Source organism: Streptomyces sp. NPDC031049 (genome assembly GCF_055571015.1).
In genome coordinates this window covers 225,424-267,737 of the sequence record NZ_JBVIGC010000012.1, presented here as the reverse complement: position 1 = coordinate 267,737, position 42,314 = coordinate 225,424, and the positions used below count along the sequence as shown (strand labels likewise).

The following is a 42,314-nucleotide window of genomic DNA, read 5'->3' as shown; positions in this document are numbered from 1 at the left end:
CCCCCCCCCCCCCCCCCCCCCCCCCCCCCCCCCCCCCCCCCCCCCCCCCCCCCCCCCCCCCCCCCCCCCCCCCCCCCCCCCCCCCCCCCCCCCACGGTCAGGGCAGCAGCTTGTCCAGTGCGGCCGGGCCCTCGTCGGCGAGCTTGCGCCGGGCCCATTCGAGATTGTGCTCGGTCAGGTCCCGGCCGGCCGCCAGGACCACGTCCTCCGGCGACACGTCGGTGCCGGTGCGCGCGTGGAGCAGGTCGTCCGGGGTGGCGTGGTCGTCGGACACACGGACCTCGGACGGCCGGGAAGCCTCGGGCTGTGACATCTCCATGATCTGAAGCTCCTCCGGTCCGTTGTCGGTTTCGGTCCCGGTGCTGCCATCGGTCCCGAATCTCCCGCTATCACCGTAACGTCCCTTCCCGTCGGGCGCTCCGCCTGCGCCGCGCGGCCGGTGGGACGCCGGCACCCGGGAACCGACGGACACCTCTCCCACCGCCACGCTCCCGCGTGTTTCCCCACACCACCACGCTCCTACGCGGGCACACGCGCCGCACGCCGGGCGGGGCATGGCAGGCTGACCGCCGGACGATCACGACCGGCGGCCGGTGGAGGCGACGTGGGATTCGAGGGCGAGATCTGGCGGGTGCGGGCACGGGCCGGCGACGGGCTCGTCGGCGAGATCCGGATCGAGGAGGCCGACTTCCCCTGGCTCTCCGGCCGCTTCACGCCCGGCCCGGCCTTCGGCGCCGTACGCGGTCTGTTCGCCCGTGAGCTGTCCCTGGCCCTGCGCGACGACGAGGGCCACTGGGAGGAGTGGGAGGCGGTGTACGACGAGATCGAGCGACGTGTGCGGCTCGTGTCCCCCGAAGGCCCGGTCGCCGGGTTCCTGCTGCACGTCGACGGCGACCGGGCGTGGTTCCGCTGGAGCGACGAGCCGGTCGGCCCACGGCCCTGAGCCGTCAGTCCGCCGCACCCTCCAGCCGCGCCTCGATCCCCGCGAGGATCTCCGTCACCCGCAGTCCGAACCCGACGTCACAGGCGTGCCGCCGCCCCGTCCGCGCGGCGGCGGCCAACGCGTCCGCCGCCCGTGCCAGGGCCGGCACCGGTCCCTCGGTGATCTCCGGCAGCGACGTCACCCCGGCAGTGCCCCGCAGCTCCACGGTCGCGCCCGCCGCGGCCGGCGGCGCCGTCAGGCTGAGCGTCAGCACGCTGGACGCCCCGCCGGTGTGGTCCAGGACGGCGTGCACGGTGTCGCCGGGGCCGTGCGCGGCGGCCGTCACCCGTCCGACGTCGCCCAGCACCGGCAGCAGCACCGACAGCGCGTGCGGACCGACGTCCCACAGGGCGCCCCTCTCCCGCCGCCACGCCGACCGGGCGAACGGACTGTCGCCGGTGAACACCGCGCCGAGCCACTGCGCCCGCGCCGTGAACCACTCCTCGTGGGCCGCCTGCCCGGAGATCCACGCCTCGGTCTCCGCGTGGAACCGGGTGGTGAAGAAGACCACCGACGCGACACCGGCCTCCCGCACTGCGCCGGCCACCGCGCGCCCCTGCTCGACGGTCGCCGCGAGCGGCTTGTCCAGCAGCAGATGGCGGCCCGCCCGCGCCGCGCGCACCGCGAGCCGGGCCTGCACGTCGGGCGGCAGCGCCACGGCGACCGCGTCCACGTCGTCGAGGAGGGCGTCCACGTCGTCGTAGGCGCGCGTGCCGTGTCGCTCCGCCAGTTCCTTGGCGGCCTCGGGGCGGCGCCCCCACACCCCCACGAAGTCCAGGTCGTCGTGCCCGCTCAGGGCGGGGGCGTGGGCCATGTCCGCCCAGGGGCCGGTGCCGAGCAGTCCGATGCGCATGCCGTCGCCTCTCCACGGTGGTGAACCCCGGGCCGCCCGCGAGCACCCGGCCGGCCCGAGCGTGACACACCGACCGGGCCCCGCCGCAACCCTCCGGGACCGCGCACCCGCAGCACGGCCGGCGCCCACGACGCGGCCCCCCGACACCGACGGCGCACGCGACGCACTCCGCGACGACGGCGCCGCCCGCGCCCGGGTTCCGGCACCGCGGGTGCACGGGATGCGGTCCGCGGCGACGGCGCCGCCCGCGTCGGGGTTCCGGCATCGCCGGCGCGCGCCGTGAGGGCGCGCGTGTCTCCGGCACGGCGCGCGCGTCCCGGGCCCGGGGACTCCGCCCGTTCGGGCGGTGCGACCGCAGCCCGTGCCGAGGCGACGAGCGGGCAGGCCGCGCGGCTCCCGGTGGCCGAGCGCGCCGGGTCGCGCGACTCCGCGGCGGGTGGACCGGGTCGGCGGGACTCCCGCGCGGGGCGTGTTCCGGGAGACCGGTGATTCTGCCGATCCCGGGGGACGGGGCGGGCCCCGACAGTGGCACGGCCAGCTCAGCGGCGATGCCCGTCCAGCGGAACCGACGGACGCGACCCCACGCGTCCAGAGCCGTGTGCGGCCACCGGCCGGGCCCCTCGCCACGACAGAGAGGACGACTCGTCGTGCACTCGAACCCCCACACCACCGCCGCCCACCGGGCGACCCGGTCACCGTTGCGCGGGACGCGACGGCGGATCGCCGGCGCGGCGGCGGCCGTCGCCGCCGTCGTCGGGCTCAGCACCCTCACCGGCCCGGCGGCCCACGCCGCCGACAACCCCTACGAGCGCGGCCCCGCGCCCACCGAGTCCAGCATCGAGGCCCTGCGCGGCCCCTACGCCGTCGCGGACACGTCGGTCTCCTCGCTCCTGGTCAGCGGCTTCGGCGGCGGCACCATCTACTACCCGACCACGACCAGCGACGGCACCTTCGGCGCGGTCGTGGTCGCCCCCGGCTTCACCGCCGACCAGTCCTCCATGGCCTGGCTCGGCCCGCGTCTGGCCTCGCAGGGCTTCGTGGTGTTCACCATCGACACCATCACCAGGTACGACCAGCCCGACTCGCGCGGCCGGCAGATACTGGCGGCGCTGGACTACCTCACCGAGCGCAGCTCGGTCAGAGGCCGCATCGACAGCAGCCGCCTCGGCGCCATGGGCCACTCCATGGGCGGCGGCGGCACGCTGGAGGCCGCCAAGTCCCGGCCGTCGCTCCAGGCGGCCATCCCGCTCACTCCGTGGAACCTCGACAAGACCTGGCCGGAGGTCCGCACCCCGACCATGATCATCGGAGCCGACGGCGACAGCGTCGCCCCCGTCTCCTCCCACTCCGAGCCGTTCTACTCCAGCCTGCCGTCCAGCACCGACCGCGCCTACCTGGAGCTGAACAACGCCAGCCACTTCGCGCCCAACGTGTCGAACACGACGATCGCGAAGTACAGCATCTCCTGGCTCAAGCGGTTCATCGACAACGACACCCGCTACGAGCAGTTCCTGTGCCCGCTGCCCCGGCCGAGCCTGACCATCGAGGAGTACCGGGGCAACTGCCCCCTCACCTCCTGACCCTGACGCTCCGACGGAACGACCTGCGGCGGTCGCGCACCCACGCGCGGCCGCCGCCGGCGTTGTGCGGGTGCACGCCCGGGGGCCGTGCCGGCTGGGCGGCGGCACAGTCCGCGGTCCGCCCGAGTCCGGCCAACGCGCAGGTGAAGCCGGGGAATCACCCCGCCCGCGAGTGCGGACCTGAGTCTTCCGCCTGAGGTTACGCGCACGTAACCTCCCGGGAATGACCGGAGAGACGACCGTACGTCCGGGAGTGCGGCTGCACGGCCGGAGCGCCGAACTGCGCGCGCTGGGCGCGCTGTCGGACCGGCTGCGGACGCACAGCACCGGGCTCCTGCTGACCGGCGAGCCCGGTCTCGGCCGCACCACCCTGCTGCGGTGGGCCGCCCGCGCCTTCACGGCCGGACCCGTCCGGTGGCCGGAGCCGGGGACGGTGACCGACCTCCTGCGGGCCCCGGCGCCGGACACACCGGTGCTGGTGTGCGTGGACGACGTCCACCGGTGGCCGGCCCCCGCCCGTGCCGCGCTGTGCGAGGCGGCGGAACGGCCGCCCGGCACCGGCCGGGTCGGCCTGCTGCTGACCGCGGCCGGACACCACGCCGCCGACCCGGAGTTCGCCCGGCTGCCCGTCGTACGTCTGGAGCCGCTGCCGGCGCCGCAGGCCGCCGCGCTGCTCGACGACGCCACCGCCGGCGCCGCCGACCCGTCCGTCGCCGCCGAGCTGCTGGCCGAGGCCGAGGGGAACCCGGCCCTGCTGCTCGCCGTCGTCCGCCGGCTGTCGGCCGCCGAACTGCGCGGCCACCGCCCGCTGCCGAGGCCCACGGCCGACGCCGCCGTGCTGCGGTCCGTCGCCGGCCCGGCACTCGACGGACTGGACCCGCACGTGCGGGACCTGCTGCTGACGGCGGAGGCCGCCGCCCGGGTCTGCGACGCGCCCGACGCCGACACCGGCCTCGTCCACCGGGCCGTACGGCACCTGCGGGGCACCGCCGACCGGCCGCCGGCCTCCGCCGGGGAACTGCGCCTGCTCGGCTCCCTGCTCCGCCGTACCGCCTACGCCACCGCCGGCCCCGACCGCCGCCGCGCCGCCCACGCGGCACTCGCCCGGGTGGCGGAGGCCGACGGCGACCGCCTCACCGGACTGCTCCACCGCACCTGGTCCCAGCCCGACCCGCCCGAGGGCCGGCCGATCGACCCGGCCCGGAGCACGGAGGCCCGCCTGCCCGAGGACAGGGGGCGGCACCCCGGTGGTGACCTGGGGGCAGGTCCGGTCGGGGGCGTGGGGACAGGTCCGGGCGGGGATCTGGGAACCGGTCCGGGCGGGGAGGACCCGGGGACCGGTCCGGGCGGAGACCTGGAAGCCGGCCCGAATGGCGGCACGGAAACGGGACCGAATGGTGGCACGGGAACCGGACCGAATGGTGGCACGGGAACCGGACCGAATGGTGGCACGGGAACCGGACCGAATGGTGGCACGGGAACCGGACCGAATGGTGCCACGGAAACGGGACCGCATGGCGGCACGGAAACCGGGCCGACTGGTGCCCCGGAAACCGGACCGGGCGAGGACACGGGAACCGGACCGGCACCGGGCGGCCTCGCCGACCGGCTGGCGGCGCTGGCGGCCGACGCCTCCGTCCCCGCCTCCCCGCTGCTGCGCTCGACGGCGTACGCCCGCGCCGCCGAGCTGACGGCGGACGGACCGGCCCGCGCCGAGCGGTACACCGACGCGGCCGAACAGGCGCTGCGCGCCGGACGGCCGGACCGCGCCCGCCCGTCGATCGCCGCCGTCCGCGCCGGTGCCGCCCCGGCCGGGACCCGAGGCCGTGCCGAGCTGGTGAGCGGGCTGACCGAGTTGCGGGACGGCCCCGTCGGCGACGCCCACCAGTCCCTGCTGCTGGCCGCGTCGCTGCTGGCCGCGACCGAGCCGGGGCGGGCGGCCGGCGCCGCCCTCGCCGCCGCCGACGCGGCGTGGGCGGCGGGGGACCTGACGGCCTGCCTGGCGGCCCTCGAGGGCGGAGCCCGGCCGGACCACGCCGGTGCCGACGCCGTCCGGGACCACCGCATCGGCATGCGGGCCCTGCTCGAAGGCCACCGCGACCGGGCCGCCGTATCCCTCGGGCAGGTGATGGAGCGCGCCCGGAGCGACGACCGGCCCGAGGCGCTGCTGCGGGCGGCGTCCGCCGCGCTCTTGCTCGGCCAGGTGGACGACGCCCGCCGGGCGGGTGCCCGGGCGCTGGCCGCGGCCCGGCACACCGGGTCGGCGGCGCTGGTCCCCCAGGCCCTGGAGTACCTCGCCTACGCCGAACTGCGCACCGGCCGGCACGCGCAGGCCCGCGCGCACGCCGAGGAGGGACTGCGCAGCGCCCTGCGCACCGGACAGCGCAACACCGCCGCCCACCACCACGCCGTGCTGGCCCTGGCGGCGTCCATCGAGGAGGAGCCGGCCGTCGTGGACCGGCATGTGACGGCCGCGCTGGCCACCGCCAGGCGGCACGGGCTGGCGCAGGCCGCCACCCTGGCGGAGTGGGCGGCCGGCCGCACCGACCTCGGCCGGGGCCGTGCCCTGGACGCCGCCGACCGGCTGGGACTGCTGGTGCTGCCCGGGCCCCGGCGCGGCCACTTCGCCGTGTGGCGGCTCGCCGTGCCCTGCTTCGTGGAGGCCGCGGCGCTCGCCGGCCGGCACGACGAGGCCCGGACGCTGCTGGCGGACTTCGCCGGCTGGGCGGAGTTCGGCGCCGATCCGCAGGCCGCCGCCCAGCTGGCCCGCTGCCGCGCCCTGCTGGCGCCGCCGGAGCGGGCCGACGACCTCTACCGGCGCGCGCTGGCCCGGCACGACGAGGCCGGCGGCGACTTCGAACGGGCCCGCACCGCGCTGCTGTACGGCAAGTGGCTGCGCCGCCGGCGCCGGCCCCGTGAGGCCCGCGACCGGCTCGGCGCCGCCCTGGCCGGCTTCGACCGCTGCGGTGCCGGCGTGTGGGCCCAGCAGACCCGCGGTGAGCTGCGCGCCGTCGGCGCCGCGCCGCGCGGCCGGGACGCCGGTGCCCTGACGAGGCTGACGCCGCAGCAGCTGCGCATCGCCCGGCAGGTCGCCGAGGGCGCCACCAACCGGGAGGTCGCGCTGAGCCTCGCGGTCAGCACCCGTACGGTCGACTACCACCTGCGCAAGGTCTTCGCGGCGCTCAACGTGCGCTCCCGCGTGGAGCTCGCGCGTCTCGTGGACGAGGCGGAGAAGACCGCCGCGGGTCCGTAACCTCGCCGTCCGGCGGCCGGCTCCCCTGGGACGAGCCAGGGAATTTGCCGCCGAGGCCTAGGGACCGACCGGACGGTATGCCATCCTTCGGGGCAGGACGAGTCAGGGGGAACACGGCGCGGGCCGGCCTGCCCCGCGCCGTGCCGCCGCCGGAAGCCCGAGCCTGGGGGAGGGCCGCGATGCACCACGCCGCCGCGACGCACCACGCCGTACGGTCCCGAGCCGCGATCCGCACCGGACCCACACCCGTGCCGCGCCCGCGGACACCGCGGGTCCGGTCGCTGATCGACGCCGACGCGATACGCGTCCTGCACCGGGCCGCCGGGGTGCTCCTCGACGACCTGCCCGGCCTCACCGACAACCTGGTGGCCCTCCTCCAGGAACAGGAACCCGCCTACCGCGCCGCCGTCGCGGGCGACCCCACCGGCATCTGGCAGGAGGTGCACCGCTCGCTGCGGCACAGCGTCAGCTCGCTGATCGACCCGCGCCGCACCCGGGACGCGGCCCGCCGCTGCTCCTGGCGGATCGGCGCCAACCGCGCCGAACAGGGACTGCCGCTGGACGCCCTGCTGCACGCCTTCCGGCTCGGCGGCTCCCTGGTGTGGCAGCGCCTGGTCGAGGAGACCTCGCGCACCGCCCCCGAGGACGTGCGGCTGCTGGTGCACGTGGCGGCCGACGTGTGGAACTTCGTCGACGAGCACTGCACCCTGGTCGCCGACGCCTACCGCCAGGTCGAGTGGCAGCTGAACCGGCGCCGCGAGAACCGGGCCCGGCTACTGGCCGCCGCGCTGCTCGACGGCACCAGCCGCATCGCCGACCTGCCCGAGGCCGCACAGGCCCTCGGCCTGCCCGAACGCGGCCGGTACGTGGTCGTGGCCGTGGCCGGCGAACACCCCGCACGGTGCGCCACCGCCCGCGCCGCGGCCGTCCCCGACGGACTGCGCCTGCACTGGCACACCGGCGTCGACGTGGATTACGGCATCGTCCTCGTCGGCGAGGACGGGCTGCCCGGCCCCGGACCGCGACCGGACGACCCGGCCCCGGGCGTGCGCATCGGCATCGGCAACCCCGTCGACGGCCTGGCCGCCGTCGGGGAGGCCCGCCGGCTCGCCGACACCGCCCTGGACATCTGCCCCGCGGCGGGCGGCACCGTCCGCCTCGCCGACCACCTGCCCGCCGCGCTGGTCGTCTCCAGCCCCGACCTCGGCCGCGCCCTGGCCGAGAAGGTCCTCGGCCCCCTGCTCGGCCTGGAGCCCGCCGACCGCGAGGTGCTGCTCGACACCCTCACCACCTGGCTGGCCTGCGACGGCTCCGCCCAGCGCGCCGGCGAGCGCCTCTACTGCCACCGCAACACCGTCCTGAACCGGCTGCGCCGCTGCGAACAGCTCACCGGCCGCTCCCTGGCCCGCCCGTCCGACGTCGTCGAGGTCAGCCTCGCCCTGACCGCCCGCGCCCTGCTGCGCGACTAGGAGCACCGATCCCGGGGCTCCCGCCGGCACCCCGGCCGTCCGGACGCGGGGGGCCGGCGGCGGCGCCACCGGGTCACCCGCCCGTCGTGACGCTGATCGACGCGGTGTTGTCGGCCCCGTCGGGGTCCTCGTCGGGCCGTGTGACCTCGACCCTGCCGGGGCAGCCGGGCAGGGTCGTCGATGTGACTCCGGCCTCCGGCGGAAGGGACACTTCGAGCACCCCGGCACCCCGGCACCCCGGAGCCCGGCAGCCCGGCCGCCGGTGCCGGTGCGGGGGACCGGAGCGCCCGTGCCGCGGTACGGGGCAGGGTCATGCGCAGGTTCTCCTCGACGGTCGTCACAGCGCAGGCCGGCCCCTGCGCACCCGCTGTGACCGCGCACCGCGCCCGGGGGTCGCACGGAGCCGCGAGACCGCGTCGCCGTCCCCGCTGGGCACCCGCACAGACTGACCCGCCCGGGACTGGGACGCCGCAGCGTCCCCGGTCCGGGCGCTGTACCGGCACCGGCGGCCGTGCTGTCGTGAGCGGCGTTCCTTCGCGGAACGCCCGAACGACCCCCGAAGCCGTGCCCCTCCGGGCACGGTGCCAAGGAGCCGCAATGCCCGAAGCACCACCGGGCGAGGCGCCCGCGCTGCACGTCGAGGAGCTCGACGTGACGTACGGCCGCGCCCTGTCCGCCCTCCGTTCCGTGTCGCTGACCGTCCCGCCCGGCGGCGTCGTCGCCCTGCTCGGTGCCAACGGCGCCGGCAAGACGACGCTGCTGCGGGCCGTGTCCGGCACGCTGCGCCTGCACCACGGCGCCATCACGGCCGGCCGTGTCCGCTACGGCGACACGGTCCTCGACGGCCGCGACCCCGTCGCCGCCGTACGCGCCGGCGTCGTCCAGGTGCCCGAGGGCCGGCGGGTCTTCGCCGGGCTCAGCGTCGACGAGAACCTCAAGGCCGGCGGGCTCGGCCTGTCCCGCCGCGCCCCCGCACAGGTCCGCGAGGCCCGCGACCGGGTCTTCGCCCTGTTCCCGCGGCTCGCCGAGCGCACCGGCCAGGCCGCCGGCCTGCTCTCCGGCGGCGAACAGCAGATGCTGGCCATCGGCCGGGCCCTGATGGCCCACCCCCGGCTGCTCCTGCTGGACGAGCCCTCCCTCGGACTCGCCCCGCTGATGGTGCAGCGGATCGCCGAGGTGGTCCGCGAGATCAACGCCCAGGGCACCGGCGTTCTGCTGGTCGAGCAGAACGCCGGGATGGCGCTGTCGCTCGCCGACGACGCGTACGTCCTGGACGTCGGCGAGATCCGGCTGTCCGGGCCCGCGGCGGAACTCGCCCGCACCGACGCCGTGCGCCGCCTCTACCTGGGCGAGGCCGCCGACGAGACCACCGACGGTCAGGGGGCCGCGTGACCATCCGCGAAACCCCCCGCACCGCCGCCCCGCACGCGCTCGAGGTCCGTGACGTCACCGTGCGCTTCGCCGGGCTCACCGCCCTCGACGACGTCTCCTTCACCGTCACCCCCGGCACCGTGCACGCCGTCATCGGCCCCAACGGCGCCGGCAAGTCCACCTGCTTCAACGTTCTGTCCGGCCTGTACCGGCCCGCCCGGGGCACCGTCCGGTTCGGGCAGGCCGACCTGACCCGGCTCGCCCCGCACCGCATCGCCGCGCTCGGCATCGCCCGCACCTTCCAGAACATCGTCACCACCCAGGGCACGGTCGCCGACAACCTGATGCTCGGCCGCCACGCCCTGTCCCGCGCGGGCTTCGCCGCCAGCGCCCTGCGCCTGCCGCGCGCCGTGCGCGAACAGCGCGCACACCTCGCCAAGGCCCGCGAGATCGCCGAACTCACCGGCCTCGGAGCCCACTTCGACACCCCCGTCGCCCTGCTGTCCTACGGCGACCGCAAGCGGGTCGAACTCGCCCGCGCCCTCTGCCTGGAGCCCACCGTGCTGCTGCTCGACGAACCCGTGGCCGGCATGAACGCCGCCGAACGCGCCCGCACCGCGGAGGTCGTCCGGCACGTCCGCGCCGAACTCGGCCTCACCGTGCTGCTGGTGGAGCACGACATGGGCCTGGTCATGCGGCTCGCCGACGAGGTCACCGTCCTCGACTTCGGCAAGGTCATCGCCCACGGCACCCCCGACGAGGTCCGCCGCGACCCCGAGGTGCTGCGCGCCTACCTCGGCACCGACGGCACGGGGGAGGAGGCGGCATGACCGGTGTGCTCGACAGCCTCGTCAACGGCCTGGCCCTCGGCTCGGTCTACGCCCTGATCGCCCTGGGCTTCGTCACCATCTTCAAGGCCTCCGGCGTCCTCAGCTTCACCCACGGCTCCCTGCTGCTGCTCGGCGGCTACCTGGTCGCCGTCCTCCACGACGACCTCGGCTTCGCCGGCGCCCTGGCCCTGGCGATCGTCGTCACCGCACTGGTGGCCGGAGCCCTGGACCGGCTGCTGCTCCAGCGGATCGGCACCGACTCCCACGCCGCCCACGTCCAGACCATCGTCACCATCGGCATCGACATCGTCCTCGTCACCGACCTGGCCCGGCGCATCGGCGGCGACCTGCTGTCGACCGGCGACCCCTGGGGCGACGCGGTGACCGACATGGGCCCGGTGACCGTCGCCGACAGCCGCATCGCCGCCATCCTCGTCTCCGGCGCGGCCATCGCCGGCGCCTTCGCCCTCTTCCGGTTCACCCCCTGGGGCCTGTCGCTCAGGGCGGCGGCCGAGGACGGCGAGGCCGCCGCCCTCATGGGCGTACGGCTCACCCGCGTACGCACCCTCGCCTGGTGCCTGGCCGGCGGACTCGCCGCCCTCGCCGCGATCTTCCTGGTCGCCTTCCCCGCGCCGGGCCTGGAGCGCACCACCGGCCAGATCGCCCTCAAGGCCTTCCCGGCGGCCATCCTCGGCGGCATGGCCTCCCCGGTCGGTGCCCTGGTCGGCTCCATGCTGATCGGCCTCACCGAGGCCTTCGTCGCCGGCTACCAGTCCGACCTGCACGTCCTCGGCGAGGGCTTCGGCGACGTCGCCCCCTACGCCGTGATGGTCCTCGTCCTCCTGGTGCGCCCCGCCGGGCTCTTCGCGGCGAAGGGAGCGGCCCGTGTCTGACCTGCGCAAGCGAGCCGCCCTCCTGCCGCCCCTCCTGCTGGTGTGCGCGCTGCCGTTCTACCTCGACGCCTTCTGGCTGCGCGTCGGCGTGTTCGCCATGGCCGCCGCCATCGGCGCCGTCGGGCTCGCCCTGCTCAGCGGCACCGCCGGCCAGCTCTCCCTCGGCCACGCCTTCTTCCTCGCCGTCGGCGCCTACGGCTACGTGTGGCTGGCCGGCGAACCCGGACCGGGCCTGCCGCCCGCCGTCGCCGTCGTCCTGGCCGTCCTGCTCGCGGGCGCCGCCGGCGGCCTGTTCAGCCCCGTCGCCGGCCGGGTCAAGGGCATCTACCTGGGCGTGGCCACCCTCGCCCTGGTCTTCCTCGGCCACCACGTCCTGCTCACCGCGGACTCCGTCACCGGCGGCTTCAACGGCCGCTCCGTCCCACCGCTGGAGATCGGCGGCTTCACCTTCGCCCAGAGCGACCCCGAACTCGTCGTCCTGGGCGTGCCGTTCGGCGCCGAGGAACGCCTGTGGTACCTGGGCCTGGCCCTGTTCGCCCTCACCTGGTTCACCGCGCGCGGCCTGCTGCGCGGACGCCCCGGCCGGGCCCTCGCGGCCCTCCGGGACAGCGAGACGGCCGCGTCCGTGATGGGCGTGCACGTGGCCCGCTACCGCTCCGCCGCGTTCGTCGTCTCCTCGATGTACGCCGGTCTCGCCGGCGTCCTGCTCGCCCTGTCCTTCCGCCGCGTGGTGCCCGACTACTTCTCCCTCCTCCTCTCCGTCGACTACCTCGCCATGATCGTCATCGGCGGCCTCGGCTCCGTCGCCGGCGCCACCGCCGGCGCCGTCTTCGTCACCGCGCTGCCGCTGCTCATGACCCGCTACGCCGACCAGCTGCCCCTGGTGGCCGCCCCGGGCTCCGGTGACGGCTCCATCGGCCCGACGGAGGCCGCCCGCTACCTCTACGGCGCCGCGATCGTCGTGATCCTGCTGTACGCACCCGACGGCCTGCACGGCCTCGCCCGCCGCCTCGCCGCCCGCCTCAGGCGCCGGCGCTCCCGCACCGGTCCCTCCGGCACCGGAACGTCCCTTCGCTCTCCCGCACCCGCCGTACGAACCAAGGAGCACACCCCGTGAACCCCATGCACCACCCCAGGCCCCGCACCACCCGCACCGCCCTCGCCGCGGCCCTGGCCGCCGTCCTGCTCGCGGGCACCGGATGCAGCTCCAAGGCGGACGACGGCAACGGCGGCGGCGACGGCGCCGACGGCGTCAAGACCGGCCCCGGCATCAGCGCCGACACGATCAGACTCGGCGCGCTGACCGACCTCACCGGGCCCTACGCCACCCTCGGCAAGAGCATCGTGCAGGCCCAGCAGATGTGGGCCGACGAGGTCAACGCCGACGGCGGCATCTGTGAACGCAAGGTCGAGATCGTCGTCAAGGACCACGGCTACGACGTGCAGAAGGCCGTCACCGCCTACGCCGACATCTCCCCGGACGTCGTCGCGATGCCCCAGGTCATCGGCTCGCCGGTGGTCGCGGCCCTGCTCGACGACATCGAACGCGACCAGGTGCTGACCTTCCCGCAGGCCTGGGCCGCCTCGCTGCTGGGCAAGGACTCCGTCCAGGTCCTCGGCACCACCTACGACATCGACATGATCGCCGCCGTCGAGTTCCTCACCCGCACCAAGAAACTCGCCAAGGGCGACAAGATCGGTCACGTCTACTTCGAGGGCGACTACGGCACCAACGCCCTCGAAGGCTCCGAGTGGGCCGCGAGGCGGGCCGGGATGACGGTGGTCGGCCAGAAGATCAAGGCCACCGACACCGACCTGTCCGCCCAGGTGTCCGCCCTGCGCCAGGCCGGCGTCAAGGCCATCCTGATCAGCGCCGGCCCCGCCCAGACCGCCTCCCTCGTCGGCGTCGCCGCCTCCCGCGGTCTGAAGGTGCCGGTCGTCAGCAGCGCCCCGGGGTACGCCCCGCAGCTGATGGAGACGCCCGCGGCGGCGGCGCTGGAGGGCATGCTGCACGTGGTCAGCGCCGCTCCGGCGGTCAGCGCGGACATCCCGGGCGTGGAGAAGATGGTCGCGGCGTACAAGAAGAAGTACCCGGACTCCCCGGTCGACTCCGGTGTGCTCTCCGGGTACAACGCCGCCCAGGTGATGGGCGAGGACCTGAAGAAGGCGTGCGCACTGGGCGGCCTGACCCGCAAGGACCTGGTCCAGGCGCACCGCTCGCAGGACGACGCCGACACCGGCCTCGGCACCCCGCAGGACTTCACCGACGTCTCCCGGCCCGCCAGCACGTCGTCCTACGTGCTCAAGCCCGACAAGAAGGCCGTGGGCGGCCTGGTGGTCGCCGAGGACGCCCAGGAGGTGCCCGGCGCCGAGGAGTACCTGAGGTCGCGGGGCTGACACGGAGTCAACTCGTGCGGAGGACCGGCGGGTCCCGCGGCGCGCAGGCCGCCCCACCGCCGGTTCCCCGGGGCTCGCAAACGTCTTGCCGATTCGGTGAACGAGACCTTCCTCACGTTGTACTCTTCGTACTGTCAGTGCAGTTGGTGCCGTACGGAGCTGGGGGAAAGATGCAAGCCGACAAGCAGCTGTCCACGGAGATCAACGCCAACGTGCCGACAGCCGCTCGTATGTACGACTACTACCTCGGCGGCAAGGACAACTACGCCGCGGACCGCGCGGCGGTCGAGGAACTCGACAAGGTCGTCCCCAGCACCCGCGCGCTGGCCCTGAACAACCGGCGCTTCCTCAAGCGCGTGGTCCGGATCCTCACCCAGGAGTACGGCATCCGCCAGTTCCTGGACCACGGCTCCGGCCTGCCCACCCAGGACAACGTGCACCAGGTCGCCCAGAGCATCGACCCCAAGGCCCGCGTCGTCTACGTCGACAACGACCCGATGGTTCTGGTCCACGGCCGCGCGCTGCTCGACCAGAACGACCAGACCGCGGTCATCCACGCGGACATGCGCGCGACCGACCAGATCTTCTCGCACCCGGACACCCAGCGCCTGATCGACTTCTCGGAGCCGGTGGCGGTGCTGTTCAACTCGGTGTTCCACTGCATCCCGGACAGCGAGACCGACGGCCCGACGGCCGTCGTCCGCCGGGTCACCGAGCGGCTCGTGCCCGGCAGCTACGCCGTGATGTGCCAGCTCGTCAGCGACGACCCCGAGGTCCGCGAGTCCGTCACCAACTTCATGGACCAGGCCACGCAGGGCCACTGGGGCCGGGTCCGCGAGGAGAAGGACGTCGCGGAGTGGTTCGAGGGCATGGAGATCCTCGAACCCGGCCTGGTGGAGGTCTCCAACTGGCGACCGGACAACGAGGTGGCACCCCGTCAGGCCACCCAGGAGTGGATCGAGTTCGGCGGCGTCGGCCGCCTCGTCTGAGTCCGACCGGTCCACCCGCAGGGTCGGACCGGTACACCCACGGCGGGCCCGTCCTCGTGACGGGCCCGATGCGTTCCCGGCCCCGGGTCTCCGACCGCAGGGGCGCGCGCCCCAGGGGTGTCAGACCTCGGGGACCTCGGGGTAGCGCTCGTCCATCGTCTTGCGCAGCAGCTCGATGGACTCGCGCGGTGTCAGCGCCTCGTCGGCCAGCCGGTCCAGCGCGACGCGGTACTCCTCGGTCTCGTCGCGGTCCTCGAGGAAGTTGGCGCTCCTGATGTGCTCCAGGTACACCACGTCGGGCAGGTCGGCTCCCCAGAACCGCAGATAGGCCACCGGAATCGCGGGCGCCGACGCGTTCGTCACGTCCAGGGGCACGATCTGGAGGGACACCCGGGGCCGCTCGGCCATCTCCACCAGATGCGCCAACTGCTCACGCATGACGGCGGGACTGCCCAGCACACGCAGCAGCACCGACTCGTCGATGACCGCCCACAGCTGCGGCGCGTCCACCCGGTCCAGCAGCCGCGCCCGGCGCATCCGCAGCTCGACCCGCCGCTCCACCTCACTGGCGGGGGCGTTCGGCAGTCCGCGTTCGACCACGGCACGGGTGTACGCCGGGGTCTGGAGCAGGCCCGGGACGTACTGGATCTCGAAGGTACGGATGGTCGCCGCGGCCTCCTGGAGCCCGACGAGCCGGTCGAACCACTCCGGCATCAGTCGCTTGTCGTACCGCTGCCACCAGCCGGGCTCGCCGGCCCGCTTCAGCAGCTTGAGCAGGACCGAGGCCTCGTACTCGTCCGTGCCGTACAGCCGCAGCAGCGCGCGGACGTCGGACTCCGCCGGAGGCCTGCGGCCCTTGCCCGACTCGATACGGGACAGCTTCGCCGCACTGAACCCCAGCTCGCGGGCGGCCTGGTCCTGCGACAGACCGGCGTCCTCGCGGAAACCCGCCAGCTGCACGCCGACGAGCATCTTCAGCAGGGTCGGAGCCGGCTCGGGCCGGTCCAGATAGGGTTCGAGACGGGAGAGGCGATGCGACGCGGCGGACATCCTGACTCCCAGCAGACCGGCAGACTCGAGACATACACTATCTCATCCCGTCGGCCGCGCCGCATCCTGTCGGCCACATCGGGTAGTTGACCGATCCAGTCGCCGCCGTGCGCTCAGAGCAGGTGGTCGAACTCCCCGTCCTTGGCCCCCGCCAGGAAGGCCGCCACCTCCGCCGGGGTGTAGACGAGCGCCGGGCCGTCGGGGTAGCGGGAGTTGCGCAGCGCGACGCCCCCGTCCACCAAGGCGACCTCCACGCAGTTGCCCTCGGCGTTGCTGTGCCGGCTCTTCGTCCAGCGGGCGTCCAACGAGCTGGCCCGCACTCCGTTCCGCACTGGTGGCACCGCAGTCTCCTTGCCTCTTTCGGGGAAGTGGTACGAGCCTTCCCGCTCGCACCCGCTCCCAGCCGATTTTCCGCGCAATTTCTCGTGCAATTGCACGCGAGCGCTGTCAGCGTGGATAATAGCCGTGGCGTCAACCCCCCTGGAGACGCCCCGATCTGACGTCGCATCGAGGAGATGCCGTGTCATCACCTGCGCACCCGACGCTCCGGACCTGGAGCGAACCCGCCCCGGCGGCAGGCGAGGTGAGCCGGCCCGGCCCGGTGCCCGTGACCCTTCGCGTCCCGTGCAGTGCCGAGGGCTTCGCCCGTGCCCGGACGTTCACCCGGGACACGCTGCGCGACTGGGCGCTGGACCACCGCTGCGACGACGCCGTCCTGGTCGTCACCGAGCTGGCCTCGAACGCCGCGGCGCACGCGATGCCCGCGGCGGCACCCGGCGCGGGCGAGATCGGGCTCGGACTCGCCCTGAACCCGGGGTTCCTGACGCTGACCGTCTCGGACCACGGGGACGGCGCTCCCGTGCCCGCACCGCCCGACGACGCCGCCCTGCGTGAGCACGGCCGCGGGCTGTGCATCGTCGACGCCCTGGCCGACGAGTGGGGCTGGGTCCCCCGGCCCCCCGTCGGCAAGACCGTATGGGCCACGCTGTCGACCCGCCCCCTGCCCTGACCCCCACTGCCGCGGAAAGGCCCCCCCATGCGTACTGCTCCGACCCACCAGCCGAGCACGCAACGCGCCGACCGTCGCACGCCGCCCCCCGGACGCGCCCGGACCGCCCCCCTCGCCGGCCTCGACCAGGTGCCCTGGGGTGAGATCCAGGACTCCAGCGGCTCCGCCGCGGCCATCCCACGGCTGCTGCACAGCATCGCCTGGGGCGACACCGAGACCGCCCGGGCCGCCCTCGCCGACCTGCGCCGCCGGATCTGCCAGTACGGGTTCGTCGTCGAGCAGGCGACCGCCGCCACCGTTCCCTTCCTGTGGGACCTGGCCCAGCGCCCCGAGGTCCGCTGCCGGGCGCAGATCATCCAGCTGCTGAGGAACATCGCCGACGCCCGGCAGTGGGAGAGCACCGCCGCCGTGTACCCCAAGCTTCTCAACCACCGTGAGAACCCCGTGGTGTGGGAACGCGCCGCGCGGCAGGCCGTCCACGCCCGGCGCGGCGACCTCCAGCGGCTGCTGACCGAGGACGACACCGAGGTCGCCCGCGCCAGCACCGAACTGGCCCGTACCCTGGGGGAGTAGCGGGGACCGGGCCGGCGTCCGCCATGTGCCCTGGCCGGTCGGCAGATCGGTCCGACAGATCGGTTCGGCAGGTCGGCGAGCGACTGTTTCTCGTCAATTGCGAGCGCACCTGCGCACGGTGTGTATGTTCCGGCCGGGACCGGGCATACGCAGCGAAAATCGAGAGAGGGGCGCTTCGTGCTCGTACCGGACCCGAAGGTCGTCAGGGAGTTGCTGACGCGCTACGCGTCACTGCGGATCGCTCAGGCGGAACGGGAGAGGCCGGCGGCGGCGCGCGAGCTGGCCGACGTCAGCTACACGCTGTGCGTGATGATGGGGACGACCAGCATCCACGACGCGGTGGAGCGGGCGGACGCCCTGCTGCTCGCCAAGGGGTGCCGCACCACCGGAGAGCGGGCGGACCAGGGCGGCGACAGCGACCTGTCGCTGGCGGTCTGACCGCCGCGCTCCGTCACCGGTCCCGTCCCCGGGAGCGGTCCGCCGACGTGGCCGATCCGCCGTGGAACGCCGCACGGTAGGCGTGCGGCGTGGTGCCGACCACCCGGCGGAACCGCTCCCGCAGCGCGGTGGGGGACCCGAACCCCGCCTGCCGGGCGATCCGTTCGACCGGGTGGTCGGTGTTCTCCAGCAGGTACTGCGCCCGCCGCACCCGGGCCCGGAGTACCCACTGCAACGGTGTGGTGCCGGTCTGCTCGCGGAACCGCCGGCTGAAGGTGCGCTCGCTCATGCCCGAGCGCGCCGCCATCGCCGCGAGGGTCACCTCCCGGGCGAGGTTGTCCTCGATCCACTGAAGTACGGACTCCAGCTCCGAGCCGCGCGGCACCGGCGGATGCTCGTGCACGATGAACTGGGCCTGCCCGCCCTCCCGTTCCAGCGGCATGACGCACATCCGGGCGGCCTGCGCGGCGACGGCCGAGCCCAGGTCCCGGCGGATCATGTGCAGGCACATGTCCAGCCCGGCGGCGGCGCCCGCCGAGGTGAGGATCTGCCCGTTGTCCACGTACAGCACGTCCGGCTGCACCTCGACCCCGGGGAAGCGGCGGGCCAGCTCCTCGGCCGCGATCCAGTGGGTGGTGGCACGCAACCCGTCCAGCAGCCCGGCCTCCGCCAGGACGAAGGCCCCCACGCACACGGACGCGATCCGCGTACCGGCCCCGGCGGCGCGCCGCAGGGCGTCCAGGACCCGGCCGGAGGGCGGGCCGGACTCCTCGGAACGGCCCGGGACGATGATCGTGTCGGCGTCCCGGAGGGCGTCGAGCCCCAGGTCGATCCGCAGCCCCAGGCCGGCCGTGCGCACCTCGGGGGACTCCGCGCACAGCCGGACCCGGTACGGACTGCGCCCGTCGGGCAGCCGCGTCCAGTCGAAGGCCTGCATCGGCGTCGCCATGTCGAAGGGCACCACGTCGTCGAGGACCAGGATCGCCACGGTGTGCATGCCCGCCACGATAGGGGTGTTCCGGCCACGCACGGGAGCTGGGCGGTGAGCGGTGGCCGGGAGAAGGTGCCTGGTGAGGCCCGTTGGCGAGAATCCGTTGGAAGCTGTCGTTTCCGCCTCTGTGGGATCTCGCGGAGTCTTCCTAGCGTGGGGGCTCCGATCTTCGCGCCACGTTCTTTTCCGGAGACCCCACCGATGACCAAGTTCCTGCTGTCCCTGCACGTCCTGGCCGCCATCGTCGCCGTCGGCCCCGTCACCGTCGCGGCGAGCATGTTCCCGCCGGCGGTCCGCCGTGCGGCCCTGCCCCAGGCGGGCGCGGACGGCACCGGCGGGGGAGTGGGCACGGTACGGCTGCTGCACCGCATCTGCCGGGTCTACGCGGGACTCGGTGTCGCGGTGCCGGTGCTCGGCCTCGCCACCGCGCTCGCCATGGGGGTCCTGGGCGACGCCTGGCTCATGGTCTCCATGACGCTGACGGCCGCGGCGGCCGCCGTCCTGCTGGCGTTCGTCCTTCCCCGTCAGGAGGAACTCCTCGACCGGCTGACCGCCCGGGAGCCGGTCGAACGGGCCGGTACCGTCCGACTCGCCATGTTCACCGGGGTGTTCAACCTGCTGTGGGCCACGGTCACCGTACTCATGATCGTCCGGCCGGGGTCCACGACGGGAGCGTGAGCGGTCCGTCACCTCCTGGACGGAACGCGCCCCGCCGGGTGAGCGGCCCCCTAGACTGCTCAGTCGCGCCTGACGCTCAGGAGCTGACGACACGAAAGGCACGTTGACGGGTGTTCCAGGATTCCCCCATCTACGACCGACTGGTCGCCGAATGCGGCGACGTCCCCGCGCAGGTGCGCAGGGAGGCCGAGCGCGTGAGCAGGGAACTGGAGGTCGTCATGCGCCCACGGCACGCGCCCGGCGGGCGCCCACCGTCCCCCGGCAACGGCTGGCAGCGCGCCGGGACGCTGCCCGGGTCGCGCCCGGACTGACCGCGCCGGCGGCACCGTGGGTGCCGGGGCCGTACCGGCGCCCCGTCTGTCGTCGCCGGTCAGGCGGGCCGTCGCCGGTCAGGTGACCGTCCGGCCGTCGCAGCCCAGCCGGACCGGTTCCGGTGTCTCCGGCCGGGCCAGCCACTCGGCGATGGTGCGGGCGATCGGCTGGCCGGTGTCCACCTCGACGAAGCCGAACTGCCCCGACTGGTTGCACTCGAGGAACCACCAGGTACCGTCCCGGTCCTCGGCGAAGTCGAAGGCGCCGTAGGCGAGCCGGGCGCCACGGACGTACTCCCGGACGGCCTCGGCGACGCGCGGCGGCACGTCGACCGGGCGCCACGGCTCCGGGGACTCGGCGAACCGGACGTCCACCTCCGCCGGGTCGGCGTCCGCCGCGGTCGCCTTGCGGGCGGCCAGCAGCCTCTCGCCCACGGCCGTGAGCCGGATGTCGGCGCGTTTGGGCACCCGCCGCTGGAGCAGCGTCGGTCCGAAGGCCACGGCGGAGAAGTCCGTCTCCGGTGAGACCCTGCTGGTCGGCACCGCCCGGGGCGGGTCCTGCGGATGCGCCCCCGACACCGGTTTGACCACCAGGTCCGGATACCGGTCCGCGAACTCCCGCGCCGCCCGCGGGAACGTCGTGATCAGCGTGGCCGGCACCGGCAGGCCGGCAGTCTGCGCCAGCCGCAGCTGCCACGGCTTGTGACGGGCCCGGCGGGCGGCGTCCGGATGGTTCATCCAGCGGGCCCCCGAGCCGCGCAGCATGCCGTAGAGCGCCTGTGCGGACTCCTCCGTCAGCCAGGCGGACGGCTCGGGAGCCCGGGTGGCCGGGACACCCGGGCGGCGCACCCACACGGAGCGCAGCCCGCCGATGCTCACCAGCCGCCCGCCGGAGGACAGATGGCCGCGGAAGGACCCGTGCACGTACTCCCCGGACAGGGCGACGGAACCGGTCAGGTCGGCCGGATCCAGCCGGACCACCGGAACCCCCGTCGCGTTCAGGTGCACGACCACCATGTCCGCGGTGACGTCCTCTTCACAGGTCAGGATCAACACCGTCATCGTCGGCGGTCCGCGTTCAGTCGTCGAAGTGAGTCTTCGAGCCCGCCGTGGAGGTCGTGGTCCCCAGCTCCCTGAGCAGGGCGTGGTCATGAGCCGCCACCCGGCCGTCGAGGAGCACGTTCAACTGCAGCCCGGAGTCGTAGACGTACGGAGTGGCGGCTTCCAACTCCGTAGCGGGACGTGCGTAGTTGAGCGCGAACGGTTGCATCGTCTCTCCCTCGTCGGTGCTCGCCGATCAAGCGATGGTCCAGCTGCGCCGTCGCCTGGTCCGCCGACTTCCTTCGGCTTCCAGAGACTTATACGAATCGAACGGGTGAATGGTTTCCTTACTCTGCGTAGTATCACGCAGAGTGATCACGCCCAGCGTTCGCGGTCAGCCGCCGCGGGGTGGTGCGGCGCCCCCGCCGGCCGAGGGAGCCGTGCACACCGCGCAGAGCGAGCAGGAGAACGCCGACGTCGTCCAGGTACACCGGGTCGGGCACCAGGTCCGTCGGCAGGACGAGATAGAGGACGGCCCCCCAGAAGACCCAGCGCGGTCCGGTGGGCAGCCCGGCCCGCCGCAGGTCCCGCCGGGTCCGGACCAGCCGCACCAGGACGGTGACGGCCAGCGCGAGGACGACCGCCGCGAGCGACACCGCCACGACGATCACCGCTGTGGTCGTATCCACCCGCCCCTCCTTGTGGTGAGTGCCGTTGCGCACGCGTCCTTTACGGGATTCCCCTTTGCGGCACACATATGGCTTCCGTCCGGGCGACTCATCCCTGTGGCCCGTCCGAGTGGCAGCCCTGGACAGGGGCGCTTAGTAATGGTCACCACGAAGTCGCGTGTCGCATGTCGGGGACGCAGGAGCGGCCGCACCCCCCACAGACGGAGCAGACCATGACTACCGACTCATCGACACCCCGTTCGGACGAGTACGCCATAGGCACCGTGGACCTGCCGACCGCCGAGACCACCACAGCCACCGGCACCCACACGGTGCACTCGCCGGACACCGGCCCCGGCCCCCGGGCCACCGCCGCGCGGGAGCCGCGGCCGGAGCCCGCCGAGCCGCCCCGCGACGAGGCACCCCCCGCCCGCCGGGACACGGCGGCGCCGTACGGCGATCCGGTCGGCGACCTGGTGCGCGCCGCCGTGGCCGACCGGCCGCTGGAGGAGGTCGTCGCCCTGATCACCATGCTGGAGCAGTCGCCCGAGTACGCGGAGGCGACGGTCGACGCGTTGCGGGCGGTGGGCGTCAACCGGTCGGTGGAGGACGTCACCCGGCTCGTCGGGCTGCTGACCCGACCGCCCCGCCACCCGGACAGCGCCGACGAGGCGATCCGCGCCGCGGCCGAGTGCCGGTCGGTGGAGGACGTGACCCGGCTGATGGCGCTGCTGCACCGGACGCCCCTGCAACCGCACTGCGGGCAGGAGGCCGTACGGGCCGCCGCCACCGGACGCCCCGTGGAGGAACTCGTCCAGCTCATCGGGCGGCTCGCCGAGGAGCGGCGGGAGCGCACCGACTGGCCGGAGGGCGAGCCGCAGCGGACCGAGCAGGCCGACGACCCGGACCGCACGGAGCGGCAGGGCGCCGGCACCGGCACGGGCCGGTCCGGCCGCGAACGCCGCCGGTCCTCGCGGCGGGTCCGGACGGCCTGGCGCGAGTCGCGGCAGGACGCCCGCGAGGACGATCCGGACGTGCGCGACGACCGGCGCCGCGACACCGGCCGCCGCACCGGGGCAGTCCGCCGGGACACGCGCGGGGACATGCGCCATGACGCGCGCGACGAGAGGCGCGAGGACGTACGGCGTGAGCCGCGGCGGCCGGCCCACCGGGGCTCCTGGCCGACCTGGCTCGCCGTCGCGGCGCTCGCCGGATGCGGGGTCGCATTTTTCCCGCCGCACCCTGACGGTGCATCGGTCCGCGTCTACGCCCTCGCGCTCGGCCTGTCGGCGCTCTGCCTGGTCCTCGCCCTGCTGCTGACGGTGCGTCCGGCGGTGCCGGTGCTCGCCGCGGCCGTGGTGGCACCGGCCGGTCTGGCCGCGGCCAAGCTGTACGGCGGCGTCACACCGTCGGCCCGGCTTTCCCGGGTGACCGACCTGACGCTGGCACCGAGCTGGGTGGCCGTCGCCATCGCGGTGGCCGCGTCGCTGGTGGCACTGACCGCGCTGTGCGTACGGGTGGCCTGGCAGGCCGCCGGCAACCGCTGGCAGCCCCGGCAGACGACCGGAGCCGGCCGGCCGGCTGACTGACCGCCCGTCGCCCCTGGCCCACACGGCCCCGGACGCCCACCCGACGCCCCGCCCGCCCCGGCCCAGCCGACGGCGGCCGGGGCGCGGCGGTCCGGGGGGAACGAGGCCAACGGCTGTGGCGCGCCGGGGCGCGAGGACGGACGCGCCGGCCGACGCAGGGTTTGGTGCGGTGGGTGGATGACGGGTGCGGGGGTGGCCCCATGAGGTCGTGCGCCGGTCGGCCGGTCCGGGCGGGCACCGCCGCCCGGACCGTGGCCGAGGCGCACCGGCCGCGCCCTCGCCCCCGCGGCCCCGGAAGCCCGCCCGGGCAGCCCGGGGCCGGGCCGGTCACGCGCCGAACGTGCCCGGCGGGGGCTCGTGGGCGAGCAGGGCGGTGAGCACCCGGTCCGGGGTCAGGGGGAGTTCGCGGAAGCGGATGCCCGTCGCGTGGTGGACGGCGTTGCCGATGGCCGCCGCCGTGCCCACGATGCCGATCTCGCCGATCCCTTTGCTGCCCATGGGGTTGAGATGGGGGTCGTCCTCCGGCACCCAGTGCGCCTGCACGTCCAGGACGTCGGCGTGCGCGGGCACGTGGTACGACGCCAGGTCGGACTCGGTGAAGTCGCCGAACGCGGGGTCCACGGTGCTGTCCTCGGTGAGCGCCATGCCCAGCCCCATGGTCATGCCGCCCACGAACTGGGACCGTGCGGTACGGGCGTTGAGGATGCGTCCGGCGGCGTAGACGCCCAGCAGCCGCCGCACCCGGACCTCGCCGGTGACCGTGTCGACGGTGACCTCGGCGAAGTGCGCGCCGAAGGCGTGCCGGGCCCAGGGGACCTCGGCGTCGGCCTCGCCGCTGGTGTCGGCGCTCGCCTCGATCCCGCCCTCGGGCAGCGGACCCGGGTGCTCCGCCAGATGCTCCCTCAGCCGCGTGCACGCCCGGTGGACGGCCCAGCCCCAGGACGCCGTCCCCGAGGAACCCCCGGCCAGCGGTGCCGCCGGCAGCTCGCTGCTGCCCACCTCGGTCCGGACCCGCTCCGCGGGCACCCCGAGGGCGTCGGCCGCGACCTGCGCGAGCACCGTCCGCGCCCCGGTGCCGATGTCGGTGGCGTTGGTCCGCACGAGGAAGCCGCCGTCGGGCAGCGCCCGCACCGTCGCGGTGGACGGCGACACCAGGACCGGGTAGGTCGCGGCGGCCACCCCGGACCCGATCAGCAGCGGCCCGGCGGCACGCACCCCCGGGCGCGGGTCGCGGTCGGCCCAGCCGAAGCGGCGGGCGCCCTCGCGCAGGCACTCCACGACATGCCTGCTGCTGAACGGCAGCCCGCTGTCGGGCTCGTTCTCCGGCTCGTTGCGGACCCGCAGCTCCACCGGGTCCAGACCGAGTGCGGACGCCAGTTCGTCGACGGCGGACTCCAGGGCGTACATGCCGGGCGCCTCACCGGGGGCGCGCATCCACGACGGCGTGGGCACGTCCAGCCGCGCCACCCGGTGCCGGGTACGGCTGTGCGGCGAGGCGTACATCACGCGCGCCGGGACGGCGGCCTGTTCCACGAACTCCTTCACCTGCGAGGTGTGCGTCACCACGTCGTGCACGAGGGACGCCAGCCGCCCCTGCCGGTCGGCGCCGAGGCGCAGCCGGTGCAGGGTGGGGGCGCGGTGCCCGACCACCTGCGGCAGCAGCCGGCGCGGGAAGGCCAGGGTGACCGGGCGGCCCGTGTGCCGCGCCGCCATGGCCGCGAGCACCGCGTCGGGGCGGGGTGTGCCCTTGGAGCCGAAGCCGCCGCCCACGTGCTCGGCGACCACGGTGATCCGTTCCCCGGGCAGCCCGAACATCCCGGCGAGCGCCTCGCGCACGGCGTTGGTGCCCTGGCTGGAGGTGTGCACGGTGAGCCGGTCCTCCCCGTCCCACCAGGCGGTGCTCGCGTGCGGCTCCATCGGGTGGTTGTGCAGCGGCGGCACCCGGTACTCGACGTCGACGCGCACCTGAGCGGAGTCGAACGCGGCGTCCGGCTCACCGCGTTCGCTGACCGCCGGGTTGCCGCCGTTGGCGTCGTCGGGGACGTACAGCCCCGGATGGGACGAGGTGAGCGTCACGTCGTGGCCCTCGGCGTCGTAGGTGACGCGGACAGCGGCGGCGCCGTCCCGGGCCGCCTCCAGGGTCTCGGCCACCACCAGGGCCACGATCCAGCCGCGGTGCGGCACGCCGGGTCCCTGGAGCACCGCCAGGACGGGGTCCTCCGGTTCCGCGATCCGCGGCGCGTTCTCGTGGGTGAGGACCGCGAGCACACCGGGCAGCGCGAGCGCCGGGCCGGCGTCGACGCCGGTCACCCGGCCCCGCGCGACCGTCGCCGGCACGGGCCAGGCGTGGGCGCGGCCGGTCACGTCGTGCTCGGCGGCGTACCGGGCGGTCCCGGTGACCTTCTGGCGGCCCTCCCGGCGCTCGGCGGGAGCGCCCAGGGCGGTCTCGGTGCCTGTCATGGGGTCCCTCCTGAAAGGGCCGGTCAGGTCAGGGCGGGCGTGGTGAGCCGGCCCAGGACGTCCAGCGCCAGGCGCCGGGCCAGCGGCACCTTGTAGGCGTTGTCCCGCAGCGGCTCGGCCTGGGCCAGTTCCAGGCCGACGGCGTGCTCGAACGCCGCCGCCGTGGGCGCCACGCCCAGCAGCGCGTCCTCGGCGCGGCGGGCCCGCCACGGCCGGTGCGCCAGCGCCCCGAAGGCGAGACCGACGCGGTCCACGACGCCGTCCGAGACGTGCAGCACGGCGGCGACGGAGGCCAGCGCGAAGGCGTACGACGCCCGGTCCCGGGCCTTGCGGTACACCGACGGCAGCCCGCCCGTGGCCGCCGGCAGCACCACGCCGGTGATCAGTTCACCGGGGCGGATCTCGGTGTCCCGCTCCGGATGCACGCCCGGCAGCCGGTGGAAGTCGGCGGCGGCGACGCCCCGGGCGCCGTCGGGTCCGTACAGTTCCACGCGGGCGTCGAGCGCGGCCAGCGCCACCGCCATGTCCGAGGGGTGGGTGGCGATGCAGTGCTCGGAGTGCCCGAGCACCGCGTGGTCGCGGTGCACGCCCTTCAGGGCGCCGCAGCCGGTGCCGGGCTCCCGCTTGTTGCAGGGCTTGGACAGGTCCTGGAAGTACGGGCAGCGGGTGCGTTGCAGCAGGTTGCCGCCGGTGGTGGCGGCGTTGCGCAACTGGCCGGAGGCGCCGGCGAGCAGGGCCTGCGACAGGACGGGGTAGCGGTCCCGGACGACCGGATGCGCGGCGAGGTCGCTGTTGCGCACCATGGCCCCGATCCGCAGCGCGCCGTCGGGCAGTTCCTCCACCGCGTCCAGCGGGAGGGCGGTGACGTCGACGAGGGCGGCGGGCGTCTCCACGCCGAGCTTCATCAGGTCGACGAGGTTGGTGCCGCCGCCGAGGTAGCGGGCGCCGGGATGGGCGGCGAACGCGTCGGTGGCCTCCTCCACGCTGCCGGCCCGTACGTAGGCGAAGGGCTTCACTCAGACCACGTCCTCCACCGCGTCGGCGATGCGCGGATAGGCGCCGCACCGGCACAGGTTGCCGCTCAGCCGCTCCCGGATCTCCTCCCGGCCGAGCGGCACCGGCGCACCGGAGGGGGTCGCGGGGTCGGTGACATGGGACGGGTGACCGGCCGCCGCCTCGGCGAGCGCGCCGACCGCGGAGCAGATCTGGCCCGGGGTGCAGTAGCCGCACTGGAAGGCGTCCCGCTCCAGGAACGCCCGTTGCACCGGATGCAGCTCCTCGCCGTCACCGGCGAGCCCTTCGACGGTGGTGACCTCCGAGCCGTCGAGCGCCACGGCGAACAGCAGGCAGCTGTTGACGCGCCGCCCGTCCACCAGGACCGTACAGGCGCCGCACTGCCCGTGGTCGCAGCCCTTCTTGGCGCCCGTCAGCCCGAGATCCTCCCGCAGGAGGTCCAGCAGGACGCGGCGGTGGTCGACGGTGAGGGTGTGCGGTTTGCCGTTCACCCGCAGCGTGGTGTCCGAGCGGTACCCGGCGGTGACGGCGGTGGGGTGCTGGCTGTCCATGGCGTCGATGACCTTCCGGGACGGGCCGTGCTGTCCCGTCCGCGTATCCAGCTTCCGCCGGGTGACACGTCGCTCGGCCGTGGCGGAGCGACGAGCGGGACGCGCGGGCGTGCACCGGCCCCGGCGGTGCCGGCCGGACGACGGGTGCCCGGCGCGGACGCGGGGCCGGTTCCGCGCTCCGCCGGGGGCGCGCGTCAGTCGCGGGACCCCGTCGGGCCCTCTCCCGTGCGTCTGAGCCGCTCCAGCGTGCGGGTGAGTCCGCGCAGCGGGGACGGGACGCGTGGCTCCATGGGCGGCTGCGGGGCCGCACCGGCCGCCTCGGCGGCCTCCCGGTAGGCGGCCAGGGCCTCGTTGGCGCGTTCGGCGGCCTCCCGGTACAGGTCACGGGAGTTCGTCATGGCCTCCAGGGCCTCGGCGTACATCGCGACCAGCCGCCGTTCGCGGGCCAGCTCCTCCTCCAGGGTCAGCAGCCCCCACTCCTCGCGCAGCGCGGTGAGGGCCTCCTCGGCGCCCTCCGGCAGCGGCCGGGCCAGCTCGGCGAAGGCCGTCACCGCCGCGATCAGCTCCGCGGGCTCGGAGCCGTCGAGGAAGACGGTGCGGACGGAGAACGCCTCCGCGTCGTGGTCCGGGGGTGCCGGCCTGCCCGGCAGGACCACCGCGCCGCCGCGCGGCAGCTGGACGCCGTGGTCCTGGAGCGCCCAGTTCACCACCCGCAGCTGCTGCGGAGCGGCGCGGTGCTCGACCACCCGGTGCCGCAGGCCCGGAGGCAGCCACCGGGCCAGGGGCACCCGGCCGCGGTGGTCCGGGGTCATCGCCTCGTGGACGACGACGTGGATCTGCCACGAGTGCCGCGCGGCGTCCCGCAGCAGTCGCCGTACGGCCTTGTCGTCCTCGGGAAGGGTGTTCAGGCCGCGCATCCGCAGGCCCGTGGCGGCGTCGCGGTCCCAGGGCACGTCGGGGTCGTCGGGCCAGAACACCGTCGCGGGGGACGGCCACCGCGGGTCCCAGGGTTCCTCCGCCTCCGCCGTCATCGTCCACTCCTGCCCGCCCGCCGAGGCGGGCGCCAGGACGAGCCGGGCCCGCACGGTGACCTGCCCGGGCTCCGCCCTCCAGCGCGCCTCGCGGACGCGCGCGCCCGCGCTGCCGTCGTCCTGCGACGGCTGCCGGAAGTCGTCGATGTCTCCGCCGTCCCTGCGCTCCCGCAGGGTGCGCAGCACCACCTCCTCCGCGTCGGCTCCGACGTGGCGGCCGCGCGCAAGCCACACCGTGGGGGGAATCGAGGGGCGGTCGCTGGAAGAGGTCGGCATGAGTCCATCGGGGGGCGGGGGCATGTGCGGGGACCAGTATCGTCGCCGCCGGCCGGTGCGGATCACCCGGGGGGCCGCCCGGACGACCGTCCGCGGCGCGCCGGAGGGGGGTACGACGGGCCGTGGCCGACAGTGGGCGGGAGCGACCCGGCGCGATCACCGGAGAACGCCGGCCCGGGGACACCGGTACGGGAAACCGGCCCCGGAAACCGACCACCGAACAGGGAGCGACGCGATGAACCTGGACCTCGACGGGCGGACCGCACTCGTGACGGGCTCTTCGCAGGGGATCGGCGCGGCGATCGCCGCCGGGCTGGCGCGGGCGGGCGCCCGCGTGGGCGTCAACGGACGCGACGCCGCCCGCCTGGAGGAGAGCGTCGAGACGCTGCGCGCCGAGGTGCCGGGCGGCGACTTCGTGCCGGTCGCCGCCGACCTCGCCACCGAGGAGGGGGCCCGGGCGGCGGTCGAGGCGCTGCCCGCCACCGACATCCTCGTCAACAACCTCGGCGTCTTCGGTGCCGTACCGGCGCTGGAGATCAGCGACGACGAGTGGCGCCGCTACTTCGAGATCAACGTCCTGGCGGGCGTCAGGCTCACGCGTGCGTATCTCCCCCGGATGAGGGACCGGGGCTGGGGGCGCGTGCTGTACATCGCCAGCGACTCCGCCGTCGTCGTCCCGGCCGAGATGATCCACTACGGGGTGTCCAAGACGGCCCTGCTCGCCGTCGCCCGCGGTTTCGCCAAGGAGGCGGCCGGCAGCGGCGTCACGGTGAACTCCGTCATCGCGGGCCCCACCCACACCGAAGGCGTGGAGGAGTTCGTCCACCAGCTGGTCGGCCGCGACCTGCCCTGGGACGAGGCGCAGCGCGTGTTCATGCGCGAGCACCGCCCCCAGTCGCTGCTCCAGCGGCTGATCGAGCCCGAGGAGATCGCCAACCTCGTCGTCTACCTCAGCTCGGCGCAGGCCTCGGCGACGACGGGCGCGGCCGTCCGCGTCGACGGCGGCTACGTCGACTCGATCCTGCCGTAGCCGCCGCCTGGTCCGGTCGGTCCGGTCGTCGCTAGGTCCGGTCGGTCCGGTCGTCGCTCCGCTCGGTCCCGCCGTCGCTCCGCCGCCTGGTCCGGTCGGTCCGCCGGTCGTCCGGGCGGGCCTCCCGGCCGCCGACGATGTCGGTGACGCCGGACTCGTCGGCGGAGTCGTCCCCGGCCCGGGGAGTGCTCCGGCCGCCGCCGGGCTGCCCGCCCCCGGTGGTGCCGTAGCCGCCCGGCACGCCCGGGACGCTGTCGGCGTCGGCCTGCTCACGGCTGATGTGCCGGGTGGCGCGCACGCCCGCGCGGCGTTCGGAGTACCGGTAGGTGAAGAGGCGGGCCTCGGCGCGCTCCTCCTCGGTGCGGCCGTACCGCTCGGGTCCGTTTTCGGGTGTCTTGCGGTCGTTCATGGCGTTCGCGTACCCCCGCCGGGCGGGGCCATGTGGCGTCAGCCGCCCGGGTCCGCGCGGCGCCGGTCGGCGTCGTCCCAGGCCCGGGTGTCGCGCGGCTCCACGTACGGCTCCTCCTCGGCCGGATGGCCGCCGTCGATGACGCGCTGCCGCGCCAGCTCGGCGTCGAACTCCAGACCGAGCAGGATGGCGAGATTGGTCACCCACAGCCAGATCAGGAAGACGATGACGCCGGCCAGGGTGCCGTAGGTCTTGTTGTACGAGCCGAAGTTGGCGACGTAGAAGGCGAAGCCGGCGGAGGCGAGCATCCAGATCACGAGGGCCAGGAGGCTGCCCGGGGTGATCCACTTGAAGCCGCGCACCCGGGCGTTCGGGGTCGCCCAGTACAGGACCGCGATCATCAGCGTGACCAGCACCACCAGCACCGGCCACTTGGCGATCGCCCACACCGTCAGGGCGGTGTCGCCCACGCCCAGCGCGGTGCCGGCCTGCTCGGCGAGGGTGCCGGTGAACACGACGATCAGCGCGCTGACCACGGCGAGCACCAGCAGCAGTACGGTCAGCGCCACCCGGAGCGGCAGCACCTTCCACACCGGGCGGCCCTCGGGGACGTCGTACACCGCGTTGGCGGAGCGGATGAACGCGGCCACGTAGCCGGAGGCGGACCACACCGCGCCGATCAGACCGACGATCGCGAGCGCGGACCCCAGGCCGGCACTGCCCTGCAACTGCCGTACGGCGTCGGAGATGATGTCCCGGGCCGAGCCGGGGGCGAGCTGTTGCAGGTTGTCCAGCACGCTCTGGGTGGCCGACTGCCCGGCGATGCCGAGCAGGGAGACCAGCACCAGCAGGGCCGGGAACAGCGACAGTACGCCGTAGTAGGTCAGCGCGGCGGCGCGGTCGGTGAGTTCGTCGTCCTTGAACTCCGCGAGGACGCGCCGCAGCAGTGCCGTCCACGAGCGTTTGGGCAGCTCGGTGGGGGAGTCGGGGGCGGCGCGTTCGGTGGCCGCGTCCGGGCCGTAGTCCGCGGGCCGCTCCGGGGCCCGCTCCTCGGTGGGCCGCTCGCCGCCGGTCCCTTCCCGGGCGAGCCGCTCGTCGGACGGCCGAGGGCTCCGGCCGGACGCGTCGTCCTGACCGGTGCCGTGCTTGTCACGGTGGGGGAGATGCAGTCGGGCCATGGAGGGCGGGTAGCCCTTCCCGCCGATCCCACGCACCCGCGCTCGGGATGTGCGGCCCGCGCCGGGGGTGTGCGCCCCGCGCGCAAGGCCGCGCCGTTCACACGTGGTCCGGGGGCCCGGCCCCTTCCCACAATGGTCCGCGCGGGCAGGTTCCGCCCACCATCCGCATCGGGGCGGGGCCTGCCCGCACCCGTGGGCGCACACCTGGGAGGCCCCGGTTCCGGGGCTTTCCGGCCGAAGTATGCCGCACCGCGGGCACGTTCCACTGGAAAATGCCAAAGCCCTCACCTGATGCGTGCACGTTCCGTAGTCTCGGCGTCACGTTCGAGGCACACCTGTGCAGGGGGAGGGGATCCGGCGTGCCCGGAATCGACGAGAGTCTGCTGGAAACCATGCGGCTGCCCGGGGCACGGGGCGCGTCGCTGGTCGACTGGATCAGCGGACTCGCCCTGGGTTCGGTGGGCGAGGCCCCCGGCGGCGACCCCGAGGCGACGGCCGCGGAGGCCGCCGAACTCGCCCGCCACGCCGCGGAGAGCGCCTCCCTGGCGCCGGCCGGCCGTGCCGCCGCGGCCGACAAGGAGCCCCCGGTCGAGGACCTGATCGTCACCACCGCCGACTCCTATCACCTGCTGCGGTTCGTCAGCACCCCGTTCGACAGCACCGTGTTCCTGCACCTGTGGCTGGACCGCAACGACGGCAACCTGGCCCTGGCCCGGATCCGGCTGGCCGAGCTGGCGGACCGCCTGGTGCTCGGATGACGGCGACGACCTGGGCCGCCCACGACACGACCTCCGCCTCGCTGCGCGCCCTGGCCGCCGAGCGCGCGACCGGCGCCCTCTCCGGCGAACGCGGCGTCGTCTACCTCGCCGCCGGCCGCGTCGTGCACGTCGAGTCCGCCCTCACCCCGGACCTCGGCGTCCTGCTCACGCACAGCGGCGCCGTCGCCCCCGACGGCTGGTGGGAGGCGGTGGACCGGGACGGCGCACGGCACCGGGTGGGGCGCCGGCTGGTGGACAGCGGGCGGCTCGCGGCCGGCGCGCTGGAGGTCTGCCACCTCGGGGCGCTCTTCGACGCCGCGTACTTCGTCCTCGCCCATGACGGCCGCGCCCACCGGTTCCGGCCGGGCGCCGCGCACTGGCTCGGCGCGGTCCGCGCCGTGCCGGTGGACACCGTCGTCCGCGAGTCCCGGCGCCGCCGCGCCCTGCTGGACCGCATCTGGCCCGACCCCGCCGTCGACGTCGCCCCGCTCGCGCGCACCCCCGACGCCGCGACCGCGGACCTGCCGGCCCGGCGCGGCCGCATCCTCGCCCGGGTCGACGGCGTGAGCACCGCCGCGGACATCGCCGCCGCCCTGGCCTGCCGCACCTACCACACACTCGTCGAACTGCGCCGCCTGGCCGCCGGCGGACTGATCACGGCCGTTCCGCGCCGCCCCGCACCCCCGCCGGCCGTGGACCCGTGCGGGCCGGCGTGGGACGACCCCGACACGGCCCTGCTGCGCCGGCTTCGAGACGCCTTGGAGGCCTTGTGATCCGCGCGCGCCGACAGCGTGCCGAAAGGAGACTGCTCATGGCCGTCGAGAGGGACGTCCTGGACGAACTGCACCGACTGCGCGCCCGGATACCCCAGTTGACCGGATCGCTCGCGGCCACCGTCGACGGGCTCGTCCTCGCCCACGACGCGCCCGGGACCGAACCCGAAGGGCTCGCCGCCCTGACCGCCGCCGCCCTCGGCGTGGCGCACCGCACGGCCGAGGCCACCGGGCGCGGCGCGTTCCGCGAACTGCTGCTGCGGGGCGCCGACGGATACGTCGCCACCTACGCGGCCGGCCCGTCCGCCGTGCTCACCCTCCTCGCCGACGGCCGCGTCAACGTCGGCCGGCTGCACCTGGAGGGCCGGCGCAGCGGGACGCGGATCGGCGACCTGGTGGCCGGCCGCGTCGGCCCGCCCCGGACCGGCGAGCGGGCCGCGCCCCCCGAGCCGCCCGCGCTCACCGCCGCGGACGGGAGCCGGCCCATCGGCACCCTGCCGGTGCGCACGCCGCAGCGGCCCGCACACCCGCCCCGCCCTTCGGCCGGCGGCCGGCACCGCACGACCTGAGCCGGCCTCGCCGGCGCCGTCGCCCGACCCACAGCCACGACACCGATACACAGGTACACACGGAAGGAAGCCACCATGGCCAACCTGGAGACCTCCCTCAAGGAATGCCTCAGCTCCATCGACGGAGCCACGGCCGTCGCCCTGGTCGACTACACCAGCGGCATGGCCCTCGGCACCCTCGGCGGGACCAAGGACTTCGACCTGGAGGTCGCCGCCGCCGGCAACACCGACGTCGTACGGGCCAAGCTGCGCACCATGGAGCACCTCGGCCTGAAGGAGGAGATCGAGGACATCCTGATCACCCTCAGCACGCAGTACCACCTGATCCGGCTGCTCAAGGGCCGTGGCGGCAACGGGCTGTTCCTCTACCTGGTGCTCGACGCCGGCCGGGCCAATCTGGCGATGGCCCGCCACCAGCTGCGCAGGATCGAGGCCGATCTGGAGGTCTGAACGACGCGACGCCCGGTGCCCGCGGCCGTACACGACCGCGGGCACCGGGCGTCGCCGCTCGGCGAGGGTGCGCTCAGGCGCCGCTCGCCCGGAGCATGTCCTCGCGCTCGACGATCTTCACCCGCTCACGGCCCTGGGGCTCGCCCAGCGCCTTCTCCGCGGCGTCGAGGCGGTACCAGCCGTCCCAGGTGGTGAAGCGGACGTCCCGCTCGGCCAGGAAGGCGTCCACCGCCTCCGGAGCGGGCGTGGCGGGGGTGTGCAGCCGGCCGTTCGCGTAGTCGTCCAGGAGGTTGGCCACCGTCTCGTTGGCGTCGCCCTTGGTGTGGCCGATCAGGCCGACCGGGCCGCGCCGGATCCACCCCGTGACGTACGTCGACCGAAGGTGCTCCCCCGACTCCTGGATCACCCGGCCGCCCTCGTCCGGGACGGTGCCGGACTCGAGGTCCCAGGGCAGCTTGGGCAGCTGGTCGGAGAGGTAGCCGACCGCGCGGTAGACGGCGGTGACGTCCCAGTCCTTGAACTCGCCGGTGCCCTTGACGTTGCCGGTGCCGTCCAGCGCCGTGCGCTCGGTGCGCAGGCCGACGACCCTGCCGTCCTCGCCGAGGATCTCGGCCGGCGACTCGAAGAAGTGCAGGAACAGTTTGTGCGGGCGGTCGCCGACGTCGCGGATCGCCCAGTTCTCCAGCGTCTTGGCGACCATGTCGGCCTGCTTGTTGCCGCGCCGGGTGGCGATCGAGCCGTCGTCGTAGTCGATGTCCTCGGGGTCGACGATCACCTCGATGCTGGGGGAGTGGTCCAGCTCCCGCAGCTCCATCGGGCTGAACTTCGCCTGTGCCGGGCCGCGGCGGCCGAAGACGTGGATCTCCTTGGCCCGGTTGGCCTTGAGTCCGTCGTAGACGTTGGCCGGGATCTCGGTGGGCAGCAGTTCGTCGGCCGTCTTGGCGAGGATGCGGGCCACGTCGAGGGCGACGTTGCCGACGCCGAGCACCGCGACTTTCTCCGCCCGGAGCGGCCAGGTGCGCGGCACGTCCGGGTGGCCGTCGTACCAGGAGACGAAGTCCGCGGCGCCGTAGGAGCCCTCGAGGTCGATGCCGGGGATCGGCAGCGCCCGGTCGGCCGTCGCGCCGGTGGCGAAGATCACGCCGTCGTAGAAGGCGCGCAGGTCGTCCAGGCTGATGTCGGTGGGGTAGTCCACGTTGCCGAAGAGGCGGATCTGCGGCTTGTCCAGGACCTGGTGCAGGGCGGTGATGATGCCCTTGATCCGCGGGTGGTCGGGGGCGACCCCGTAACGGATGAGACCGAACGGGGCGGGCATGCGCTCGAAGATGTCGATGGACACGCCGGGGTCGGCGGCCACCTCGGACTTGAGCAGGGCGTCGGCGGCGTAGATACCGGCCGGGCCGGAGCCGACGATGGCTACCCGCAGCGGGCGGGGCATGATCAGGTTCCCTTCGAGCGGTGACAGATCAACTCGTCGGGAAGCCTAAGCTAAGGCAACCCTAAGTCGGTACGCGGGTCCGGTCTATGGGCTCATAAGGCCCGCTTATGAGTGCCCAAGACGACTGTTTGGGCGGTCCCGCAGCGGAGACGCACAGGAAGGGGGCGGACCCGTCCGGCGGAGGGAGAACCCGTGAGCGACCCGAACCGATGGCGTGCCCTGTGGGTGACGCTCGTCGCGGGCTTCATGGCCCTGCTGGACGTGACCATCGTCGCCGTCGCCCTGCCCTCCATCCAGCAGGGACTGCACGCCTCGGCGGCGTCCGTGCAGTGGGTGGTGTCCGGCTACGCCCTCGCGTTCGCCCTTACCCTGGTGACGGCCGGACGCATCGGCGACGCCTTCGGCAGACGCCGGGTCTTCCTCGCCGCGCTGGCCGGCTTCGTGGTGTGCAGCGCCGCCGCCGGGGCCGCGCCCGACATCGGGCTGCTCGTCGCCGCCCGGCTCGCGCAGGGCGTCGCCGCGGGCAGCCTGGCGCCGCAGAACTCGGCGCTGATCCAGCAGCTGTTCCGGGGCGCGGAGCGGGGCCGGGCCTTCGGGCTCTTCGGTGCCACCGTGGGCGTCTCCAGCGCCGTCGGCCCGGTCGTCGGCGGCCTGATCCTGGCCCTGGCCGGACCGGAGGGCTGGCGCTGGATCTTCTATGTGAACGTGCCGGTCGGCGCGGTCGCCCTGGTGCTCGGCTGCCGCCTCCTGCCCCGCGTGGCCCCCGGCGGGCGGGGGCGCCTGGACCCCGTGGGCGTCGTGCTCCTCGGGGCCGGGATGCTGGCCCTGATGCTGCCGCTGGTGCTCGCCGAGGCCGGCGGCCTGGGCCGGGTGTGGTGGCTGTTCCCGCTGGGGCTGCTCGTCCTCGCCGCGTTCGCCCGGTGGGAGCGCCGGGTGGCACGCCGGGGCGGCGCACCCCTGCTGGACCCGGCGCTGCTGACCGAGACCCGCGGCTACGCCACGGGGGCCGCGCTGGCCGCCCTGTACTTCGTCGGGTTCAGCGGCGTGTGGCTGGTGTTCGCGCTGTTCTTCCAGAACGGCCTCGGCTACTCGCCCCTCCAGTCCGGCCTGGCCGTCACCCCGTTCGCCGTGGGGTCCGCCGTCGCGGCGGCCGTGGCCGGCCGGCTGGTGGAACGGCTCGGCCGGCTGCTGACCGTGTGGGGGCTGGCCGCCGCCATGGCCGGGCTCGGCACGACCGCGGTGGTGCTCTGGCTGGCGCCGGCGCACCTGGCCGCCTGGCTCTCCGCCCCCGCCCTGCTGCTCGGCGGCCTGGGCAGCGGCTGCGTGATCTCACCGAACATCACCATGACGCTGCGCGAGGTCCCCGTGCGCATGGCGGGCGCGGCCGGCGGCGCCCTCCAGACGGGCCAGCGCCTCGGCGGCGCCGTGGGCACCGCCGCGCTGCCGGGGCTGTACTACCTCACGCTCAACGCCACGCACGACAACCACCACGACGCCGTGGCCGTGTCGGTGGGGTCCGGCGTCGCCACCATGGTGTGCGCGCTGGCCGTGGCGGTCCTGGACCGGCGGCGGGAGAGCCACGCCCGTGGCGGACGCCGCCCGCCGCAGGCCCCCCGCGGCAGCGCCCACGCCGGCCGGCCCCGAGGACGCGCCGGCCGGCCCTGACAGGGCGCGACACGGCCCCCGGACGGCCGGCCGGGCCCGGTGACCGGGTCACCCGGCCACCCGGCGGTCAGGCGCGGCAGCGCAGCATCTCCAGTGGCGGATTGGCGAGCAGGTCCGCCCAGAACTCCGCCCCGAACCTGCTCACACCGGCCTCGGACACCTCCAGCGGCACCCAGGCGACCTCGTCGAACCCGGCGGCCCGCAGGCACTTCTCGTACACTTGGCGGCGCGGCAGGGTGCTGAGGATCGTGACCGGCGGATCGAGCAGCGCCGTGGTCCGCACCAGCGGTCCGGCCTCGGCCTCCTCACCGGTCAGCTCCGTGACGAAGCCGTACTTGGCCAGGGAGGGCCCGTCGAAGTCGTAGTCCGGGGACTGGTTGAACAGGAAGAACTCGGCGCCGGGCTTCAGGCTGCGGTGCACGTTGCGGCACATCCGCTCCATGGCCGCGACGTCCTCGGCGTAGTTGAGCAGCTGGACGGCCAGGGCCAGGTCGAAGCGCTGCTCCAGGGGCCGCAGTTCGGCCACGTCGCCCACCTCGTAGCGCACCCCCAGCGGTTCGCGCTCCTCCAGCCGCCGCGCCACGGCGACCATCTCGGCCGAGATGTCGATCCCGAGCACATCGGCGGCCCCGCGCCGCTTCAGCTCCCTGCTGTAGAAGCCGGTACCGGACGCCAGGTCGAGGACCGACCTGCCGCGCACGTCCCCGACCAGGCCCAGTACGCCGGGCACCTCCCCGTACCGCACCACCGGCAGGGCCTTGAAGCCCTCGAAGGCCTCACCGATCTCGTCGTACTGCTGTGCGCTCACCGTGCCGTCCTCCCCTGCACCGGGTCATCCGTCCGTGGCCTCGGCCCCGCATCGCGGGACGCCGCAGGCACTGGCGGGCAGTCTTCCGCCCGCCCGGCGGGCCGGCGTACCGGCAGAAGGCACGAAGATGAGGGCGGCGACCGGGACGCGTCTACGAAACGACGCGCGGGCGCACGCCCGTGAACGGACGAGGGACGGCCTGCCCCGCCGGGTTCAGCGCCGCTTGCCGAACCTGCGCAGCAGCTGCTGGGCCTGGGCGCGGCGGCGCGGGTCCGAGGCGGCGCGCCGCACCTGCTCCGTCGCCCGGCGGCCCTGGGGGCTGCGCGCGAACTCCTTGATCCGGTTCATCATCGAGGCCATGTCGTCCTCCTTCTTCGGTCTTCTTCGGTCCTCTTCGGTGACGGACCGCGTCGGCCGTGCCGTGTCCGCCGAGCCGTACGGTCCTGCCGTCCGTCGTGGGGTCCGCCTACCCGTCCCGTGCCCGCTCACCCCGGCGGCCGTCACGGAATGGGCTGTTCCGCCCAGATGACCTTGCCCTCCGGCGTGTAGCGCGTCCCCCAGCGCTCGGCCAGCTGTGCGACCAGGAACAGCCCCCGCCCGCCCTCGTCCGTCATGGCGGCGTAGCGCAGGTGCGGCGAGGTGCTGGTGCCGTCGAACACCTCGCAGATCAGGCTCCGGTCGCGCAGCACCCGGACGTGGATGGGCTCGGCCCCGTACCGGATCGCGTTGGTGACCAGCTCGCTCAGGATGAGTTCGGTGGTGAACGCCAGCTCGTCCAGGCCCCAGTCGGCCAGCCGCCGCAGGACTTTGGCGCGCACCTCGCCGACGGCCGCGGGGTCGGCCGGCACCCGCCACTCGGCGACCCGGTCCGGACCGAGCGCCCGCGTGCGGGCGACCAGCAGCGCGATGTCGTCGCTGGACCGCGTCGGCGGCCGGCTCTCGAGCACCCTCCGGCAGGTCTCCTCGGGCGAGGGGCCGGCCGTCTCCAGGGCGTCCCGCAGACGTGTCAGCCCGACGTCGATGTCGTGCTCCCGGTCCTCGACCAGCCCGTCCGTGTAGAGCACCAGCCGGCTGCCCTGCGCGAGCTCCAGCTCCGTCGTCTCGAACGGCAGTCCGCCGAGCCCCAGCGGGGGACCGGTCGGCACGTCGGGGAACTCCACGCCGCCGTCGGGCCCGACCACCGCGGGCGGCGGATGACCGGCCCGGGCGATCACACAGGTCCGGGAGACCGGATCGTAGATGGCGTACAGGCACGTCGCACCGGTGACGGGTGCGCTGCCGCCCGCCGCCGCCTCGTCCTGGTCGATCCGGGCGACCAGCTCGTCCAGCAGCGTCAGCAGCTCGTCCGGCGGCAGGTCCAGCGAGGAGAAGTTGTGCACCGCGGTGCGCAGCCGCCCCATGGTGGCCGCCGCGTGCAGCCCGTGTCCGACGACGTCGCCCACCACCAGCGCCACCCGCGCCCCGGACAGCGGCAGGACGTCGAACCAGTCCCCGCCGACCCCGGCCTGCGCCGGCAGGTACCGGTAGGCGATCTCCAGCGCGTCCTGCTCGGGCAGCGAGCGCGGCAGCAGGCTCTGCTGGAGCGTCACGGCCATGCTGTGCTCGCGCGTGTAGCGGCGGGCGTTGTCGATGGAGACCGCGGCGCGCGCCACCAGCTCCTCGGCGAGGGCCAGTTCGTCCTCGTCGAACGGCTGGGGCTGCTCGGCCCTCCAGAAGCTCACCACGCCCAGCACCAGCGTGCCCGCGCGCAGCGGCACGGTGATCAGCGAGTGGATGCCGAACGCCATCACCTGCGCCGAGCGCTCCAGGTCCTGTGCCTGCCAGCCGGGGGACCGCTCCAGGTGCGGCGCCAGGACGGGGCGGCCGGTGCGCAGGCTGTGGCCCTGCGGCGAGGACTCCACGAAACGGAGCTGGTGGCCCACCGCGTACAGCGGCGCGCCCGGGCGCACGCCGCTGAGCGCGGTGCGGCGCAGGGAGTTCCCCGGCTCCGGCTGGCCGCCCGCCAGCACCGCGTCGAACAGGTCGACGGTGGCGAAGTCCGCGAACCGGGGCACCGCCAGCCGGGCCAGTTCCTCGGCGGTGCGGGTGACGTCGAGGCTTGTGCCGATGCCCACCCCGGCCGCGTACAGCATGTCCAGGCGCTCCCGGGCGGTCTCGGCCCGGCCGGACAGGGCCCGCAGTTCCGTGGAGTCGCGCAGCGTGGCCACGCTGCCCGGCGGGCCGCCCTGGATGTCCGTGGGCCGCTGGTTGACGGCCAGCAGCCGGTCCTTGACCAGGTGCACCTCGTCGGTCGCGACCCGGCCGGAGGCCAGCAGGGACGCGGTGTCGGCGGGCAGCGGAAGGTCGCCGACGTGCCGGCCCTCGGCGTCCTCGGGCAGGTCGAGCAGCCGGTGCGCCTCGTCGTTGGCGAGCAGCAGCCGGCCCTCTCCGCCGACGATGAGCACGCCCTCGCGGACGGCGTGCAGGACGGCGTCGTGGTGCTCGTACATCCGGGTCATCTCGTCCGGTCCCAGGCCGTGCGTCTGCCGCCGCAGCCGTCTGCTGACCAGCGCCGTGCCCGCGGTGGCCAGGACGAGCGCCACGGCGGCGGCGACGAGCACCAGCGGCATCTGCCGGTTGGCGGACACCCCCACGTTCTCCGTCGTGATGCCGGCCGAGACCAGCCCGATCACCGAACCGTCGGCCGCCTCGACGGGCACGACGGCCTGGACCAGCGGGCCGATGGTCCCCTCGATCTCCTCGGTCACCGTCCGCCCCTGGAGCGCGGGGGCGATGGTGCCGACGAACTTCTTTCCGATGCGGTCCGGGATGGGGTGCGTGTAGCGGACGCCCTCGGGGCTCATCACGACGATGAAGTCCACGCCCGTCGCCTTGCGGGCGGCCTCCGCGCGCGGCTGGAGGACCGCCGTCGGGTCCGGGGCGCGCAGCGCCTCGCGGATGCCCGGCGCGTTGGCGAACGTGCCGGCCACGGCGACCGAGCGGTTGCGGGCCTCGACCGTGCTGTCGTGCCGTCCCTGGAGCACCAGCGCGACCACCGCCGCCACGACCAGCAGCAGCACGATCACGACCTGGAAGACGAACACCTGTCCGGCGACGGTGCGCCCGGTCAGTGCCGACCGCAGTCCCGCGGCCTCTCCCCGCCGCGACCGGTGTGCGTCTCGCTGCCGCCCAGCGGGCGGACCGCTGGGACGCCGGGCAGACCGAGCTTCCGATCGACCCATTAGTCGGACCATGTGCCCATGTCTACACTGCCGGGACGCGTGAGGCGAGGGGCGTCCCCCCGCCCCGGCGGGCCCGTCCCCGCCGCCGTCGCCCCGTGCCGGACGGCCGCCCGGGGCGGGGGCCTCACCGCCGACTCCCCGGCGCGGGACGGCGGGTGACGAGCAGCAGGGCGATGTCGTCGGGGCGGTCCACGGTGTGCCGGGCCGTCGCGCTGAGCCGGTCGGCCACCCCCGCCAGCCATCGGCCGGTCGGGCGTACGTCGCTGTCACCGGCCCTGGCCAGCGCCAGCCGCAGGCCCGTGATCCCGTCGTCGATGTCCGCGCCGGGCCGCTCCACCAGGCCGTCGGTGTAGAGAGCCAGCACGGCGCCGGGCTCCAGGTGGAACTCCGTCAGCGGATAGCGGGCCTGCGGATCGACGCCGAGCACCACACCGCCGGGGAGGTGCAGCACCTCGGTGCGGCCGTCCGGGTGGCGCACCAGCGGCGGTGGATGGCCCGCCCGGGAGGCGCGGACCAGCCCGGTCGCCGGGTCCAGGCGCAGGTAGCAGCAGCTGGCGAACAGGCCCACGTCCAGGTCGATCAGCAGGTGGTTGGTGCTGCTGAGCACCTCGTCGGGCGGCCGGTCGCCGAGCGCGAACGCCCGGGCGGCGCTGCGCAGCTGCCCCATCGTGGCCGCCGCCTGCACGCCGTGGCCCTGCACGTCCCCGATGACCAGGGCCCTGCCGTCCCCCGACGCCACCACGTCGTACCAGTCGCCGCCCACGTCCATGCCCTGGGTGCCCGGCAGATACCGTCCCGCGGTCTCCATCAGGGGGTGGGCCGGCAGCCGCCGGGGCAGCAGCGCCCGTTGCAGCCCGCGGGCGAGGGCGGCCTCCGTCTCGTACCGCCGGGCCCGCTCCATGGCCTGGGCGATCAGCCCGGCGAGCGCGGTGAGCACCGTCCGTTCCTCGGTGCTGAAACTGCGCGGCCGGTCGAAGCCGAGGATGCAGGAGCCGACCGGACGGCCCGAGGAGATCAGCGGCAGGAATGCACGGGCGCCGACGGTGGCGTCCAGGGGGATGCCCGGGTAGGCGCGGGCCAGGGCCTGCATCGAGTCGAAGAAGAGCGGCCGGCCGCTGGTGAGCGTCTCGACCCCCGGCAGCCGGGCGTCCAGGGCGACGCCCTCGAACGGGGCCAGGAAGCCGGGCGGGAACCCCGTCTCCCAGGCCAGGTACAGGTGCCGGTCCTGGAGCAGGTAGAGGGCGAGCCGCCGGCCCCCGAACGCCGGCAGCAGCTCGCGGACGACGACCTCGGACACCTGCCGCGGCGTGGTCGCCTCCGCCAGGGCCACGGCCAGCACGATGGGCCGGTGCAGTGCGGAGGTGGTGGCGACGACGGGCGGCAGCTCGCCCGGGGGCGGTGCCGGGGACGCGGCGGCCTGCTCGGCCGTGAGACCGGCGGCGGCCTCGGCCACCCGGTTCGCCGGCCGGACCGTGCCGGTCAGCAGGTCCGGCCCGGGATGCACCGACACCGCCAGCCAGTCGCCCTCGTAGTCCGGCGGCCGTGCCGACCGGCCGCCGTCGGGCGGGCGGCGCACATGGAAGTGGACGGGGTCGGGGGACAGCAGCGCGCCCCGCAGGTGGTCCTCGGCCGCCGCCTGGTTCAGCCAGGGCACGGCGTCCCACAGGGAGTGGCCGACCAGCCGTGTCCTGGGCCTGCCGAGCAACCGGGCAGCGCGC

Annotated in this window: 41 protein-coding genes (1 of these 41 running past the window's edge); 22 read left to right on the top strand and 19 right to left on the bottom strand. The window is 74.9% G+C overall.

What is annotated here, in order from left to right:
* Window positions 1–97: 97 nt before the first annotated feature.
* Window positions 98–319, bottom strand: a complete 222-nt coding sequence (locus ACZ45Q_RS21945) for a hypothetical protein (protein ID WP_468263890.1) — start codon at window positions 317–319, stop codon at window positions 98–100.
* Between the two features lie 285 nt (window positions 320–604).
* On the opposite strand from ACZ45Q_RS21945, the gene ACZ45Q_RS21940 reads away from it, so the two are divergent.
* Complete coding sequence (locus ACZ45Q_RS21940; RefSeq protein ID WP_468263887.1) at window positions 605–943, top strand: hypothetical protein; 339 nt, start codon at window positions 605–607, stop codon at window positions 941–943.
* A 4-nt stretch (window positions 944–947) separates the two neighbouring features.
* On the opposite strand, the gene ACZ45Q_RS21935 is transcribed toward ACZ45Q_RS21940, so the two are convergent.
* Window positions 948–1,835 carry a Gfo/Idh/MocA family protein gene (locus ACZ45Q_RS21935; RefSeq protein ID WP_468263884.1) on the bottom strand — a complete coding sequence of 296 codons (888 nt, stop codon included), beginning with the start codon at window positions 1,833–1,835 and terminating at the stop codon, window positions 948–950.
* 647 nt (window positions 1,836–2,482) lie between these two features.
* Between ACZ45Q_RS21935 and bdeA the strand changes: the two genes are divergently transcribed.
* The 9 genes from bdeA (at window position 2,483) to ACZ45Q_RS21890 (ending at window position 14,617) form a co-directional block, all read left to right on the top strand.
* On the top strand, window positions 2,483–3,415 hold the full coding sequence (gene bdeA, locus ACZ45Q_RS21930; protein ID WP_468263882.1) for a bis(hydroxyethyl) terephthalate hydrolase: 933 nt from the start codon (window positions 2,483–2,485) through the stop codon (window positions 3,413–3,415).
* A 223-nt stretch (window positions 3,416–3,638) separates the two neighbouring features.
* Entirely contained in the window at window positions 3,639–6,668 is a 3,030-nt protein-coding gene (locus tag ACZ45Q_RS21925) for a helix-turn-helix transcriptional regulator (RefSeq protein ID WP_468263879.1), read from the top strand.
* 179 nt (window positions 6,669–6,847) lie between these two features.
* Window positions 6,848–8,137 carry a PucR family transcriptional regulator gene (locus ACZ45Q_RS21920; protein WP_468263877.1) on the top strand — a complete coding sequence of 430 codons (1,290 nt, stop codon included), beginning with the start codon at window positions 6,848–6,850 and terminating at the stop codon, window positions 8,135–8,137.
* Between the two features lie 597 nt (window positions 8,138–8,734).
* On the top strand, window positions 8,735–9,529 hold the full coding sequence (locus ACZ45Q_RS21915; RefSeq protein ID WP_468263874.1) for an ABC transporter ATP-binding protein: 795 nt from the start codon (window positions 8,735–8,737) through the stop codon (window positions 9,527–9,529).
* The gene (locus ACZ45Q_RS21910) at window positions 9,526–10,338 is read left to right on the top strand and encodes an ABC transporter ATP-binding protein (protein ID WP_468263871.1); all 813 of its coding nucleotides are present in this window, start codon (window positions 9,526–9,528) and stop codon (window positions 10,336–10,338) included. The genes ACZ45Q_RS21915 and ACZ45Q_RS21910 overlap by 4 nt, the downstream gene beginning before the upstream one ends.
* Window positions 10,335–11,231: a branched-chain amino acid ABC transporter permease gene (locus tag ACZ45Q_RS21905; RefSeq protein WP_468263868.1), complete on the top strand. Its 897-nt coding sequence runs from the start codon at window positions 10,335–10,337 to the stop codon at window positions 11,229–11,231. The genes ACZ45Q_RS21910 and ACZ45Q_RS21905 overlap by 4 nt, the downstream gene beginning before the upstream one ends.
* Complete coding sequence (locus ACZ45Q_RS21900; RefSeq protein ID WP_468263865.1) at window positions 11,224–12,348, top strand: branched-chain amino acid ABC transporter permease; 1,125 nt, start codon at window positions 11,224–11,226, stop codon at window positions 12,346–12,348. Before ACZ45Q_RS21905 ends, ACZ45Q_RS21900 begins: the two co-directional genes overlap by 8 nt.
* Window positions 12,349–12,353: 5 nt before the next feature.
* The gene (locus ACZ45Q_RS21895) at window positions 12,354–13,628 is read left to right on the top strand and encodes an ABC transporter substrate-binding protein (RefSeq protein WP_468263927.1); all 1,275 of its coding nucleotides are present in this window, start codon (window positions 12,354–12,356) and stop codon (window positions 13,626–13,628) included.
* 170 nt (window positions 13,629–13,798) lie between these two features.
* A complete protein-coding gene (locus ACZ45Q_RS21890; protein ID WP_468263862.1) occupies window positions 13,799–14,617 on the top strand; it encodes an SAM-dependent methyltransferase in 819 nt (272 codons plus the stop codon).
* A 120-nt stretch (window positions 14,618–14,737) separates the two neighbouring features.
* Here the strand turns inward: ACZ45Q_RS21890 and ACZ45Q_RS21885 are convergent, their stop codons facing one another.
* Window positions 14,738–15,667 (bottom strand): helix-turn-helix domain-containing protein, encoded by a 930-nt coding sequence (locus ACZ45Q_RS21885; RefSeq protein ID WP_468263859.1) that lies wholly within the window; start codon window positions 15,665–15,667, stop codon window positions 14,738–14,740.
* 113 nt (window positions 15,668–15,780) lie between these two features.
* Entirely contained in the window at window positions 15,781–16,008 is a 228-nt protein-coding gene (locus tag ACZ45Q_RS21880; RefSeq protein WP_468263857.1) for a DUF397 domain-containing protein, read from the bottom strand.
* Between the two features lie 179 nt (window positions 16,009–16,187).
* Here ACZ45Q_RS21880 and ACZ45Q_RS21875 point away from each other — a divergent pair, with 179 nt between their 5' ends.
* The 3 genes from ACZ45Q_RS21875 (at window position 16,188) to ACZ45Q_RS21865 (ending at window position 17,687) form a co-directional block, all read left to right on the top strand.
* A complete protein-coding gene (locus ACZ45Q_RS21875; RefSeq protein ID WP_468263855.1) occupies window positions 16,188–16,676 on the top strand; it encodes an ATP-binding protein in 489 nt (162 codons plus the stop codon).
* A gap of 27 nt (window positions 16,677–16,703) precedes the next feature.
* Entirely contained in the window at window positions 16,704–17,249 is a 546-nt protein-coding gene (locus ACZ45Q_RS21870; RefSeq protein WP_468263852.1) for a hypothetical protein, read from the top strand.
* Window positions 17,250–17,426: 177 nt separating this feature from the next.
* Window positions 17,427–17,687, top strand: coding sequence for a DUF5133 domain-containing protein (locus ACZ45Q_RS21865; RefSeq protein WP_468263849.1), 261 nt, complete (start codon window positions 17,427–17,429; stop codon window positions 17,685–17,687).
* 13 nt (window positions 17,688–17,700) lie between these two features.
* Here the strand turns inward: ACZ45Q_RS21865 and ACZ45Q_RS21860 are convergent, their stop codons facing one another.
* Window positions 17,701–18,684: a GlxA family transcriptional regulator gene (locus tag ACZ45Q_RS21860; RefSeq protein WP_468263846.1), complete on the bottom strand. Its 984-nt coding sequence runs from the start codon at window positions 18,682–18,684 to the stop codon at window positions 17,701–17,703.
* A gap of 195 nt (window positions 18,685–18,879) precedes the next feature.
* Here ACZ45Q_RS21860 and ACZ45Q_RS21855 point away from each other — a divergent pair, with 195 nt between their 5' ends.
* Together ACZ45Q_RS21855 and ACZ45Q_RS21850 are read left to right on the top strand one after the other, a co-directional pair.
* Window positions 18,880–19,356: a hypothetical protein gene (locus ACZ45Q_RS21855; RefSeq protein ID WP_468263843.1), complete on the top strand. Its 477-nt coding sequence runs from the start codon at window positions 18,880–18,882 to the stop codon at window positions 19,354–19,356.
* 110 nt (window positions 19,357–19,466) lie between these two features.
* Window positions 19,467–19,667: a hypothetical protein gene (locus tag ACZ45Q_RS21850; protein ID WP_468263840.1), complete on the top strand. Its 201-nt coding sequence runs from the start codon at window positions 19,467–19,469 to the stop codon at window positions 19,665–19,667.
* Window positions 19,668–19,745: 78 nt separating this feature from the next.
* Here ACZ45Q_RS21850 and tgmB read toward each other — a convergent pair whose 3' ends face one another.
* From tgmB to ACZ45Q_RS21835, 3 genes are all read right to left on the bottom strand, one after another.
* Entirely contained in the window at window positions 19,746–20,729 is a 984-nt protein-coding gene (gene tgmB, locus ACZ45Q_RS21845) for an ATP-grasp ribosomal peptide maturase (protein ID WP_468263837.1), read from the bottom strand.
* Window positions 20,730–20,745: 16 nt separating this feature from the next.
* The gene (gene tgmA / locus ACZ45Q_RS21840; protein ID WP_468263834.1) at window positions 20,746–20,937 is read right to left on the bottom strand and encodes a putative ATP-grasp-modified RiPP; all 192 of its coding nucleotides are present in this window, start codon (window positions 20,935–20,937) and stop codon (window positions 20,746–20,748) included.
* 133 nt (window positions 20,938–21,070) lie between these two features.
* The gene (locus ACZ45Q_RS21835; RefSeq protein ID WP_468263831.1) at window positions 21,071–21,397 is read right to left on the bottom strand and encodes a YkvA family protein; all 327 of its coding nucleotides are present in this window, start codon (window positions 21,395–21,397) and stop codon (window positions 21,071–21,073) included.
* A gap of 212 nt (window positions 21,398–21,609) precedes the next feature.
* Here ACZ45Q_RS21835 and ACZ45Q_RS21830 point away from each other — a divergent pair, with 212 nt between their 5' ends.
* Entirely contained in the window at window positions 21,610–22,965 is a 1,356-nt protein-coding gene (locus ACZ45Q_RS21830; protein ID WP_468263829.1) for a hypothetical protein, read from the top strand.
* Window positions 22,966–23,292: 327 nt separating this feature from the next.
* Here the strand turns inward: ACZ45Q_RS21830 and ACZ45Q_RS21825 are convergent, their stop codons facing one another.
* The 4 genes from ACZ45Q_RS21825 to ACZ45Q_RS21810 form a co-directional block, all read right to left on the bottom strand.
* Entirely contained in the window at window positions 23,293–25,425 is a 2,133-nt protein-coding gene (locus ACZ45Q_RS21825) for a xanthine dehydrogenase family protein molybdopterin-binding subunit (protein ID WP_468263826.1), read from the bottom strand.
* Window positions 25,426–25,448: 23 nt separating this feature from the next.
* Window positions 25,449–26,441 (bottom strand): FAD binding domain-containing protein, encoded by a 993-nt coding sequence (locus ACZ45Q_RS21820; protein WP_468263823.1) that lies wholly within the window; start codon window positions 26,439–26,441, stop codon window positions 25,449–25,451.
* The gene (locus ACZ45Q_RS21815; protein WP_468263820.1) at window positions 26,442–26,990 is read right to left on the bottom strand and encodes a (2Fe-2S)-binding protein; all 549 of its coding nucleotides are present in this window, start codon (window positions 26,988–26,990) and stop codon (window positions 26,442–26,444) included.
* 194 nt (window positions 26,991–27,184) lie between these two features.
* Complete coding sequence (locus ACZ45Q_RS21810; protein WP_468263817.1) at window positions 27,185–28,297, bottom strand: hypothetical protein; 1,113 nt, start codon at window positions 28,295–28,297, stop codon at window positions 27,185–27,187.
* Window positions 28,298–28,532: 235 nt separating this feature from the next.
* On the opposite strand from ACZ45Q_RS21810, the gene ACZ45Q_RS21805 reads away from it, so the two are divergent.
* Window positions 28,533–29,327, top strand: a complete 795-nt coding sequence (locus ACZ45Q_RS21805) for an SDR family NAD(P)-dependent oxidoreductase (RefSeq protein ID WP_468263814.1) — start codon at window positions 28,533–28,535, stop codon at window positions 29,325–29,327.
* 31 nt (window positions 29,328–29,358) lie between these two features.
* On the opposite strand, the gene ACZ45Q_RS21800 is transcribed toward ACZ45Q_RS21805, so the two are convergent.
* Entirely contained in the window at window positions 29,359–29,736 is a 378-nt protein-coding gene (locus ACZ45Q_RS21800) for a hypothetical protein (RefSeq protein WP_468263811.1), read from the bottom strand.
* Between the two features lie 38 nt (window positions 29,737–29,774).
* Window positions 29,775–30,914, bottom strand: coding sequence for a YihY/virulence factor BrkB family protein (locus ACZ45Q_RS21795; protein WP_468263808.1), 1,140 nt, complete (start codon window positions 30,912–30,914; stop codon window positions 29,775–29,777).
* Window positions 30,915–31,273: 359 nt separating this feature from the next.
* Between ACZ45Q_RS21795 and ACZ45Q_RS21790 the strand changes: the two genes are divergently transcribed.
* The 4 genes from ACZ45Q_RS21790 (at window position 31,274) to ACZ45Q_RS21775 (ending at window position 33,464) form a co-directional block, all read left to right on the top strand.
* Window positions 31,274–31,672 (top strand): hypothetical protein, encoded by a 399-nt coding sequence (locus ACZ45Q_RS21790; protein WP_468263805.1) that lies wholly within the window; start codon window positions 31,274–31,276, stop codon window positions 31,670–31,672.
* Entirely contained in the window at window positions 31,669–32,445 is a 777-nt protein-coding gene (locus ACZ45Q_RS21785) for a hypothetical protein (protein WP_468263803.1), read from the top strand. The genes ACZ45Q_RS21790 and ACZ45Q_RS21785 overlap by 4 nt, the downstream gene beginning before the upstream one ends.
* Before the next feature lie 38 nt (window positions 32,446–32,483).
* On the top strand, window positions 32,484–33,014 hold the full coding sequence (locus ACZ45Q_RS21780) for a roadblock/LC7 domain-containing protein (RefSeq protein WP_468263800.1): 531 nt from the start codon (window positions 32,484–32,486) through the stop codon (window positions 33,012–33,014).
* A gap of 75 nt (window positions 33,015–33,089) precedes the next feature.
* The gene (locus tag ACZ45Q_RS21775) at window positions 33,090–33,464 is read left to right on the top strand and encodes a roadblock/LC7 domain-containing protein (RefSeq protein ID WP_468263797.1); all 375 of its coding nucleotides are present in this window, start codon (window positions 33,090–33,092) and stop codon (window positions 33,462–33,464) included.
* Between the two features lie 73 nt (window positions 33,465–33,537).
* On the opposite strand, the gene ACZ45Q_RS21770 is transcribed toward ACZ45Q_RS21775, so the two are convergent.
* Complete coding sequence (locus ACZ45Q_RS21770) at window positions 33,538–34,902, bottom strand: FAD-dependent oxidoreductase (RefSeq protein WP_468263795.1); 1,365 nt, start codon at window positions 34,900–34,902, stop codon at window positions 33,538–33,540.
* 246 nt (window positions 34,903–35,148) lie between these two features.
* Here ACZ45Q_RS21770 and ACZ45Q_RS21765 point away from each other — a divergent pair, with 246 nt between their 5' ends.
* A complete protein-coding gene (locus ACZ45Q_RS21765; RefSeq protein WP_468263924.1) occupies window positions 35,149–36,567 on the top strand; it encodes an MFS transporter in 1,419 nt (472 codons plus the stop codon).
* A gap of 67 nt (window positions 36,568–36,634) precedes the next feature.
* Here the strand turns inward: ACZ45Q_RS21765 and ACZ45Q_RS21760 are convergent, their stop codons facing one another.
* From ACZ45Q_RS21760 to ACZ45Q_RS21745, 4 genes are all read right to left on the bottom strand, one after another.
* The gene (locus ACZ45Q_RS21760) at window positions 36,635–37,375 is read right to left on the bottom strand and encodes a class I SAM-dependent methyltransferase (protein WP_468263793.1); all 741 of its coding nucleotides are present in this window, start codon (window positions 37,373–37,375) and stop codon (window positions 36,635–36,637) included.
* 213 nt (window positions 37,376–37,588) lie between these two features.
* Window positions 37,589–37,735 carry a hypothetical protein gene (locus ACZ45Q_RS21755; protein WP_468263790.1) on the bottom strand — a complete coding sequence of 49 codons (147 nt, stop codon included), beginning with the start codon at window positions 37,733–37,735 and terminating at the stop codon, window positions 37,589–37,591.
* 140 nt (window positions 37,736–37,875) lie between these two features.
* On the bottom strand, window positions 37,876–40,608 hold the full coding sequence (locus ACZ45Q_RS21750) for a SpoIIE family protein phosphatase (protein ID WP_468263787.1): 2,733 nt from the start codon (window positions 40,606–40,608) through the stop codon (window positions 37,876–37,878).
* Between the two features lie 112 nt (window positions 40,609–40,720).
* Window positions 40,721–42,314 carry the 3' portion of a SpoIIE family protein phosphatase gene (locus ACZ45Q_RS21745; protein ID WP_468263784.1) on the bottom strand. The gene runs 950 nt beyond the window's last position, so only the last 1,594 of its 2,544 coding nucleotides appear in the window; the start codon falls outside the window, past its right edge; its stop codon occupies window positions 40,721–40,723.

Bases quoted from the DNA above. Each gene is read 5' to 3' on its own strand.
- ACZ45Q_RS21755 (WP_468263790.1), bottom strand. From the start codon at position 37,735: ATGGCCTCGATGATGAACCGGATCAAGGAGTTCGCGCGCAGCCCCCAG.
- ACZ45Q_RS21780 (WP_468263800.1), top strand. From the start codon at position 32,484: ATGGCCGTCGAGAGGGACGTCCTGGACGAACTGCACCGACTGCGCGCC.
- ACZ45Q_RS21810 (WP_468263817.1), bottom strand. From the start codon at position 28,297: ATGCCGACCTCTTCCAGCGACCGCCCCTCGATTCCCCCCACGGTGTGG.
- ACZ45Q_RS21885 (WP_468263859.1), bottom strand. From the start codon at position 15,667: ATGTCCGCCGCGTCGCATCGCCTCTCCCGTCTCGAACCCTATCTGGAC.
- ACZ45Q_RS21775 (WP_468263797.1), top strand. From the start codon at position 33,090: ATGGCCAACCTGGAGACCTCCCTCAAGGAATGCCTCAGCTCCATCGAC.
- ACZ45Q_RS21895 (WP_468263927.1), top strand. From the start codon at position 12,354: ATGCACCACCCCAGGCCCCGCACCACCCGCACCGCCCTCGCCGCGGCC.
- ACZ45Q_RS21935 (WP_468263884.1), bottom strand. From the start codon at position 1,835: ATGCGCATCGGACTGCTCGGCACCGGCCCCTGGGCGGACATGGCCCAC.
- ACZ45Q_RS21815 (WP_468263820.1), bottom strand. From the start codon at position 26,990: ATGGACAGCCAGCACCCCACCGCCGTCACCGCCGGGTACCGCTCGGAC.
- ACZ45Q_RS21945 (WP_468263890.1), bottom strand. From the start codon at position 319: ATGGAGATGTCACAGCCCGAGGCTTCCCGGCCGTCCGAGGTCCGTGTG.
- tgmB (WP_468263837.1), bottom strand. From the start codon at position 20,729: ATGACGGTGTTGATCCTGACCTGTGAAGAGGACGTCACCGCGGACATG.
- ACZ45Q_RS21905 (WP_468263868.1), top strand. From the start codon at position 10,335: ATGACCGGTGTGCTCGACAGCCTCGTCAACGGCCTGGCCCTCGGCTCG.
- ACZ45Q_RS21785 (WP_468263803.1), top strand. From the start codon at position 31,669: ATGACGGCGACGACCTGGGCCGCCCACGACACGACCTCCGCCTCGCTG.
- ACZ45Q_RS21805 (WP_468263814.1), top strand. From the start codon at position 28,533: ATGAACCTGGACCTCGACGGGCGGACCGCACTCGTGACGGGCTCTTCG.
- ACZ45Q_RS21830 (WP_468263829.1), top strand. From the start codon at position 21,610: ATGACTACCGACTCATCGACACCCCGTTCGGACGAGTACGCCATAGGC.
- ACZ45Q_RS21750 (WP_468263787.1), bottom strand. From the start codon at position 40,608: ATGGTCCGACTAATGGGTCGATCGGAAGCTCGGTCTGCCCGGCGTCCC.
- ACZ45Q_RS21795 (WP_468263808.1), bottom strand. From the start codon at position 30,914: ATGGCCCGACTGCATCTCCCCCACCGTGACAAGCACGGCACCGGTCAG.
- ACZ45Q_RS21925 (WP_468263879.1), top strand. From the start codon at position 3,639: ATGACCGGAGAGACGACCGTACGTCCGGGAGTGCGGCTGCACGGCCGG.
- ACZ45Q_RS21870 (WP_468263852.1), top strand. From the start codon at position 16,704: ATGCGTACTGCTCCGACCCACCAGCCGAGCACGCAACGCGCCGACCGT.
- tgmA (WP_468263834.1), bottom strand. From the start codon at position 20,937: ATGCAACCGTTCGCGCTCAACTACGCACGTCCCGCTACGGAGTTGGAA.
- ACZ45Q_RS21770 (WP_468263795.1), bottom strand. From the start codon at position 34,902: ATGCCCCGCCCGCTGCGGGTAGCCATCGTCGGCTCCGGCCCGGCCGGT.
- ACZ45Q_RS21800 (WP_468263811.1), bottom strand. From the start codon at position 29,736: ATGAACGACCGCAAGACACCCGAAAACGGACCCGAGCGGTACGGCCGC.
- ACZ45Q_RS21920 (WP_468263877.1), top strand. From the start codon at position 6,848: ATGCACCACGCCGCCGCGACGCACCACGCCGTACGGTCCCGAGCCGCG.
- ACZ45Q_RS21890 (WP_468263862.1), top strand. From the start codon at position 13,799: ATGCAAGCCGACAAGCAGCTGTCCACGGAGATCAACGCCAACGTGCCG.
- ACZ45Q_RS21915 (WP_468263874.1), top strand. From the start codon at position 8,735: ATGCCCGAAGCACCACCGGGCGAGGCGCCCGCGCTGCACGTCGAGGAG.
- ACZ45Q_RS21825 (WP_468263826.1), bottom strand. From the start codon at position 25,425: ATGACAGGCACCGAGACCGCCCTGGGCGCTCCCGCCGAGCGCCGGGAG.
- ACZ45Q_RS21855 (WP_468263843.1), top strand. From the start codon at position 18,880: ATGACCAAGTTCCTGCTGTCCCTGCACGTCCTGGCCGCCATCGTCGCC.
- ACZ45Q_RS21860 (WP_468263846.1), bottom strand. From the start codon at position 18,684: ATGCACACCGTGGCGATCCTGGTCCTCGACGACGTGGTGCCCTTCGAC.
- ACZ45Q_RS21765 (WP_468263924.1), top strand. From the start codon at position 35,149: ATGGCCCTGCTGGACGTGACCATCGTCGCCGTCGCCCTGCCCTCCATC.